General features: G+C 63.4%; 58 protein-coding genes and 4 tRNA genes. 30 read left to right on the top strand and 32 right to left on the bottom strand.

What is annotated here, in order from left to right; all coding sequences use genetic code 11:
* Positions 1-931 precede the first annotated feature (931 nt).
* Entirely contained in the window at positions 932-1,918 is a 987-nt protein-coding gene (ccsB, locus tag BN9444_RS02270) for a c-type cytochrome biogenesis protein CcsB (RefSeq protein ID WP_066509803.1), read from the top strand.
* Between the two features lie 23 nt (positions 1,919-1,941).
* Positions 1,942-2,205 (top strand): helix-turn-helix domain-containing protein, encoded by a 264-nt coding sequence (locus tag BN9444_RS02265; RefSeq protein WP_066489756.1) that lies wholly within the window; start codon positions 1,942-1,944, stop codon positions 2,203-2,205.
* 9 nt (positions 2,206-2,214) lie between these two features.
* Here the strand turns inward: BN9444_RS02265 and BN9444_RS02260 are convergent, their stop codons facing one another.
* Complete coding sequence (locus BN9444_RS02260) at positions 2,215-2,445, bottom strand: hypothetical protein (RefSeq protein ID WP_066489764.1); 231 nt, start codon at positions 2,443-2,445, stop codon at positions 2,215-2,217.
* Positions 2,446-2,497: 52 nt separating this feature from the next.
* Between BN9444_RS02260 and BN9444_RS02255 the strand changes: the two genes are divergently transcribed.
* Positions 2,498-2,821: a DUF4229 domain-containing protein gene (locus BN9444_RS02255; protein WP_066489773.1), complete on the top strand. Its 324-nt coding sequence runs from the start codon at positions 2,498-2,500 to the stop codon at positions 2,819-2,821.
* A gap of 135 nt (positions 2,822-2,956) precedes the next feature.
* Here the strand turns inward: BN9444_RS02255 and BN9444_RS02250 are convergent, their stop codons facing one another.
* Together BN9444_RS02250 and BN9444_RS02245 are read right to left on the bottom strand one after the other, a co-directional pair.
* Entirely contained in the window at positions 2,957-3,856 is a 900-nt protein-coding gene (locus BN9444_RS02250; protein WP_066509801.1) for an AEC family transporter, read from the bottom strand.
* A gap of 3 nt (positions 3,857-3,859) precedes the next feature.
* Positions 3,860-4,756, bottom strand: a complete 897-nt coding sequence (locus tag BN9444_RS02245; RefSeq protein WP_068801366.1) for a 1,4-dihydroxy-2-naphthoate polyprenyltransferase — start codon at positions 4,754-4,756, stop codon at positions 3,860-3,862.
* Positions 4,757-4,817: 61 nt separating this feature from the next.
* Here BN9444_RS02245 and BN9444_RS02240 point away from each other — a divergent pair, with 61 nt between their 5' ends.
* Entirely contained in the window at positions 4,818-5,495 is a 678-nt protein-coding gene (locus BN9444_RS02240) for a metal-dependent transcriptional regulator (protein ID WP_068801365.1), read from the top strand.
* Positions 5,496-5,648: 153 nt separating this feature from the next.
* The gene (locus BN9444_RS02235; protein ID WP_255356870.1) at positions 5,649-6,974 is read left to right on the top strand and encodes a PepSY-associated TM helix domain-containing protein; all 1,326 of its coding nucleotides are present in this window, start codon (positions 5,649-5,651) and stop codon (positions 6,972-6,974) included.
* On the opposite strand, the gene BN9444_RS02230 is transcribed toward BN9444_RS02235, so the two are convergent.
* The 11 genes from BN9444_RS02230 to dcuC all read right to left on the bottom strand — a co-directional run bounded on the left by BN9444_RS02230 (position 6,889) and on the right by dcuC (position 16,401).
* The gene (locus BN9444_RS02230; protein WP_084759223.1) at positions 6,889-7,890 is read right to left on the bottom strand and encodes a CE1 family esterase; all 1,002 of its coding nucleotides are present in this window, start codon (positions 7,888-7,890) and stop codon (positions 6,889-6,891) included. The two genes, BN9444_RS02235 and BN9444_RS02230, sit on opposite strands and share 86 nt — an antisense overlap.
* Before the next feature lie 72 nt (positions 7,891-7,962).
* Positions 7,963-9,096 (bottom strand): o-succinylbenzoate--CoA ligase, encoded by a 1,134-nt coding sequence (gene menE / locus BN9444_RS02225; RefSeq protein WP_068801363.1) that lies wholly within the window; start codon positions 9,094-9,096, stop codon positions 7,963-7,965.
* Between the two features lie 30 nt (positions 9,097-9,126).
* Positions 9,127-9,570 (bottom strand): DoxX family protein, encoded by a 444-nt coding sequence (locus BN9444_RS02220; RefSeq protein WP_257052899.1) that lies wholly within the window; start codon positions 9,568-9,570, stop codon positions 9,127-9,129.
* An 84-nt stretch (positions 9,571-9,654) separates the two neighbouring features.
* Entirely contained in the window at positions 9,655-9,804 is a 150-nt protein-coding gene (locus BN9444_RS14635) for a hypothetical protein (RefSeq protein WP_196131257.1), read from the bottom strand.
* A gap of 19 nt (positions 9,805-9,823) precedes the next feature.
* A complete protein-coding gene (locus tag BN9444_RS02215) occupies positions 9,824-10,771 on the bottom strand; it encodes a 1,4-dihydroxy-2-naphthoyl-CoA synthase (RefSeq protein ID WP_066489817.1) in 948 nt (315 codons plus the stop codon).
* Entirely contained in the window at positions 10,713-11,597 is an 885-nt protein-coding gene (locus tag BN9444_RS02210) for a metal ABC transporter permease (protein WP_066489825.1), read from the bottom strand. The genes BN9444_RS02215 and BN9444_RS02210 overlap by 59 nt, the downstream gene beginning before the upstream one ends.
* Positions 11,594-12,457, bottom strand: a complete 864-nt coding sequence (locus BN9444_RS02205) for a metal ABC transporter permease (protein ID WP_066509788.1) — start codon at positions 12,455-12,457, stop codon at positions 11,594-11,596. Before BN9444_RS02205 ends, BN9444_RS02210 begins: the two co-directional genes overlap by 4 nt.
* Positions 12,454-13,134 (bottom strand): metal ABC transporter ATP-binding protein, encoded by a 681-nt coding sequence (locus BN9444_RS02200; RefSeq protein WP_066509783.1) that lies wholly within the window; start codon positions 13,132-13,134, stop codon positions 12,454-12,456. The genes BN9444_RS02205 and BN9444_RS02200 overlap by 4 nt, the downstream gene beginning before the upstream one ends.
* Positions 13,131-14,072, bottom strand: coding sequence for a metal ABC transporter substrate-binding protein (locus tag BN9444_RS02195; protein WP_141628533.1), 942 nt, complete (start codon positions 14,070-14,072; stop codon positions 13,131-13,133). The genes BN9444_RS02200 and BN9444_RS02195 overlap by 4 nt, the downstream gene beginning before the upstream one ends.
* A gap of 396 nt (positions 14,073-14,468) precedes the next feature.
* Complete coding sequence (locus tag BN9444_RS02190; protein WP_066489845.1) at positions 14,469-14,924, bottom strand: DIP1984 family protein; 456 nt, start codon at positions 14,922-14,924, stop codon at positions 14,469-14,471.
* A gap of 61 nt (positions 14,925-14,985) precedes the next feature.
* On the bottom strand, positions 14,986-16,401 hold the full coding sequence (dcuC, locus tag BN9444_RS02185; protein ID WP_068801362.1) for a C4-dicarboxylate transporter DcuC: 1,416 nt from the start codon (positions 16,399-16,401) through the stop codon (positions 14,986-14,988).
* Positions 16,402-16,572: 171 nt separating this feature from the next.
* Here dcuC and BN9444_RS02180 point away from each other — a divergent pair, with 171 nt between their 5' ends.
* Positions 16,573-17,589 carry an o-succinylbenzoate synthase gene (locus BN9444_RS02180; RefSeq protein ID WP_066490401.1) on the top strand — a complete coding sequence of 339 codons (1,017 nt, stop codon included), beginning with the start codon at positions 16,573-16,575 and terminating at the stop codon, positions 17,587-17,589.
* Here BN9444_RS02180 and BN9444_RS02175 read toward each other — a convergent pair.
* On the bottom strand, positions 17,586-18,476 hold the full coding sequence (locus tag BN9444_RS02175; protein ID WP_084759222.1) for a hypothetical protein: 891 nt from the start codon (positions 18,474-18,476) through the stop codon (positions 17,586-17,588). The two genes, BN9444_RS02180 and BN9444_RS02175, sit on opposite strands and share 4 nt — an antisense overlap.
* 363 nt (positions 18,477-18,839) lie before the next feature.
* On the opposite strand from BN9444_RS02175, the gene BN9444_RS02170 reads away from it, so the two are divergent.
* Genes BN9444_RS02170 through BN9444_RS02150 form a run of 5 tightly spaced genes read left to right on the top strand, consistent with a single transcriptional unit; the run spans position 18,840 to position 23,432 of the window.
* Positions 18,840-19,415 carry a hypothetical protein gene (locus BN9444_RS02170; RefSeq protein WP_141681459.1) on the top strand — a complete coding sequence of 192 codons (576 nt, stop codon included), beginning with the start codon at positions 18,840-18,842 and terminating at the stop codon, positions 19,413-19,415.
* A gap of 23 nt (positions 19,416-19,438) precedes the next feature.
* Positions 19,439-21,079, top strand: a complete 1,641-nt coding sequence (gene menD, locus BN9444_RS02165) for a 2-succinyl-5-enolpyruvyl-6-hydroxy-3-cyclohexene-1-carboxylic-acid synthase (RefSeq protein WP_066509779.1) — start codon at positions 19,439-19,441, stop codon at positions 21,077-21,079.
* The gene (locus tag BN9444_RS02160) at positions 21,048-21,473 is read left to right on the top strand and encodes a hypothetical protein (protein ID WP_066489884.1); all 426 of its coding nucleotides are present in this window, start codon (positions 21,048-21,050) and stop codon (positions 21,471-21,473) included. The genes menD and BN9444_RS02160 overlap by 32 nt, the downstream gene beginning before the upstream one ends.
* Before the next feature lie 46 nt (positions 21,474-21,519).
* The gene (locus BN9444_RS02155; RefSeq protein ID WP_066509777.1) at positions 21,520-22,719 is read left to right on the top strand and encodes a glycosyltransferase family 4 protein; all 1,200 of its coding nucleotides are present in this window, start codon (positions 21,520-21,522) and stop codon (positions 22,717-22,719) included.
* 11 nt (positions 22,720-22,730) lie between these two features.
* Positions 22,731-23,432, top strand: coding sequence for a demethylmenaquinone methyltransferase (locus tag BN9444_RS02150; protein ID WP_255357120.1), 702 nt, complete (start codon positions 22,731-22,733; stop codon positions 23,430-23,432).
* A gap of 70 nt (positions 23,433-23,502) precedes the next feature.
* Here the strand turns inward: BN9444_RS02150 and BN9444_RS02145 are convergent, their stop codons facing one another.
* The gene (locus BN9444_RS02145; protein ID WP_084759241.1) at positions 23,503-24,738 is read right to left on the bottom strand and encodes a geranylgeranyl reductase family protein; all 1,236 of its coding nucleotides are present in this window, start codon (positions 24,736-24,738) and stop codon (positions 23,503-23,505) included.
* A gap of 112 nt (positions 24,739-24,850) precedes the next feature.
* On the opposite strand from BN9444_RS02145, the gene BN9444_RS02140 reads away from it, so the two are divergent.
* The gene (locus BN9444_RS02140; protein WP_066489904.1) at positions 24,851-25,846 is read left to right on the top strand and encodes a polyprenyl synthetase family protein; all 996 of its coding nucleotides are present in this window, start codon (positions 24,851-24,853) and stop codon (positions 25,844-25,846) included.
* Between the two features lie 104 nt (positions 25,847-25,950).
* Positions 25,951-26,032, top strand: a tRNA-Tyr gene (locus BN9444_RS02135).
* A gap of 53 nt (positions 26,033-26,085) precedes the next feature.
* On the opposite strand, the gene BN9444_RS02130 is transcribed toward BN9444_RS02135, so the two are convergent.
* From BN9444_RS02130 to BN9444_RS02105, 6 genes are all read right to left on the bottom strand, one after another.
* Entirely contained in the window at positions 26,086-26,787 is a 702-nt protein-coding gene (locus tag BN9444_RS02130) for a DUF1648 domain-containing protein (RefSeq protein ID WP_084759221.1), read from the bottom strand.
* 314 nt (positions 26,788-27,101) lie between these two features.
* Positions 27,102-28,691, bottom strand: coding sequence for a phospho-sugar mutase (locus BN9444_RS02125; RefSeq protein WP_068801358.1), 1,590 nt, complete (start codon positions 28,689-28,691; stop codon positions 27,102-27,104).
* A 1-nt stretch (position 28,692) separates the two neighbouring features.
* Positions 28,693-29,358 (bottom strand): deoxyribose-phosphate aldolase, encoded by a 666-nt coding sequence (gene deoC / locus BN9444_RS02120; protein WP_068801357.1) that lies wholly within the window; start codon positions 29,356-29,358, stop codon positions 28,693-28,695.
* On the bottom strand, positions 29,351-30,709 hold the full coding sequence (locus tag BN9444_RS02115; RefSeq protein WP_068801356.1) for an MFS transporter: 1,359 nt from the start codon (positions 30,707-30,709) through the stop codon (positions 29,351-29,353). The genes deoC and BN9444_RS02115 overlap by 8 nt, the downstream gene beginning before the upstream one ends.
* A gap of 23 nt (positions 30,710-30,732) precedes the next feature.
* The gene (gene deoD, locus BN9444_RS02110) at positions 30,733-31,470 is read right to left on the bottom strand and encodes a purine-nucleoside phosphorylase (protein ID WP_068801355.1); all 738 of its coding nucleotides are present in this window, start codon (positions 31,468-31,470) and stop codon (positions 30,733-30,735) included.
* Positions 31,471-31,586: 116 nt separating this feature from the next.
* A complete protein-coding gene (locus BN9444_RS02105) occupies positions 31,587-32,519 on the bottom strand; it encodes a sugar-binding transcriptional regulator (protein WP_068801354.1) in 933 nt (310 codons plus the stop codon).
* Positions 32,520-32,673: 154 nt separating this feature from the next.
* On the opposite strand from BN9444_RS02105, the gene BN9444_RS02100 reads away from it, so the two are divergent.
* The 7 genes from BN9444_RS02100 to rplA all read left to right on the top strand — a co-directional run bounded on the left by BN9444_RS02100 (position 32,674) and on the right by rplA (position 35,941).
* A tRNA-Thr gene (locus BN9444_RS02100) sits at positions 32,674-32,749 on the top strand.
* 51 nt (positions 32,750-32,800) lie between these two features.
* Positions 32,801-32,872: transfer RNA gene (locus BN9444_RS02095), tRNA-Met, on the top strand.
* Between the two features lie 69 nt (positions 32,873-32,941).
* Positions 32,942-33,014, top strand: a tRNA-Trp gene (locus tag BN9444_RS02090).
* Between the two features lie 132 nt (positions 33,015-33,146).
* The gene (secE, locus tag BN9444_RS02085; RefSeq protein ID WP_066489927.1) at positions 33,147-33,476 is read left to right on the top strand and encodes a preprotein translocase subunit SecE; all 330 of its coding nucleotides are present in this window, start codon (positions 33,147-33,149) and stop codon (positions 33,474-33,476) included.
* A gap of 108 nt (positions 33,477-33,584) precedes the next feature.
* Positions 33,585-34,481 carry a transcription termination/antitermination protein NusG gene (gene nusG, locus BN9444_RS02080; RefSeq protein WP_068801353.1) on the top strand — a complete coding sequence of 299 codons (897 nt, stop codon included), beginning with the start codon at positions 33,585-33,587 and terminating at the stop codon, positions 34,479-34,481.
* A 222-nt stretch (positions 34,482-34,703) separates the two neighbouring features.
* On the top strand, positions 34,704-35,156 hold the full coding sequence (gene rplK / locus BN9444_RS02075; RefSeq protein WP_066489931.1) for a 50S ribosomal protein L11: 453 nt from the start codon (positions 34,704-34,706) through the stop codon (positions 35,154-35,156).
* Positions 35,157-35,236: 80 nt separating this feature from the next.
* Positions 35,237-35,941: a 50S ribosomal protein L1 gene (rplA, locus tag BN9444_RS02070; protein WP_068801352.1), complete on the top strand. Its 705-nt coding sequence runs from the start codon at positions 35,237-35,239 to the stop codon at positions 35,939-35,941.
* 162 nt (positions 35,942-36,103) lie between these two features.
* Here rplA and BN9444_RS02065 read toward each other — a convergent pair whose 3' ends face one another.
* Positions 36,104-37,876 (bottom strand): RNA-binding domain-containing protein, encoded by a 1,773-nt coding sequence (locus tag BN9444_RS02065; RefSeq protein WP_066489943.1) that lies wholly within the window; start codon positions 37,874-37,876, stop codon positions 36,104-36,106.
* Between the two features lie 476 nt (positions 37,877-38,352).
* Between BN9444_RS02065 and BN9444_RS15505 the strand changes: the two genes are divergently transcribed.
* Complete coding sequence (locus BN9444_RS15505) at positions 38,353-38,637, top strand: type I restriction-modification enzyme R subunit C-terminal domain-containing protein (RefSeq protein WP_353935760.1); 285 nt, start codon at positions 38,353-38,355, stop codon at positions 38,635-38,637.
* A gap of 80 nt (positions 38,638-38,717) precedes the next feature.
* Positions 38,718-39,239 (top strand): DUF1990 domain-containing protein, encoded by a 522-nt coding sequence (locus BN9444_RS02060; RefSeq protein WP_230384086.1) that lies wholly within the window; start codon positions 38,718-38,720, stop codon positions 39,237-39,239.
* Positions 39,240-39,266: 27 nt separating this feature from the next.
* Here the strand turns inward: BN9444_RS02060 and BN9444_RS14045 are convergent, their stop codons facing one another.
* The 5 genes from BN9444_RS14045 to BN9444_RS02035 all read right to left on the bottom strand — a co-directional run bounded on the left by BN9444_RS14045 (position 39,267) and on the right by BN9444_RS02035 (position 41,124).
* Positions 39,267-39,605, bottom strand: a complete 339-nt coding sequence (locus tag BN9444_RS14045; protein ID WP_141681458.1) for a hypothetical protein — start codon at positions 39,603-39,605, stop codon at positions 39,267-39,269.
* Between the two features lie 12 nt (positions 39,606-39,617).
* On the bottom strand, positions 39,618-40,085 hold the full coding sequence (locus BN9444_RS02050) for a hypothetical protein (protein ID WP_141681457.1): 468 nt from the start codon (positions 40,083-40,085) through the stop codon (positions 39,618-39,620).
* A gap of 75 nt (positions 40,086-40,160) precedes the next feature.
* Positions 40,161-40,406, bottom strand: a complete 246-nt coding sequence (locus BN9444_RS02045) for a hypothetical protein (protein WP_066489961.1) — start codon at positions 40,404-40,406, stop codon at positions 40,161-40,163.
* Between the two features lie 28 nt (positions 40,407-40,434).
* Positions 40,435-40,662: a YgaP family membrane protein gene (locus BN9444_RS02040; protein WP_233423533.1), complete on the bottom strand. Its 228-nt coding sequence runs from the start codon at positions 40,660-40,662 to the stop codon at positions 40,435-40,437.
* Positions 40,663-40,839: 177 nt separating this feature from the next.
* Positions 40,840-41,124, bottom strand: coding sequence for a hypothetical protein (locus BN9444_RS02035; RefSeq protein ID WP_068801350.1), 285 nt, complete (start codon positions 41,122-41,124; stop codon positions 40,840-40,842).
* 374 nt (positions 41,125-41,498) lie between these two features.
* Between BN9444_RS02035 and rplJ the strand changes: the two genes are divergently transcribed.
* Positions 41,499-42,020 (top strand): 50S ribosomal protein L10, encoded by a 522-nt coding sequence (rplJ, locus tag BN9444_RS02030; protein WP_066509750.1) that lies wholly within the window; start codon positions 41,499-41,501, stop codon positions 42,018-42,020.
* A gap of 79 nt (positions 42,021-42,099) precedes the next feature.
* Positions 42,100-42,486, top strand: a complete 387-nt coding sequence (rplL, locus tag BN9444_RS02025; protein WP_066490407.1) for a 50S ribosomal protein L7/L12 — start codon at positions 42,100-42,102, stop codon at positions 42,484-42,486.
* Between the two features lie 249 nt (positions 42,487-42,735).
* Here the strand turns inward: rplL and BN9444_RS02020 are convergent, their stop codons facing one another.
* The 3 genes from BN9444_RS02020 to BN9444_RS02010 are packed head-to-tail and all read right to left on the bottom strand — an operon-like array spanning position 42,736 to position 45,937.
* A complete protein-coding gene (locus BN9444_RS02020; protein WP_068801349.1) occupies positions 42,736-43,278 on the bottom strand; it encodes a GNAT family N-acetyltransferase in 543 nt (180 codons plus the stop codon).
* Positions 43,279-43,282: 4 nt separating this feature from the next.
* Positions 43,283-44,596, bottom strand: a complete 1,314-nt coding sequence (locus tag BN9444_RS02015) for a C1 family peptidase (RefSeq protein ID WP_068801348.1) — start codon at positions 44,594-44,596, stop codon at positions 43,283-43,285.
* Between the two features lie 12 nt (positions 44,597-44,608).
* Entirely contained in the window at positions 44,609-45,937 is a 1,329-nt protein-coding gene (locus BN9444_RS02010) for a C1 family peptidase (protein WP_068801347.1), read from the bottom strand.
* Positions 45,938-45,969: 32 nt separating this feature from the next.
* Between BN9444_RS02010 and BN9444_RS02005 the strand changes: the two genes are divergently transcribed.
* Both BN9444_RS02005 and BN9444_RS02000 read left to right on the top strand, forming a co-directional pair.
* On the top strand, positions 45,970-46,395 hold the full coding sequence (locus BN9444_RS02005; RefSeq protein WP_068801346.1) for an OsmC family protein: 426 nt from the start codon (positions 45,970-45,972) through the stop codon (positions 46,393-46,395).
* Positions 46,396-46,398: 3 nt separating this feature from the next.
* Entirely contained in the window at positions 46,399-47,289 is an 891-nt protein-coding gene (locus tag BN9444_RS02000; RefSeq protein WP_068801345.1) for a DMT family transporter, read from the top strand.
* A gap of 137 nt (positions 47,290-47,426) precedes the next feature.
* On the opposite strand, the gene BN9444_RS01995 is transcribed toward BN9444_RS02000, so the two are convergent.
* A complete protein-coding gene (locus BN9444_RS01995; protein WP_066490009.1) occupies positions 47,427-49,523 on the bottom strand; it encodes a PhoX family protein in 2,097 nt (698 codons plus the stop codon).
* A 382-nt stretch (positions 49,524-49,905) separates the two neighbouring features.
* Between BN9444_RS01995 and lysS the strand changes: the two genes are divergently transcribed.
* From lysS to BN9444_RS14970, 4 genes are all read left to right on the top strand, one after another.
* Entirely contained in the window at positions 49,906-51,501 is a 1,596-nt protein-coding gene (gene lysS, locus BN9444_RS01990; protein WP_068801344.1) for a lysine--tRNA ligase, read from the top strand.
* Positions 51,502-51,610: 109 nt separating this feature from the next.
* On the top strand, positions 51,611-52,702 hold the full coding sequence (locus tag BN9444_RS01985; protein WP_068801343.1) for a hypothetical protein: 1,092 nt from the start codon (positions 51,611-51,613) through the stop codon (positions 52,700-52,702).
* Positions 52,703-53,073: 371 nt separating this feature from the next.
* Positions 53,074-54,480: an MDR family MFS transporter gene (locus BN9444_RS01980; RefSeq protein ID WP_068801342.1), complete on the top strand. Its 1,407-nt coding sequence runs from the start codon at positions 53,074-53,076 to the stop codon at positions 54,478-54,480.
* A gap of 372 nt (positions 54,481-54,852) precedes the next feature.
* Positions 54,853-55,360 (top strand): Clp protease N-terminal domain-containing protein (locus BN9444_RS14970; protein WP_276526025.1); only part of this gene is annotated, 508 nt, incomplete at its 3' end.

Genomic DNA, 55,360 nt, shown 5'->3' with positions numbered 1-55,360 from the left:
AAAAAAAAAAACGAGAATAAATANCAAGGACGAGTCTGAGTGGCAGGACTACCAGCTGCAGGTCAATCACCCGCTGCGCCTGTCCACGGACCGCGTCTACCTGCAGGGGCACGGCTACGCACCAACCGTGACCATCGAATGGCCGAATGGCGAAAAGCGCACGCAGACCATGCAGTTCCAGCCCACGGAGACGACCCGCTTCCTCTCTTCGGGCGCTATGCGCTTCGACCCGCCGGCGGGCATGTACCCGGACCTCTATGAGCGTCGCCAGAACCAGATCGCGCTGCAGGGCCTTTTTGCACCGACGGCCGAGTGGACCGGCGAGAACGGCAAGATGCTCGCCTCGGCATACCCGGCACTGACAGACCCGGCGCTCGCTATTGACATCTACCGCGGCGACGCGGGCCTCGACACAGGTGTCGCGCAGTCCATCTTCTCGCTCGACTCATCGCTCATGCACTCGGGTCAGCTCCAGAAAGTCGACCGCGTCAACCTCACACAGGGCGAGTCGGTCACGCTCGACGACGGCACGAAGCTCACCTTCGACGGCGCCTCCGAGTTCGCGAATTACCAGATTTCTCACAACCCGGCCCAGACACCGCTGCTCATTGCGGCGCTCGCCATGCTGCTCTCGCTCGTGGGCTCGCTCGTCATCAAGCGCCGCCGCGTGTGGGTGCGCCTGCGCCCGAACGATGATGGCACCACCCAAGTCGAGATGGGCGGTCTCGCGCGCACGGACCGCGCTGGCTGGTCCGAAGAATTCGACAAACTCTACCGCATCCTCATGGAGCTGCCGGACGCGGACGAGGTTGAAGAAGACGATATCTGGGTCGACGACTAGCGTCTTACCCCCGTATCCAGGTCATTAGCAGGATATAAAACTCCGTCAAAAGTTGGACTCGGTCGCCGGGGCGGGGTAGCCTGTGTAACCATGCTCGTCGATCAGAACCTGTCCAATTTCTCGGACTTATCGTTTAGGACTGCGCTGGTCCTTTACGTGATTTCTCTGTTCCTGTCCCTCTTTTACTACGTGCGCATCCAAGCCGTCATCGACGCACGGCGCGCCCTGAAGGCGGCGGTGCCCGCCGCGGGTCAGTCGGGCGGCGTTCTCCTTGAGGAACGCCCCAGCAACCTGCAAGAAAATGCGGAGAAGGCCGAGGCTACCGCGAACAAGATTGGTGGCATGCTGCAGTCGCTGCTGTGGATCGGCATTGCCGTCCACGTCGTCGCCATCGTGCTGCGCGGCCTGTCTGCGCACCGCTTCCCGTTCGGCAACCTCTACGAGTACGTCCTCATGGTCACCGCGGGCGTCATGATCGTCTCCTCCATCGCGCTGCAGCGCAAGGAGTGGCGCACCCTGTGGCCGTGGATCCTCGTCCCGGTCCTGGCACTCATGTTCTTCGGCGGCACGAAGCTCTACGCCGAGTCCGCCCCCGTCGTCCCGGCGCTGCGCTCCTACTGGCTGCCGGTGCACGTCACCGTCGTCTCCCTCGGCGCTGCCATCGGCCTCTTCTCTGGTCTGTCCTCGCTGCTGAGCATGCTGCGCAGCTGGCAGCCGAAGGGGAAGGAGCATGGCTTTATTGGGGGCATCGTCAAGCCGTTGCCCACCGCGACGAAGCTGGATACTCTCGCGTACCGTACCGCTGTCATTACGCTGCCCACGCTGGGCCTGGGTATCGTGCTCGGCGCCATCTGGGCCGAGGCCGCCTGGGGCCGCTACTGGGGTTGGGACCCGAAGGAAACCGTCTCCTTTGCGACGTGGGTTCTGTACGCCGCGTACCTCCACGCACGCGCTACTCCATCAATGCGGAAGGCTGCTCCGTGGATAAATATCGTGGCTATGGCTACGATGGTCTTTAACCTGTTCTTTATCAACATGGTCGTCTCCGGCCTGCATTCCTACGCGGGCCTGAACTAGCTTCTGCTTGAGTGAGGTTCCCCGTGTCTGAGGAAAGCCCGTTAAACCGTACGCGCAATAAACAAGGCAAGCCTGCTGGCGATAATCCGGCGTTGCTTGACCTTGGCGCGCAGCTCGCCGCGCGCCGCCGTGAACTGGGCATTTTGCAGCAACAGCTTGCCGATGCCGCCGGTATCTCCCGCTCCACCCTCCACACCATCGAGCATGGTGGCACGGGCGTGCGCTGGGAAAAAGTCGTGGCCGTTGCAGATGCGCTGGGCCTCGAGATGACCTTCACACAGCGCTAATCTTCAGCGCTATTTTTCGTCTTCGTTCTTCTTCTGCTCCCGTTCGCGTGCGCGGCGCTCCTTGAAGCGCTTCTTGTCGAGCTCCCACAAAAAGTTCTCATCATCGTCCGGCCCCTTGATCTGCGGGGTGGCCGGGCCTTGCACGTTTTTCCGGTTGTTGTTCCACGTGCCGGGGCCAAAGGCCTTCCAGACGAGGATGACGGCAACGACGATGAGGACGAGGAGGAGGATTCTACCCATGGGGGCCATTCTAGCTTTTCGGGTTTCGCGCGGGGCGCGTAGAATCATACGAATGATTGAGGAGAATACGAACCCCGAGCCGCCGGCACCGGATCCGGAGCTGCGTAAGAAGTCGCGTCGCGCCATGGTGAAATACGGCCTGGCCCGCCTGGGACTCTTCCTCGTGCTCACGGTTATCATTCACGGCATCGTGCTGCTCGTGAACGCCCCCGTCATGTTGCTCATCTCGGCGATGCTTGCGCTCTTCCTTGCGCTGCCGCTGTCCATGCTCATGTTCACCAGGTGGCGCGTGGAGGCCACCGAATCGCTCGCCGCGTACTCCGCGCAGCGCAAGGCGCACAAGGCGTGGGTCGAACAGGAGCTCGCGGGCCGTTAAACCTGGCTTCCGCGTGGAACCCAAGCGTGGAGCCCAAGAGGGTGTCATTGAGATGGTGCATTGTGGTCCTTAGAAGATGAATTACACCTTCTCAGGTACACCTTTTACTTTCGCGGGCGCGACCGAACAGAAAAACTAACGTCCGAAGAGTGCGGCGATAATGAGCATGACCGGCAGCGCGCCGAAGGTCGTGATGAAGACGGTGTCGCGCGCGACAGTCTGGCCCGCTTGGAAGGTCGCCGCATAGTTGTAGACCTGCTGCGCCGTCGGTAGCGCGGCGAGGATCGTGGCCGCATAGACCGCGTCAGCGTCGAGGCCAACGAGGGTGGCTACGGCGAAGGCGATGGCGGGCATGCCAGCGAGCTTGAGACCAGAAGAGACGAGCACCTGGGTGCGCACGGTGGCATCGGAAAGCACACCGGAGGTCTTGAGCGAGGCGCCGAAGCTCATGAGGATCATGGGGATGGAGGCGCCGCCCAGCAGATGAATGGGTTCCGTAATGGGTTCGGGGACGTGGATGCCTGTGTAAGCGACGATGAAGCCGAGGATGCTCGCCACGACCATGGGGGAGAGCAGTCCGGTTTTCACCGCGCCGAGGAGCGACTTTCCGCCCAGCGCGCCCAGGATGATGGGCGTGAAGAGCACCATCTGGATAAAGACCATGGGGATGGCGTACGTCGAGTCGCCGAGGACGTAAATGGAGACCGGCAGGCCAATGTTGACCGAGTTGAAGTAGCTCGCGGCGGCGGCGCCGGAGGTGGCGTTGGCGAGGCCCTTGCGCCAGAAGAGCGCAAGGTAGAGCCCGGAGACGATGACGGTCGTCACGATGATAATGAGTGTGACCGGTGTGAAGACGTTCGCCGGATCGGAACGCGCGACGGAGTCAAAGAGAAGCGCCGGGGTCGCCGCGTAGAACGCCACGCGGTTGAACATGAGACGCTCTCGGTCGCTGGCAATGACCCCGCGCACGGCGAGGAACCAACCAATGAAGATGACCGCCAGGATGATGGCGAAGCCCGTGAGAACGCCCTGCATGCGCTAGATGAAAGCCACGGCGATTGCGGTGAGCAGTGCCCAGATGAGCATCGCGCGGCCAGCGAGGCCGAGGACCGGGATGAGCTGGGGGCCGCGGGCGCCACGGTTGACGGTGCGCACCGCCTGCAGCGCGAACGGGAAGTAGAGCAGGCCCGCGAGCGCTGCCCAGGAACCGAACGCAATGATGATCGTGTACACGGTGGGCAAGAGCAGCAGCGCGGTAAAGAGCAGGCGAGATTTCTGGTCGCCGAGGCGCACCGCGAGGGTGATCTTGCCGGCCTCGGTGTCCGAGGGGATGTCGCGGATATTGTTCGCCAGGTTTACTGCGGAGCTCATGCCGCCCACACCGATGGCGAGGAGCACGCCGGTCCAGGAGGTGGCGTGAGCCTGCGTGAACTGCGTGCCGAGGACGGCGACGAGGCCGAAGAAGACGAAGACGGCGACCTCGCCCAGTCCCATGTAGCCGTAGGGGTTCTTGCCGCCGGTGTAGAACCACGCGCCCGCGATACACAGGGCGCCGACGAGGATGAACCACCAGGCGTCCGCGGAGATAGACAGCGCGATACCCGCGAGTGCGGCGACGCCGAAGCAGGCGAAGGCCGCGTACTTGACGTGTTGCGGTTTCGCTAATCCGCCACCGATAAGGCGCTGCGGGCCGGTGCGGTCTTCGTCCGTGCCGCGGATGCCGTCCGAGTAGTCGTTCGCGTAGTTGACACCCACGATAAGAGCCCACGCAACGATGAGCGCGAGGAGCGCGCGGCCGATGTGGAATCCACCGAGTGCTGCGGCAGCGCCCGTGCCCGCGACGACGGGGGCGAAGGCGTTGGCCCATGTGTGTGGGCGGGCGCCTTCGAGCCAGTCATGAGCGGTCGCGGGATACTTCTGAGCGGGTGTGGTCATGGAACATATTGTGCCACGCGTGGGTGCGGGCTCTGAATGCAGGATCGCTAGACTGTTGTTCATGGATGAACACCTTCGGCTGGCGGACTTGCCCGAGCGCACCCAGGATTATCTCAAGGTCCTGTGGGATATTGCGGAGCATACCGGCGGGGACGCGGTGCCGCTGGGCGAACTGGCGCGGCGCACGGGGCAGAAGCTGCCCACGGCCTCGGAGGCGGTGAAGCGTCTGGCGGCGCAGCGGCTCGTCTATCACGAGCGCTACTCGGGCGTGCAGCTCACGGAGGAAGGCCGCCGCCTCGCGATGGGGATGGTGCGCCGCCACCGGCTGCTGGAGACCTTCCTCGTCACGACGCTGGGCTACACGTGGGACGAGGTCCACGAGGACGCGGACCAGCTCGAGCATGCGTGCTCGGATCTCTTCGTTGAGCGTCTCGACGCGCTGCTCGGCTCGCCCGCGCGCGACCCGCATGGCGATCCCATCCCAGATCCGGAGGGTCGCATCGAGGACCTGGGCACAGCCACGCTTGCCGATGCCCCCGTGGGCGCCACCGTCGCCATCGAGCGGGTCCGCGACGAGGACGCCGAGTTGCTGCGCTATCTCCAGGAACATGGGGTGCGCGTGGGCGAGAGCGTGACCGTTGAGGCGGTCGTCGCGGGACTCGTGCGGGTACGGGTCGGAGACGCCGTGATGCCGCTCGCGCTTGACGCGGCACGCGAGATTACGGTCTCGGGAATGTAGATTTTTTGCGGCTGCACGGTTCCTCGTGTGCCGCTTATACCTGCAGGTTATCCATGTTTGAAGTAGGGTGTTCAGCACGTTGAACTATGCGGTGGGGGTTAATAGAGGAAAATTGTTGGGAACCATTGGGGTTTCCCTGTCGACAACTGACACGTGATTTCAATAATTCATTTGTCGCCGAGGAGCTTCGGCGTTCTCAGAAGGCTCCACACTGTCGTGGGCGTCATCGTTGCGCCCTTTCTCATCGTTGCCGCGCTCACAGGCGTGCTCTATGCGCTCGCGCCGAGCCTGGAGAAGATCGTCTATGCCGACCTCACCCGGCCCTCGGGTGAAGCAGTTGTCTCGCTCGAGGACCAGGTCGAGGCAGCGCGCGAGGTGTATCCGGATCTCGCGCTCAACACCGTCCAGGTCATCCCGGGGGAGAACACTCGCGTGCTGTTTGCGGATGACGCGCTGCCCTCGAAGAGCTACACGCACGCGGTCTTCGTGGACCCGGCGACGGGTGAGGTGCGCGGCGAAAAGGTCCAGTACGGCAGCTCCCGTGCGCTGCCGCTGCGCGCGTGGCTATCCAATGGCCACCGCTCGCTGTGGCTCGGCGAGCCAGGCCGGCTCTACTCGGAGCTCGCCGCGAGCTGGATGGGCGCACTCACCATCGGCGGACTTGTGCTCTGGCTTGGCCGCCGGAAGCGCACTCGCGGCACGCTGCGCACGCATGCGTGGTTGGGTGCCCTGTGCTCTGCTGGATTTCTCTTCCTCACGGTGACGGGACTGACATGGTCCTCCGTGGCCGGCGGGAACATTGGCAAGCTACGCACACTGCTCCACTGGAAGGCGCCGCAGCTCTCGGCCTCGGCCAGCGAGCATGCTGGTCACGGTGCGGGTTCCATGGAGCACATGGACATGGGGCCGGATCTTGCGTCGCTTGATGGCGCCTATGACGTGGCGCGCGAGGCTGGGCTGCGCGGAATCCTCAACCTGCAGCCGAACGGTGCCGCGTGGAATATCACGGAGGCGCGCGCTCCCTTTGTCTTCCATAACGACGCCATCGCCGTGGTGGACGGCCACGTTGTGGAGCGTGTCAATTTCTCTGAGTGGCCGCTCGCGGCGAAGCTCACCGAGTGGCTTATCAATCTCCACATGGGCTTCCTCTTTGGACTGGTCAATCAGATTGTGCTGGCGCTTATCGCGCTCGCGCTGCTCGTCGTGAGCATTCTGGGCCTTGTCATGTGGTTCCGGAGGGGGCGGCGCTTCGCGGGCCCCCAGGGCTTCGGCAAGCTCTCGAAGCCGGCGCTGGTGACGCTCGTGCTGTGCCTGGTCATCTACGCCATTATCGCGCCGCTCTTTGGCATCTCGCTCGTGGTCTTCCTCGTCGTGGACGCCGTGTGGCGGGCTATTAGAGGCGCTGGCGCGACAGGAAGTTCCACACCTCCTGCGACGCGTCCGGCGTCCGATTCCACGTATGATTCTGTGAGTTCGTGATGAGCTGCAGTTCTTCCTTCGCACACGCGTAGACGTGGCGCTGGCCGCCGGGGATGTTCTCGATGCGTGGCGGGAACGCGCAGGCATTGCGCTTGATGTAGCTGCTCATGAGGTGGTCCACGTCGAGGAAGTGCGCGCCGTTGTGGCGGTAGCCGCCGTGATAGAACATCATCGTGTCGCCGGTGCCATGCATGATGAGGAACGGGATGGCCTCGTTCCGGCAATTCATGTTGACGGGGTCGTAGTAAGCGCCGCCCACGGCGGCCACGCCCGCGAAGACGTGGGGCAGGTGGCACGCGACGACCGCGGTCATGCCGCCGCCGTTGGAGTGACCCGTGGCGTAGATGCGCCGGCGGTCCACGTTGTAGGTGCGGTCGAGCTCATCGATGATTTGCGTGATGAACGCGAGGTCCTCGCCGGGTCGCACGACCGCGTAGGGCGCGCCCTCCCAGCCGTGGTTGATGGACTCGGGGTAGATGCGGATGGCCTCACGCGCTGCACCCGTCTCGTTGAGGCGTGAGTAGCGGCGGAAATTCTCCGGGCTATCGCGCCAGCCGTCGAAGCCGAAGATGACCGGGGCGGGGCGCGCCGGGTTATAGTGCGTGGGCATCTCGATGAGGTAGCGCCGCGTGCGGCCGGTGGATTGAGTGAAGACCTGGCCGCCGGTGCCGTTGATGAAGAACGGGGCGGGCTTCGCGTTACCCACGCGCGGGGCCGGCGCGGCAGGAAGCTGCGCCTGGGAACTTCCGGGGATGGCGCCGAGCTGCTCGTTGACCTGCGCGGTGAGGTCGGCGGCGGCTCGGTTGAGCTGGTTTGCCGTTTGGCTGCTCATGTGCTGCAGATCATCGAGGGGCGCGGCAGTGGCGATGGGGGTGGCGATTGGGGCGGCGAGGGAGAGGAGGCCGGTGAAGAGCATGGCTGTCTTCGCGCGGCCTCAGAAGTTAGCAAATTTCACTCCCGTAACCTTAGTAAAAGCTGTGGGTCGTGTCTACGCTTTCTGAAAAAGGGCGGTGACGGCGCGGCGGTCGACCTTGCCGGGGCCAGTGAGTGGCATCTCGGGCAGGCGTTTTACGTCCTTCGGCACCTGCCAGCGGGGCAGGTCGTCGAGGGCGATGAGGATGTCTGTACGGGAGGCCCAGCCGGTGTAGGCAGCGACGATCATCTGACCCAGGCGCTTATCGGGGATGCCCACGACGCAGGCGGCGTCGACGCCGGGGATGTGGAGGAGGAGCTGCTCGAGGGCCTCGGGGTGGAGTTTGAGCCCGCCCGAATTGATGATGTTGTCCAGGCGCCCGGTGACGGTGAGGGTGTCGCCGTTGAGGTAGCCAGCGTCGGAGGTGGCGAACCACCCGTCGTGGAAGGCATCGGAAGGCACATTGCGGTAGCCGTGCGCGATGGTGGGGCCGCCCAAGAGGATGCGACCGTCATCGTCGATCTGGATTTCCGTATCACGAAGTGAGACGCCATCGTAGACGCAGCCGCCGGCGGTCTCCGAGGAACCGTAGGTGGTGACGGGACGAATGCGCAGTTTGCGGGCGGATTCGAGGAGCTGAGGGGGCGTGGCGGCGCCGCCGACGAGGATGGCGTCGAATTCGCGCAGCGCGTCGATGCCTTGGAGGGAATCCATGGCCTTGGCGAGCTGCATGGGGGTCAGTCCCGTGTACATGCGGTCGCCTGTGGCGGCGAGCTCGGCTGCGGCCTTCGCGAAGGCGGGGACGTCGAAGCCGTGGCTGAGATCGAGACAGAGCGGCTCGACGCCGGCGACGAGCGAGCGGACGAGGACCTGGATCCCTGCGATGTGGTGGGCGGGCATGGCGAGCAGCCACTGGCCAGGGCCGCCGAGGCGCTCGTGGGTGGCATCGGCGCTCGCGACGAGGTTGGCGGCGGTAAGTTGTGCGCCCTTCGGCGTGCCCGTGGAGCCGGAGGTGGGGACGACGAGGGCGATGTCCTCGGCGATGGGTTCGCCGACTCGCATGTGGTTGCGCAGCAGCTCTGCCTTCGTCTTATCGTCGGCGGGGACGGGCACATAGGAATGTCGCCCCGCTATCGCTGTCTCCAGATCGTCCAGGATGGCCGACGGGTCGCGGAGACTAACAGATAGCGGGGCGAGAAGATGAGTCACGGTATGTAGGCTACCGCGAGCAGTAAGTGTTTAGGCGCGGGCGCGCGCCTTTGCGATGAACTGGTCAGCGGAGTGCATGCCAGGGCCCGCGGCGATGAGCATGAGGGCTGCGGCAAGAATCATGCCGACGAGCTCCCAGCCGCCGCCGTCGACGAAGATGCCGTTGCCGGCGTGGGCGATGGCCCAGGCGCCGATCATGTCGACGGCGACGAGGCCAGCAACCCAGCGGGTGAGCAGGCCGATGATGAGCAGGATGCCGCCGACGAGCTCGATGATGGCCGCGACCGGAGCGGCGATGCCCGGGGCCGGAACGCCCATGCCCTCGAAGGCGGTGGTGGTGCCCGCGATGGTCCACTCGGTGAACTTCTGCCAGCCGTGGGCAGCGAGGACGATGCCCACGATGAGACGAGCGGCGAGCATGACAAACGAGCTCGCGAGGTTCATGGTCGATACGGAAATGCCGGAATACTTCACGGGGAGTGACTTTAACCTTGAAGTAAGGGCAACGTCCAATCCTTGTGCGGGATTTTTACTTTAAAGATAAAGTGACTCGTGTCCCTATTGGTAGGGATTTCCCAGCTCATCGTCGTGATCAAAAGGGCGCTCGTCCGTGTCGCGGGCGTCGCGCAATCCTTTGATCATCCAGACGCGGGCGCCGATGATGCCGCAGAGGGCAACGACGGCGAAGGCGATGGCGAGATAAACCATGGCAGTCTGTGGAACCTGACTAGTAGTAATACGGGAACTCGTCCCAGTTCGGGTCGCGCTTCTCGAGGAAGGCGTTCTTGCCCTCGACGGCCTCGTCCGTCATGTAGGCCAGGCGGGTGGCCTCGCCGGCGAAGACCTGCTGGCCCATAAGTCCATCGTCGGTGAGGTTGAAGGCGAACTTGAGCATGCGCTGGGCGGTGGGGGACTTCATATTGATCTCGCGGCCCATCTGGATGGCGGCGTCTTCAAGGTCGGCGTGGTCGACGACCTCGTTGACGGCGCCCATCTCGTACATGCGCTGGGCGTCGTAGGTGCGGCCTAAGAAGAAGATCTCGCGGGCGTATTTCTGACCCACCATCTTTGCGAGGTAGGCGGAGCCGTAGCCGGCGTCGAAGGATCCCACGTCCGCGTCGGTTTGCTTGAAGCGGGCCTCCTGGCGCGAGGCGACCGTCATGTCGCAGACGACGTGGAGGGAGTGCCCGCCGCCCGCGGCCCAGCCGTTGACCACGGCGATGACAACCTTGGGCATGGTGCGGATAAGCCGCTGGACCTCCAGGATGTGGAGGCGGCCGCCCTCGACCTTCTCGCGGGCGGTATCGACGGTGTCCGCGGTCTCACCATCCGCGTAGCGGTAGCCCGAGCGGCCGCGAATACGCTGGTCGCCGCCGGAGCAGAAGGCCCAGCCGCCGTCTTTCACGGAGGGGCCGTTGCCGGTGAGCAGAACCGTGCCCACATCGGGGGTGCGGCGCGCGTGGTCGAGGACGTGGTAGAGCTCGTCCACGGTGTGCGGGCGGAAGGCATTGCGCACTTCCGGGCGGTCGAAGGCGATACGGACGATGCCGTCGGCGCGGCTCTCACCGATCAAGCGGTGATACGTGATGTCCGTGAGGTCCTCGAAGCCGGGGACCTTAGTCCACAATTCCGGCTTGAACGGGTTGTCCGTGCTGTAAGTTCTCTGCTCGCTCATGACTGACAAATCTAGTCGTTCGCAGCCGTGAGATCAGGAAAGCGAGGACACCCAGCCCCGCGTTGGTGACGGCCATGCCTGCGGACGTCGCCGCGTTGAGGTGATAGGCCAACCAGAATCCGCCCAGGGCACCCAGGATGCCAATCCCGCACGCGGTGGCGAGCATGGTCATCACGCGCGTGGTGAGCAGGCGTGCGGCACACGCAGGAATGACCATGAGTGCGATGACGAGCATGGCGCCGGCGGCCTGAAAGGCGGCCGTCGCGGTGAGTGAGACGAGCGCCATGAAGGCGACGTGGAGTCCGCGAGTGCGCAGGCCTGCGCTGTGTGCGAAGGCGGGATCGAAGGTGCTGGTTGTAAGCCGCGGGAGGGCAACGGCACAAAAAGTGACGTTGAGAATCGCGATGATGGCCATGACGAGCGCGTAGCCCGGATGCGTGAGCGCGACGAGGTTGAGATCGCCCACCAGGACCGCATGCACGTCGAGGTGGACGTGGCTCATGCGCGTGGAGATGAGGATGACGCCGGCGGCAAAGAGCGCCGGGAAGATAAGGCCCAGCGGGGCATCGCCCGCAAGCAGGCCGGAGCGTCCCAGCCATTCCGTACCGAGGGCGACGGCTAAGCCTGCCGATGCCGCCGTCACGAGCAGGACTGGCGAGTCAATGTCCGCAGTAAACAGGTAGCCCACGGCGATGCCGGGCAGGACCGCGTGGCCGATGCCGTCGATGACCATGGATTCGCGCTTGAGTACGACGAAGACGCCGGGCAGCGCGCAGGCGAGAGCCGTGGCAACGGCGAGGAGGCAGGCGGCAAGTGCGAGACTCATGCGATCACCGCCCGGCGGCGCGGGGAGACGGCGAGCGACACGGCGACAACGGCCGCCTGCACGAGGACGATGGTGGGGCCGGTGGGAATGGCGAAGTGGATTGACAGTGCAGTTCCTAGGACGGCGCAGGCGGCGCCGAGAAAGGAGGCGAGACCTATGAAGGTGGGGAGGCGGTGGATCCACTGACGGGCCGCGGCGGCGGGGCTCACGACGACGGCGACCATGAGGACGACGCCCACGACCTTGACGCCGAGGACGGTGATGACCGTGATGGCGACGAAGGCGAGTGTGTTGATGATTCTTGTACGCGTGCCGGTGACGCGGGCGAAGGCGGGATCGAAAATCATGACGGAGTGATGGTTGTGCACGACGGCAAGCACGACGAGGATGCCCACGCCGATGACGAGGGAGGTAACGACGTCGGCGCGGGTGAGCGTCGAGGCGTTGCCGAGTAAGAAGTCCTGGATGCCAGCCTTGCCCGGCAACGGCGTGCGCGAGACGTACTGCAGGATGAGCATGCCCACGGAGAAGAACGTGGTGAGCACAGCGGCCATGACGGCATCCTGTTTCAAGGGGGTGACCTTGGGGAGGGTGTGGATGGCGGCGACGGCGAGCAGTCCGGTGGCCACGGCGCCGCACACGAGGACTCCGACAGTGCGGCCGTTCATGCCAAGCGCGGTCGCCGTGACAAAGGCGATGAGGAGGCCGGGCAGGCTGGAGTGGGAGACGGCATCGGCAAGCAAGGATTGCCGGCGCAGATAGACCAGCGGGCCGAGCGCCCCGGCGCACGCACCGATGGTGACGGTGCCCGCGAGCGCCTGCTGGTAGGTGTAGTTGGTGAAGAGCTCGGTGAGGATCATGGCAGACTAAACAACTCAGAGATGGCGGACTCGGTGAGCGTGGTCTCAGTGGGGCCCGCGGCGAGGATTTTGCGATTCGCCACGAGGACGACGTCATCGCAGAGCTCGGCGACCTCGGCGAGGTCGTGGTGGACGAGGATGATGGTCGTGCCCTGGTCTCGCAGCTCCCGGAGGATTGTTGTGATCGTGGCCTGGCTCTGTTGGTCGACGCCGGCGAAGGGCTCGTCGAGGATGAGGATGTCCGGCTCACATGCGAGGGTGCGCGCAAGCAGCGTGCGCTGGCGCTGGCCCCCGGACAGGGCGCTGATGGGATCGTTGCGCTTGTCAGCTAGGCCGACGCGTTCGAGCATGTGCTCCGCGATCTGCTTGTCGTTGCGGCTCGGCCACTGCCACCAGCGTAGGTGGGGCGTGCGGCCCATGAGCGCGACGTCAATAAGCGTGGCGGGGAAGTCCCAATCGATATCTGCATGTTGCGGCATATAGCCCACGGTGCCGTCTATGTCGATTTGCGCGCCGGGAGCGGGTAGCAGGCCCACCGCCGCCTTGATGAGAGTGGACTTACCAGCGCCATTGGCGCCAATGAGCCCCGTCATCGCTCCAGTGCGAAAGGTAATGGCTACATCCTCGAGCACCGGTGTGTACCCGTAGGCGACGGTGAGACCTGCAAGTCTTATCACTTGGTGAGCGCCTCCGCGACGGCGTGAGCGTTGTGCTCAAAGGCGCCCAAGTAGGTGTCATTCGGGGCGTCGGGGCCCAGCGTGTCCGCGAACAGCTCTTCCGAGGAGACCGTGACGTTCCAGCCGCGGGCGTGCACGGCCTCCTTGAGGGAGGTCACCGCCTGCGGGTTCGCCAGGTTGTCCTGGAAGATGACGGGGATCTTCTTCTCCGCGATGGTATCGGCGAGCTCCGAGATTTCCGTCGGGGACTTCGCAGCCTCGGAGGTCACGAAGTCCGTCGCGTGAATCTCGAAGTCGAAGGTCTTACCGAAGTAGTTGAAGGCGTCGTGGCCGGTGATGAGGACGCGGGGCGTGGCGTTTTCCAGCTCGGCACGCGCCTTGTCCTCGGCGGCCTGAATCTGCTTCTCATAGTCATCCGCGGCCTGGACGTAGGCGGCGGCGTTGTCCTTATCGACCTCGCCGAGCTTGGCGCCCAGCGCGTCGACGACCTGGGTCCACAGCTCCGGGCTGTTCCAGATGTGCGGATCGTAGAGCTTCTCGCCGTCCGCGCTGCGCTCCGGCCAGGGCAGCAGACCCGCCTGGTCCACCTTGTCGCCGACCGCGATCTGCTTGTCGCCCAGCGACTCGAGTTGGTCGATCATCTGTGCCTCGAGGTGCAGGCCGTTCCACACGACGAGGTCCGCGGACTGCATGGCCTCGATGTCTTTCGTCGTGGGTTGGTACGTGTGCGGGTCGCCGCCCGGGCCGACCATCGTGGTGATCTCGGCGTCCGGCGCGATGTTGTGCACGGCGTCAGCCAGGTAGCCCGTCGTGGCAAAAACGGTGAGGTGGTCCTTCGGTTTGTCGGCGCTCGCATCGCTCGAACACGCGCTCAAGGCCAGCGCGGCGGCGCACAGGGTGACGAGCGCAGGAATGCGTTTCACGTGCGTATCTCTCATTTCTCTAAAATTGAAGTAAAGAGTTCAATCTGTTGAACATTGAAAAATGTACATACTCCCGACACTTATTGCAAGTGATTGTGATTTAGACCCCGTGAGTATGCGAAAAGCGGGGACGCGTCATCGCGTCCCCGCTGTTTTGAACGTGTAGTCCCCTTGCCCAACCCTCGTCCACGTTCCCTCATCCCAGCGCGGTGGTGGTGATATGTGAGCGGTGCGCGGGGTTGTTACCCGCTTGTGCTCCTGTGACATGTGCGGCGGACTGCGCAATACGGTGGGAAGACTTGAACTTCCCAGCCTGCTCCGCTACCAGGCTGCCAACAGAATCCTTGGGTTTTCTCGTCCAAGGCCGAGGTGCGCTCGCTGATGTGGGGTGGCGTGGACTACCAACTACGTTTAGACGACTTCGGTGCTCCAGTTCTTCTGCTGAATCTTTGTGTCGAGCTCCCGGTAGGCCTTGGAGACTTCGTCGATCTTCTTTCGCAACGCCGCGACGTCGAGGGTGGAGACGAACTTAATCTCGCTGCGGGAGAACCGGTCTTGGCGCGCGGCGGCGGCTTCGGCGGCATCGGCAAGCAGGCGGCGACGCCGGATGAGTCCGTCGCGGTCCGCGAGCGCCGCGGTGAGGTTGCGCTCAGCGTCGAACGCGGTGGCCGAGTTTGTTGCGTTGATTGCTTTGACCAGCTCGTCGATGCGGTCCACGAGGTGTTCCGCCTCCGCGAGGAGCTCTGCCGGATCCTCGTCCGGGGTATCGCCCTCTTGGACGCGGGCCACGGCGACGATGCGTGAGCGTAGTTCGTCGAGGCGGGCCTGGGCTTCGGCGCGCTCGGCGAGGGCTTCAGCTAACAACATGGTGAGTTCCTTTCCTTTCTCCCTCGCTTGTGGTCTGTGGGGAGCGTATCGTTACACACGATTATCCAATAAACATGAACGCGAAGAGCGTGTTGAGGATGGTCGCGGTGATCATCGGTACAGAAGTGCGCTTGACCAGGCGAATGGGGTTGACCTTGATGGCGCCGGAGACGATAAGGACCGCGGCGTTGACCGGGGAGACCTGGCGCATGAGGTTGGAGGTGCCCCAAATCGCGGTGAGCATCTGCGGCGCGTGAATGGACGTCTCGGCTGCGAGGCCAGGGACGACCTCAGAGAAGGCGAAGTACGGAGCGGTGCCGGAGCCGGTGAGCGCGGACATCGCGGCGGTCGCGGCGACGAAGATGAGCACGATAATGACGGCGGCGCCGGACGAACCCTTGGTGGCGTCGATGAGCATGTCGATGACGCCCATTTGGGTAATGCCCTCGACGAGGACTGCGGCGGCCACAAGGAGGGCGACTACGCCGGCTGCGCCTTCGCCCATTCCCTTGAAGAAGGACTTGGTGGAGTCCATGGCGGTCTCGATGGAGCGGCCGCGGATAGCCTCGATGATCATCGCAATGAAGAGGGAGACGACCGTGACAGGCAGGATGTCAGCCTCGAAGGGGATGACGCCGGTGCGATTGAGAATGGCCGAGATGATGATAAGTAGCAGCGGGAGCAGAGGCAGGACAGCGTAGAAACCCGGCAGTCCGGCGGCGCGCTCGATGGCTTCGCGGGCAGTGCGTTCGGATTCGCTCTCCTCGGTGGTTTCTCCGGCGTGTTCTTCCATGTAGTGCTTGCGGTCCGACTTGTCGCAGCGGTGTTGCCACCACATGTGGACGAACGCGGTAATGAGCAGGGTGGGCACGGTGGCGCGGGCGACGGAGCCGTAGACGAATTCGGTGACGGACATGTCCGTGAGATCCGCGCCTTGAATGAGACCAGCCTCGAGCGGCGTCGGCATGATGGTCGAGGAGGTCACGACGATGGCGGCGACGGTGAGCGGCGTGAGCCCTGCGGCGATGAGCGCCGGCAGAAGTGTCGCCACAAGGAGCAGGGAAAGCGCTGCGGCGGACGGGATGACGAGTGAGAGCAGCGAGCCAATGACGAAGCCGACGGGCACCAACCAATAGGAGCCATTAAAGCGCTTGAGCGGCGAGGAGAGCACGACGACGGTCTTCGCGTCCGCGCCGATGTGACGCATGTAGGACACGAAGCCGAAGAGCACCATAATCGCCATGCCGATGCCGCTGAAACGAGCCTTGAACAGGGCGTCGACCACGAGGAGCTGGTCGTAGAAGGCGTTGCCGGTGGCTTCGATTTCGGTGGTGCGCATGTCTGCGCGGCCGGTGAGTGCGGCGAGCATGAGGAGGGCGACGCCTACTCCGAAGATGGCGGCGGCCGCATGAACCTTTTTATAGATGAGCCACACGACGGCCGCGATGGCCGCGAGGGCGATGATGAGATAGAGCACGGTAAGTCAATTCCTTCACTGGTACGAAGAGCTGCCGCCTGGCATGCGCTGCTGGCGGTGGGGCTCCGAGGAGCGATAGAAGGCTAACCGCGGTTGTTATAACCTTTCCTGGTTAGGTTATCACCCTGTGTGGACCAGTCGCACCTCGTGGGATGCATTATTCTGGGCCGTATGCAGATTAACGTTGACGACGTCCTTGACCGCGCGCGCGTGGTTGCCCTTCCGCTGGCCGTACAATTCCGCGGCGTGACCACCCGCGAGGCTCTCCTCATCGAGGGGCCCGCCGGCTGGGGCGAGTTTGCGCCCTTCCTCGAATACGGCCCCGAAGAGTCCGCGCACTGGCTGGCCGCTGGCCTCGAGGCCGCGTACGAGGGCTTCCCTTCGCCCGTCCGCTCCGAGGTCGAGGTCAACGGAACCATTCCGGCCGTGCCGGCGGAGATGGTGCCCGAGGTCATGCAGCGCTATCCGGGCTGCCGCACCTTCAAAATCAAGGTTGCCGAGCCGGGCCAGACGCTCGCGGACGACGTCGCGCGCGTTCAGGCCGTGCGCGAGGCAGTCCACGACATGGGCCGCGTTCCCGTCCTGCGCGTGGACGCCAACGGCGGCTGGAGCGTCGACGAGGCCATCGAGGCCGCCAAGGCGCTCATGCCGCTTGACTACATGGAGCAGCCCTGCCGCACCGCCGAGGAACTCGCCGAGGTCCGCTCGCGCCTCATGCGCTCTGGGCTTTTTGTGCGCGTTGCTGCCGATGAATCCATTCGCAAGGTCGCAGACCCCTACCGCGTTGCCGAACTTCAAGCTGCCGATGTCGCCGTGGTCAAGGCCGCGCCCCTCGGCGGGGTTAAGCGACTGTTGCAGATCGCCCACGACTTGCGTGCACACCATATGGACATCACGGTGGCCTCGGCGCTCGACACGTCGGTGGGAATCTCCATGGGCCTCGCTGCCGTGGCCGCGCTCCCCAAGATCCTCGACGATGAAGACATCGACGTCACCCCGGCCGCCGCCGGCCTGGCCACCGGCTCGCTCTTTATCGAGGACGTCTGTCCGCCGCGCGAGCTCGTGGACGGCTTCCTGCGCGTGGAGCACCCCGCGCCGTCGGAGGACCGCCTCACTGAGTTGGCCGCCTCTGCTGAGCGTCGCGACTGGTGGTTCAACCGTGTCCGCGAGAGCTGGCAGTATCTCTAGAAGCTTGTGCCAAAACTAATCCCCTCGTGGAATTGCCAGGCCGGACTCTTCAACGTCCCCGGGACCGGCGAGTGCGGGCGCAGTGTGGTGCGGTGTGCAACGGTCTCCTTGATAACGTCGCGCACTAACTCGAAGTGATAGTTCGTGCATGTATCGGTGAATTTCAGAGGCGCCCAGCCGAGCTGCACGGCCTGAATGGATTTCCACAGGCCGATATAAAAGGTGTCATTGTTGTTGTGCGGCAAGTGATAATGCAGCGAATCCCAGTCGATGACGACGCGGGCTGCGGGGAAGGCGAGGTCCCAGTAATAGGCCTCGAGCTTGAAATTGGGCACAGGCTCGAGGCCAGCCTTGCGCAAGTGAAACAGCATTGTGCGTTCCCACTTGGAGGCGGTGCCCACGCCTGCCTTAAACGCAAGTCCTCGAATGGCGCTGGGGCGCTTTAGTTGGGCTAAATCTGCTTCGAGACGCTCACCGCCGCGGACGCCTGTGTAGTGATTGAGCAGGAGATTTCCCGGATTCTCGAGCTTCTCATGGGCGAGCGCGTCAGAGAGGGCTTGCGCGACGTTGACTGTCCTTATGTCGTTGATGGATCTGCTTGGGGCCTCGGAGCGGATGAGGCGGATGTGTGAATTCGCCAATGGCGTTCTGATGTGCGGCACGCGCAGGAAGACGGGGCGAGATTCTTCCGTCAAGTCATGGAGGGCCAGGGCGTTGAGACCGGTGACCGCGCCTTCGGGATACAGACTCGCGATGTCGGCGAGGCTTCCCGTAGTTGAGTAGATACCGGCCTTGAGTTTAATGAGTCGGCCATCGGCTACCGCCTTGTTCTGGCGAGTCTTGGTTGTACCGAGCTCTCGGAGTTGTCGCGTCGTGTAGATCGTCATGACCTATTGGACTGAGCCAGCAGCGTGGAGGTTCCACGCGCATGCCGAAACCCCACCCGAACTCACGGATTCTGTACAGCAATCCACAGTACGGGTGGGGTGTGGTGTGGGGTTGGCGCCCAGAGCCGACCCAAACTCTCGGTACCTGTACGAAATTTCCATGTTTGGGTGGGGTGTGGGCTTTAGCTATCGCGGGGGAGTGGGAGGTCAGCACATCTCTCGGTCCTAGGCTAAGTGGCTAGTTCACACTAGGACGGTCAGTCTGTCAATAACGGAAGACTCGACGCTTTACATATTTATGCATGCTTTTAAGGGGGATGACTTTTCAGCCGACTCACAGGTTGACCGTGTACCTCTTTATACATGCCTACTAACACCCCCAATAATGGCCGGAACGAGCGGATGAGCGACGAGACTCAGCAGTTCGAGCGTCCGCGCCAGGTCTTCCCGGAAGACGAGACGCGTGTGCAGCCAGCGCAGCCGCAGTATCAGAACTATCAGTACCAGCAGCCAGCACCGCAACCGGCACCCCAACCGGCGTCCCAGCAGGCACCACGGCAAGAGCCGCCGCGCTCCTATGACGTGCCGGAGGAGCGCTCCTCGGGAAGTGGCTTGACGGGCATTCTCGTCGGCCTGCTCGTGTTGGCGCTCATCGCGCTCGCGGCGTTGGCCTATATGTATACGCGCGCCGCAAACCAGGAGCCGCCTGCTCCGGAGACCATTACGCAGACGGCCACGGCGACGGTGACGGACACCCCGAGCCCCGTCACGCAGACCCAGACGGAGACCGTCACCGAGACAGTGACGGAGACGCCGGATCTCACCCGGGAGCTGCCTACCTCGTTGCCCAGCGACTTGGGCGAGGGCGCTGATAACGTCGACGATCTTCTTAACGAGATCTTTGGCGGCAATAACGGCAACGGCCGCGGCGGAAATTAGGGCACGGGCTAGACTGGGCTGCTATGGACCAGACCGCACAGACCGAATCCATTGAGCTGGCGCAGGCCGTCGCCGCGCAGCTCGCGCGCCACTGTACTGACGTTGTCATTTGCCCAGGCTCGCGCAACGCGCCGCTCAACTTGGCGCTGCTCGCCCGCCCGGATCTCAAGGTGCACACGCGCATCGATGAGCGCTCCGCCGCGTTCCTCGCGTTGGGCCTGGCGCGAGTGCAGCGCCGCCACGTCGCGGTCGTCATGACCTCAGGCACGGCCGTGGCCAACGCGTTGCCGGCGCTGGTCGAGGCGCGCCACTCGCACACCCCGCTCGCGGTGGTCTCTGCGGATCGCCCGGAGCGCCTCGTGGGCACGGGTGCCTCGCAAACCATCGAGCAGCAGGGCATCTTTAGCAACTTCGCGGACACGACGCAGGTCGCGTCGCCGGAGGATATTCCGGCGATGGCGCAGCGCTTTACCCAGGACTTTGCGGTGCATATCAATGTCGCGCTCGACGTGCCGCTCGTGGGCACGGAGCTTCCCTCTACGCCGGATGATCGAACCCTGCGCCGCGCGCCGTCCGTCCGCTTCGTGGACCACGGCGAGGTCGAGCTCGACCTCACCCGCAATACGTTGGTCATCGCGGGCGACGAGGCCTGGGACGTCGAGGGCCTTGAAGACGTGCCCACCATCGCAGAGCCCACGGCGCCCGCGCCGTACCATCCGGTGCACCCGCTCGCGGCGAGCATCTTCCGCAAGGACCACGTGAGTGCGAACGACTATGTGGTCAATACGCGTGTCGAGCAGGTCATCGTTGTCGGCCATCCGACGCTGCACCGCGGGGTGCTGGCGCTCCTCAGCGATCCCGATATCGAGTTCGTGACGCTCTCGCGCACGGCGGACTTCACGAACCCGCGCGGCGAGGCCGCCCGGAAGGGTACCCGCGTCAAGGTGAGCGGCGAGCCCACGCGCGACTGGATGAAGGTCTGCGAGGGCGCGGCCGAGATGGGCGGCGCCGCGGTGCGCGAAGTCCTAGAAAATAAGGACTATGGATTTACCGGCCTGCACGTGGCGGCCGCCGTGGCGGATACACTCGCCGTGGGTGACGCGCTCGTCCTCGGCGCCTCGAATCCGGTGCGCGACGCCAGCTTCGTGGGTCTTCCTTTCGACGGCGTGGAGACCTACTCGCCGCGCGGCGCCGCTGGCATCGACGGCACGGTGGCCCAGTCCATCGGCGTGGCGCTGGCCACCCAGTCCCGCGAGGCCACGGAGATTCGCGCGCCGCGCACCGTCGCGCTCATGGGGGACATCACGTTCCTCCACGACGCTTCTGCTCTGCTCATCTCGCCGGGTGACCCGCGCCCGGAGAACCTCACCATCGTTGTCGCGGACGATAACGGTGGCGGCATCTTCGAGACCCTGGAAATCGGACAGGAATCCCTGCGCCCTGCCTTCGAGCGGGCTTTTGGAACGCCGCAGGAGGTGGGCATCGGCCAGCTGTGCGAGGCCTACGGCGCAGACTACCGTGAGGCGAACTCGGCGCAGGAGCTGCTCGACCTGCTCGCGGAGCTCAAGGAAACTTCGACGGGGATTACCGTTGTGGACGCCCACACGACGCGCGGCACGCGCCGGGCGCTTCATGCCGAGCTCGCCGCGAAGACCAGTGTCTAGGAGGCGCGTACGGCAGGTGCTGCTCGCGGTCTACGCGGTGGCACTCCTGGGAGCCTTTGCCATGGTCGCAGGCCCCTTCATGAATGACCGCTCCATTGCGGTGGAGCCGGGCCGAGCGCTGGCGACGGTGACGAACGTGGGCTGGCTGCGCACCTCGGTCGACTTCCAGGACTCGCAGGGTCTTTACCATTCGCCGCCGACGGGACTCATCTATCCCACGGGCCTGGGCGAGGGCCAAAAGGTCTGGGTGACGTATAAGCTGTCGAATCCGGACCTGGTCAAGGTGGAAGGGCGCGAATGGACGCTGTCTATCATCCCGGCGCTCTCCGTCGCCGTGGTAGCGAGCCTCATTTTTGGGCTAGCCTGGCGGGGAACGAGCCTGAAAAAGAATTAATGTTGAGTTCACCCACTGGTTTCTTCGACGTGTAAAGGTATAACACATGCGTGTCGCCATTGTTGCTGAATCTTTCTTGCCCAACGTCAACGGAGTAACCAACTCTGTGCTGCGCGTCCTGGAGCACCTGCATGCGGAGGGACACGAGGCCATCGTTGTGGCGCCGGGCGCGCGCGAGGGTCAGGAAGAAATCCCGGATTACCTGGGCTTTCCCATCCATCGCGTGCCCACGGTGAAGGTTCCGCTCGTAGATTCCCTGCCGGTGGGCGTGCCCACCTCCGCCGTGGATGGCGCCATTCGTGACTTTCAGCCGGACATCATTCACCTGGCCAGCCCGTTCGTGCTCGGCGCGGCCGGCGCCTTCGTCGCGCGTCAGCAGCGCATCCCGGCCGTGGCGCTCTACCAAACGGACGTGGCCGGCTTCGCCACGAAGTACCACGCCTCCGCACTGGCCCACGGCGTGTGGGAGTGGCTGCGCACCATCCACAATTCCTGCCAGATGACGCTTGCGCCGTCCTCGCCCACCATCGCGGACCTGGAAGAACATAACATCAAGAACGTGCGCCACTGGGGCCGCGGCGTGGACGCGGTGCGTTTCCATCCCTTCAAGCGCTCGGAAGAACTGCGCCGCCAGTGGGATCCCACGGGCTCGAAGAAGATTGTGGGCTTCGTTGGTCGCCTCGCCGCGGAGAAGGGCGTGCACCGCTTGGCCGGGCTCGATGAGCGTTCCGATATTCAGGTCGTCATCGTCGGCGATGGTCCCGAGCGCCCGCTCCTCGAGGCCCAGCTGCCGCACGCGATCTTCCTCGGCGCACTCGGCGGCGAGGAGCTCGCGCATGCGTACGCCTCGCTCGATATCTTCGTTCATGCTGGCGAGTTCGAGACCTTCTGTCAGGCCATCCAGGAGGCGCAGGCCTCGGGCGTGCCCACCATCGGCCCGCGCGCTGGCGGCCCTATTGATTTGATTGAGGAAGGCTACAACGGCCTGCTCCTCGACGTCGACACCTTCGTCGAGGATCTGCCCGGCGCCGTGGACGCGCTGCTTAACCCGGAGATCCACGCGGAACTGCGCGAGAACGCCCGCGCCTCCATTGCGAATAAGACGTGGGACGCGCTGTGCCGCCAGCTCCTGGACTCCTACGAGGAAGTCCTTGAGGACACGCGCCGCGTGCCGCTGACCATCATCGGCCAGCGCCCGGAGCTGCCGCGCTGGGCCGCCCGCGCTCTGGGCGCGCGCGTGGCATAGACTGGTTTTCCGTGGCGAAATTTAACCTCAAGGCAGATCTCGACAAAGACCCCGCAGACGTGGCGAAGATGTTCGATGGCGTGGGCAAGAACTACGACATCACCAACACCGTCCTCTCCTTCGGACAGGACCGCCTGTGGCGTAAGCGCACGCGTGAGCGTCTCGGCCTGCAGCCAGGGGAGAAGGTCCTCGATCTTGCCGCTGGCACCGCTGTGTCTACGGTGGAGCTGGCCAAGTCTGGCGCCTGGTGTGTGGCCTGCGATTTCTCGCGCGGCATGCTCGCGGCGGGCAAGGACCGTAACGTGCCCAAGGTCGCGGGTGACGGCATGCAGCTGCCCTTCGCGGACAACACGTTTGACGCCGTGACCATCTCTTATGGACTGCGCAATATTCACGACTTCGAGCTCGGCCTGCGTGAGATGGCTCGCGTAACCAAGCCCGGTGGCCGCCTGGCCGTGGCGGAGTTCTCCAAGCCCGTCATTCCGGTCTTTGGCACGGTGTACAAGGAATACCTTATGCGCCTGCTCCCGCCGGTCGCGCGCCTCGTGTCCTCGAATCCGGACGCGTACGTCTACCTCGCCGAGTCGATCCGCGCTTGGCCGGAACAGAAGGAACTCGCCGCTGCCATTAACCGCAACGGTTGGACGGGTGCCAATTGGCAGAACCTCACCGGCGGCATCGTGGCGTTGCACAGCGCGGTCAAACCGGCGTAGTTCCGGCAGTTCACGACAACGAAGCCCTCAGATCCACGCGGATCTGAGGGCTTGTTTGATGTGAAATCCCTTAAGACCACAGTGGGGTGTCACGGCGCGCCCACGCCACGCCGTGACCCGCCAGTTTCCAGGCGCGCGCGATGAGATCGCGGTCCTCGTCCGTGATGAGGTTGCCCATGAGCCGCGCCGCAGCGGGCATGAGCATGCGGCCCACGGGTCCGCGCAGGGCGACAGGGCCCGCGACGGGGAGGAACTGCGGGTACGTGAGCAGCCGTGCGGCGGTGCGGGCGAGCACGAAAGCCTCGCCGTAGGCAGCGCGCAGGCGGTCCGGCCACACGAGCGTGAAGTCCTTTCCTCCCAAAAGGGAGACGGCCATGGCGGCGGTCTCCAGCCCGTAGTCGATGCCCTCGCCGTTGAGTGGGTTGACGCACGCGGCGGCGTCGCCGATGAGCATCCAGTTCGCACCCGCGACGGTGCTTACGGCACCGCCCATGGGCAACGCTGCCGATGCCACCTTTTCTACCGGTCCCAGACCCCACTCGGCGCGCTGTTGCGCGGCGTAGGTCTCCAGGAGCTTCTTGGTGTTGATCTTCGCGGGGCGGGACTTTGTGGACAGCGCGCCTAAGCCGATATTGACTTGGCCGAGCTCCGCGCCCAGCGGGAAGATCCAGCCGTAGCCGGGCTGGACTACGCCGTCGGCGTCCTTGAGCTCGACGTGCGAGTGCATCCAGCCCTCGCTGGCGCGAGGGGAAGAGGAATACGAGCGCGCCGCGATGCCGTACACCTCGTCTTTGTGCCACGTGCGGCCGAGCTGCTTGCCGAAGGTGGAGCGCACGCCGTCGGCGACGATGATCCAGCGGGCTTTCATGGTGTCCGTGGCGCCCGACCCATCAACGACAGAAAAACTGACGATCCGGTTTCCGGCCAGCTCAGGCGCGGTGGCCGTGCCGTGGATCAGTGTTGCTCCGGCGGCGACGGCCTCACGTACGAGGAGCGCGTCGAACTCGTGACGGGGAAGCGCAGTGCCCTCGTTCGTCGGGTACGTGTCGGGCCAGGGCGCCGTGACGGAGCCGCCGTAGCCGTGGAGTTTGAGGCCGTGGTTGCGGTAGCTCGGGTTGACCTTGATGCCGAGGAGATCCAGTTGATGCATAGCGCGCGGGGTAAGTCCATCGCCGCAGGTCTTATCGCGGGGGAATTCGGCGGAATCGAGGAGCGCCACCGAGTGTCCGGCGCGGGCGGCGTGGATGGCGGCCGCCGCGCCAGCAGGACCGGAGCCGACGATTGCTACATCAAAAAGCTGGGGCATGGAACCCATTGTGGCAGAGCGAGCACCTCAACTATGTCTAACCCCTGCGAGTGGACTAGGTTAGTAGGAGATTATTGACGTCAACGACTGCCACAAAAGGACCATTACAGATATGAGCAACGGCGACAACACCGTGGACCTGGGTGACCCGCAGCTTACCGCGCGTGTGGCCGAAGGCGTCGCTGCTGTGGAAGCTCGCCTGTATAAGGAGATCGACCGCGGCGAGAGCTTTGTGAGCGAGAAAGCTCTGCATCTTACCGCCGCTGGCGGCAAGCGTTTCCGTCCCATGATGGCGCTGCTGGCTTCCGAGTATGGCGAGCGTCCGGGGTGCCCGGACGTCATTACTGCGGCGACGTCGGTGGAGATGGTCCACGTGGCAACGCTCTATCACGACGATGTCATGGACGAGGCTGACCGCCGCCGTGGCGTGCAGTCCGCGAACTCCCGGTGGTCGAATTCCGTGGCTATCCTCGCTGGCGACGCGCTGCTCGCGCACGCCTCGCGCCTCATGTCGCAGCTCGACACCCACACGGTGGCGCACTTCGCGGATACCTTCGAGGAACTCGTCACCGGCCAGATGCGTGAGACCATCGGCGCGGGCGAGGCCAACGCCATCGAGCACTACACGGCCGTCATCCGTGAGAAGACCGCCGTTCTTATCGCCTCGGCGGCCTACCTTGGCGCCTACCACTCGGGTGCCACTCTGGAGCATGCCACCGCGCTGCACAAGATCGGCTCGCTCGTGGGCATGATTTTCCAGATCGTCGACGACATCATTGACATCTTCTCCGATCCGAAGGACTCCGGTAAGACCCCGGGCACGGACCTGCGCGAGGGCGTGTTCACCCTGCCGGTGCTCTACGCGCTCGAGGAAGACACCCCGGTGGGTGAGGAGTTGCGTGGTCTGCTTACGGGTCCGCTGACTTCCGATGCCGCCGTGGACCGCGCCCTGGAGCTCCTCCATGCCTCCACGGGACGCCAGCAGGCGCTCGACGCCGTGCAGGGTTACCTCGACGAGGTGGAGCACGAGCTCGATTCGCTGCCGCAGAATTCCGCTACCGCAGCGCTGCGCCAGCTGGCGGAGTACACCGTCAAGCGCGTGGGCTAGGTTGCTGAAAGCGCAGCGGAGACGCATTGAAATGGCAGATACCCTGCCGATTTGGCGAACGTCCCAGCACTTAGTAAAGTTATCTCTCGCACCGCAAGGTGCACGCCAGGTTGCCCGAGCGGCCAAAGGGAGCGGACTGTAAATCCGCCGGCATTGCCTTCAGAAGTTCGAATCTTCTACCTGGCACAGACAAACCCCGCGCTTTCCATCAGGAAGGCGCGGGGTTTCTGCGTGTTCGCTCACGCCGCGACGATGACGAGAACAAGTATGAACGCCGTTGGGGCAAGCAACGCGGCGAGCAGCCACCATGCTTTCTTCTGGGCAAAATTGAGTGAGGACGAACCGTTGGGGTGGGGCACCATCGCGTGCGGCTCGGCGGGGTCGTAGTAGAGCATTCCCCACTTCATCTTCCCAGTCATCTGCGCGGTGGGGTAATCGGTATCGAGACGATCGTTGATGGACTTGATATCCCAGAGCAACCATCCGCATAGCGCTACGATCGCGAAGAGCAAGGCTGGCATGCTGAAAGGAGCGCTGCCAATGCCGAAGAGTCCAGCCATGATGGCGGATGTGCATATGGCGGCGAGAGCGAACATCCAGCGCGCTATCACCGGTAAAAGGAGCGCGGTCTGGGTGCGCGTGCGGGCGAGATCGACCGGGTCAGGTTTCGGGTAGGAGTCTTCTGCGGACTGTGCAGCTTGCTGTGTGAGCGCGAGGGCACCTGCGGAGACCACGGTGAGGATGGCGGGCACGAGAACCGCCATGCCTACGGCGTTGCGATAGGTCTTGGCCATCCACGCATCCGGTTCGCCCCTCCCGTTGAAGTGCTGGGGGAGCGGGTCAGGCAGCGCATCCCAGCCTAGGACGATGGCTAGCCCGGCGGCGAGGGCGAGGGCGGCTGTCGCGAGCACCCACGCCCAGGCTGTACGGTGTGAATTCATATTTCCTCCGGGAATGCGCCGTCGACGGTGTGGGGTGAGAGCGGGCTTACGAGGGCGGAAACCTGTGGCGTCGAAGCTCAGTCTAATGGGGCATGACTACTTCAACGACAACACATAATGACACCGTATTGACGATCACCTGGGACAGAGTCATACTTTTGTATGACTATGACGACTATCCGCGTTGATACCGAACTCCGTGATGAGCTCAACGCTTTAGTGCTTAGCCGAGGCCCGGCAATGGATTTCGGAGTTGACGAGCGACCTAGACGCATAAAATCCCCGGCGAGAGCCGGGGATTTTATGCGAGGACGTTAGATGCCGAAGTACTCGCGCAGATCTGCGGCGATGGCGTCGAGGCGCTCGCGGTCGGGGGACTCGAGGTAGCACTTGAGCTTGGGCTCGGTGCCGGACGGGCGGACGATGACACGGTCATCGTTCTCCGTGAAGAACTTCGAACCCTGGGCGAACTTCTCGACCTTGGCGATGGGGGAGCCGGCCAGCTCGGTGGGCGGGGTCGTGGAAACCTTCTCCATCGCGGTGGAGATGATGCTGAGATCCTCGACGCGGAAGGTGAGCGGCTGCGTGTAGAGTGCCCCCACGGTCTCGTGAATCTCGGCGAGACGGTCGAGCAACGTGATGCCGGCGGTCTTGCATTCGGCGGCGAGGCTGGCGAGCACGACAGAAGTCGCTATGCCGTCCTTGTCGCGCACGGCCTGCGGGTCGGGGCAGAACCCGATGGCTTCCTCGTAACCGAACGCGAGGCTCGGCGTGCGGGCGATCCACTTGAAGCCCGTGAGAGTTTCCTCGTGGTGGATGCCGTAATGCGCGGCGACACGGCCAAGCAGGCGGGACGACACGAGCGAGTTGGCGAACGAGGCGCCTTCGGGGACGCCGCGGCGGGCGAGGTAATCGCCCAGGAGGGCGCCAGTCTCGTCGCCGGTGAGCTGCCGCCAGCCGCCCTCGGCGGCGGCGTCGGGAACCGCAGCCGCGCAGCGGTCAGCGTCCGGGTCGTAGGCGATGAGGATGTCGGCACCGATCTTCTTCGCGTGTGCCTTGCCCAAGTCGAGGGCGCCGGGCTCCTCGGGGTTCGGGAAGGAGACCGTCGGGAAGTCTGGGTCCGGCTCGGCCTGCTCGGGCACGAGGGAGACAGTGAATCCGCACCGGGTGAGCAGCGCCTCGCCGAGGGTCGCGCCGACGCCGTGCATGGCGGTGAGTGCGATGGTGACATCCGTGTTGGGGCCGACGAGCATGGCGGCACGAGCGAGGTATTCAGCGCGCGTGTCGACGTGCTCGATGCGGGCGTCGTCGCGGGCGACCTCGTCCGCACAGGGCGCCGCGGCGATGGCGGCGGCGATCTCCGTGTCGGCGGGGGAGACGAGCTGGACGCCCTCCGCGTCACCGGTGGCGACGCGGCCACCAAGGTAGACCTTGTAGCCGTTATCCGCTGGCGGGTTGTGCGAGGCGGTGACCATGATGCCGGCGTCGGCGCCGAGCGCCTTGACCGTAAAGGCTGTGAGCGGCGTCGGGTTCTTCGCGGGGAGGACGAGGGCTTGGCCGCCCGCGGCGGAGATGACCTCGGCGGCGTCCTGCTGGAACTGTGCGGAGCCGTGGCGAGCATCGCAGCCGATGACGACCTTAGGAGTGTCGACCTGGTTCTTGAGCCACGTCACGAGGCCGTGGGTCGTGCGGATGACGACGGCGCGGTTCATGCGGGACTCGCCCGCGCCCACGGCGGCGCGCAGGCCGGCGGTTCCGAAGGTGAGGGGACCGGCGAAGGCGGCGGCGAGAGCCTCAGCGTCTTCGGCAGCGATCCACGCGTTGATCTGGTCGCGGGTTTCCGGGTCCGGGTCGTGCTCGGCCCAGGTGCAGGCGGTGGTGAGAAGCTCTTCGGAGATGGGCATTTTATGCCTCCTGTGCGTCCTGTGTTGCGAATTCTGTGAGGATCTTCTTCGACGCGGACAGGCCCAGGCGGGTGGCACCGGCGTTGACCATGGCGAGGGCATCGGCAGCCGTGCGGATACCACCGGAAGCCTTAATACCCAGGCGGCCGCCCACGGTGGCCTGCATGATCTCGATGGCGTGAACGCTGGCACCACCGGCCGGGTGGAAGCCGGTGGAGGTCTTCACGAAGTCGGCCCCTGCGGCCTCGGCGGCGCGGCAAGCGCCCTCAATGGCGGCATCGGAAAGCGCGGCGGTTTCGAGGATGACCTTGAGGACCTTACCGGGGATGGCGTCGCGCACGGCCTGGATATCGGCCTGCAGCTCGTCGAAGCGGCCCTCGACGGCGAGCGGAATGTTGATGACCATGTCGACTTCCTCGGCGCCGTCCTGGACGGCGCGGGCAGCCTCGGCGGCCTTGATCTCGGACTTCACGGCGCCGGACGGGAAGCCGACGACGGTGGCGACGTGGAGGCCCTCGGGGACCTCAACGGGCAGCTGGGAGGGCGAGATGCACACGGAGTAGGTGCCGAGCTCGGCGGCCTCCTTGATGAGGTCCTTGACCTGGTCCGCGGTGGCCTCGGGCTTGAGGAGGGTGTGGTCGATGAGCTGTGCAATCTGGTTAGACATGGAGGGACTCCTTAGATTCGTTTTTAGCCATAGCCTGGTCGCTGAGGACGTAGATGATGGCGCCGAGGGCGGCGACGGCAGAGAGCACCCACAGCGCGGTGGTGTAGCCCTCGGTCGCATCGAGCAGCTTCGCGGTGTACGCGATGCCCAGCGGTATGGCGATGTTGATGGTGAGGTTGTAGAAACCGATGGCGATGCCGGACTTCTGCGCGGTGATGTTGCGCAGAGCCGTGTTGACCAGCGGCGCGTACTGCAGCGCGAAGCCGGAGGCGAACGCGATGGTGGTAACGACGAGGACCGCGATATGGGCGTGGGCGAAAAGAGCATTGACGATGAGCGAGCCGATGATCATGGCCATGCCGGTGTACACCGTGGCGCGCGAGGATATGACGTGGCCGATCTTGCCGGAGAAGATGCCCACGAGGATGGCGCACACGTAGCCCGGGATCATGAGCAGGCTGGCTTCGTCAATGCTCAGACCGTGGTAATCCTGGGCCGCGTAGGGCAGCAGGAAGATGTAACCCATCTGCGTGGAGTAGACGAAGAAGACCATGACGATGGTCCAGATGTAGCGGCCGTTGGTGAAGAACTCCGTGGTTACGACCGGGTAGTGTGCGCGGCGGATGTGGATGGCAAAGAGGACGACGCCCAGCACGGTGGGGATGAGCCACAGGGGCTTGAACGCCTGGGTGAACATGATGAGCGAGGTCGCGAACAGCGCGATGTAGAACAGGCCGAGGGCATCGAGGTGGCCCTCCACGGCCTCGTCCTCCGGAACCATCTTGATGATCGGCGGGATGGTGAGCAGGAGGACGAGCGGGATGAGGAACATCGCGGTCCACGAGATATACGTGGACACGAAGCCGGAGGTCAGCGCGCCGATGAGCAGGCCGGCCTGGAAAGCGGCGGTGGAGAAACCGAGGTAGGTCTTCTGGTCGTCTTCGCTCAGGTGCTTGGTGACGTAGATGACGTAGAGAGTCTCCGCCGCGGCGAGGCCGGTGGTCTGGATGAGGCGGCCGGCAAGGACCATGGGCCACGAGCCGGAGAAGATAAAGCCGATGGCCGAGCCCACGGCGATGAGGATGACGCCGGTGAGCATGAGCTTGCGGATGGAGATGGAGTCCGCGAGCGCCGAGTAGACGACGGCGCCGATGCCGATGATGACGCCGGCGAGCGAGGCCTGGAGGCTCGCGGTGTTATCGGAGATGCCCAGGCCCGCAGCCATGGGCATGGTCATCGTCTTAAAGCCGTTGTCAATGACGAGCGAGAAGACGAAGACAAAGAGCAGGATGGGGACGGCGGCCTTGGGATTGACCCGAGTGCCGTCCGGGGTGGTTTGCACGTTGGACATGGTTTTCCCTTGAAGGCGGAAGGCTAGGAGAGGGCTGCGAGCGGGAGGGCGAGCTTCATCATCGTGTGGAAGGCCGTCTGGCGCTCCTCGGCGGACAGGTGCGTGTTGGAGACGAGATTGTCCGAGACGGTGAAGAGGCCGAGGGCGTCGACGCCGGCTTCGGCGGCGGTGGCGTAGAGGGCGGCGGATTCCATCTCGACGCCGAGGACACCCATGGCGGCCCAGCGGGCGTTGACGGAGTCGTCAAAGTTGTAGAAAATGTCGGAGCTCAAGATGTTGCCCACGTGGATGCGGGCGTCCTGGCGCTCGGCCTCATCGACGAGGCCCTTGAGCAGGCGCCACGAGGCGGTGGGCGCCCAGGTGCCGGGCAGGTTGTACTGCGACAGGAAGTTGGAATCGGTGGAGACGGAGGCGGCGACGATGACGTCGTGGAGGTCGATGTTTTCCTGCATGGCGCCGATGGAACCGACGCGGACGAGGTTCTTCACGCCGAAAGTGTGGATGAGTTCCCAGGAGTAAATGCCGATGGAGGGCATGCCCATGCCGGTGCCCATGACGGAGACCGGCGTGCCCTGGTAGGTGCCGGTAAAGCCCAGGATGTTGCGGACCTCGTTGAACTGGACGACGTCTTCGAGGAAGGTGTCTGCGATGAACTTGGCACGGAGGGGATCGCCGGGCAGCAGAATGGTGTCTGCGATGTCGACGCCCTTGGGGTTGATGTGCGGGGTGGAAAGACCTTCGGTGCTGTGCAAAGCGGCCATGATGTGTGTCTCCTTGAGTCGATCACGCGGGGTGAAGTAGAAGTACTGTCACCCTCAAGCCTAGACCGTGGAGAACGAATGTCAATAGCTAAATTGACAGTTGTGCAGCGTGTGCGTCACAGGTCGAGCACCCGTTGCGCCGTCTGATGATCGATGACGAGGTGGGTGGCCAGTCCCATCTCCAAGGCAACGCGGATGGCCTGGGCTTTTTCGGCGCCGCCGGCCACGAGTACGCGGGTGGGCCGGCCCTTGAGATCGGCGAGCGTGATGCCCACGGTGCGTGCGTCGACGTCAGACGCCGCGATGTTCCCGGTGCGCGTGAAGAAGCGCGAGCACACGTCGCCCACGGCGTGGTCCAAGATCTCCTGCGTCTCCGCGGCGGAGAGATAGCCCAGGTTGAGCGCGAGCGACTCGGGGGCGATGGCGCCGGCGGTAAAGACGGCAAGGTCCACGCTGCGGCCCAGCTCGAGGACGCTCGCGATGTGACGGTCGCGCGTCACCCAGTCCTTGGCTTCTGCGGAGTCGAAGATCACGGGCAGCGGGAGGAGCTCCGTCGTTGCGTTGAAGGCGCGGGCGAAAGCGCGCATGGTCTCCATGTCGCGTGTCGAACGTTCCGAGTGGGAGTGCCCGCCCTTGAGCTGCACCACGCGCACGCCCTGGAGGGGTAGCTGGCGCAAATGCTCCGAGACGGCGCACATCGTCGTGCCCCAGGACAGGCCCACCGTCATGCCGTCGTGGACGAGTTCCTCGAGGAGCGTGGCGCCGGCGCTGCCCAGGTCCGTGAGGAGGGTGCCGCCGGCTGGGGTGGTGACCACGCGGGCATCGGCAAGCTTAAAGCGCGCGGTGAGCTGGGCGACGAGTTCGTCAGAACGCTCGCGGGGATCGTGGATGGTGATGGTGACAAAGCCGCGCTCGAGCGCGTGGCCCAACAGTTTGGAGACGGTGGGGCGGGACAAGCCCAGGCGTGCGGCAACCTCGGCCTGGGAGAGGCCGGAACCGTAATAGAGCTTCGCCGCGTCGATTGATTGCCGGTCTTTGTCATCCAACATAAATCCATTCAAGCACACCGCATACAGGCGGCTAAAAACCGATATTTTCCGTCCTGTACAGCGGATTTGTGTAACGAGAAGAAAGTGGGTTACTCTTTCTAAGTCCGCAACGGAGAGCACGCGAAATATCGCACAGCTTCAACGGCGAGGATGTGCCCCCTTAGCTCAGTCGGCAGAGCGTTTCCATGGTAAGGAAAAGGTCGACAGTTCGATTCTGTCAGGGGGCTCCATTCATGTCTAGGGTTCATCCGGGCCCAGGGCGTGGAGTTCTAAGTGAATATGGCGGTGTAGCTCAGTGGTAGAGCAAGCGACTCATAATCGCTGTGTCGCGAGTTCAATTCTCGCCATCGCTACAGGTTTCTTTCCCCGCACGCGGGGGCAGGGGCCATGGGCTCTGCTAGAGTCAACTTCTACAAGCCCAGAGGGGCGTGGCGCAATTGGTAGCGCAACGGTCTCCAAAACCGTAGGTTGCAGGTTCGAGTCCTGTCGCCCCTGCAGAACGCAAAGAACCCGGCCACGCGCCGGGTTCTTTGCTTTTTATTGACCGCGCGGAATTATTCACGCTCCTATCAGCTTTGCTAGAGTTGACAAAGTTATAGGTTTTCAATCCAGGAGGACATCTCACCCATGAGTGATGAGCAGCAGCCGCAGTCCGGCGCAGCCCGCCCGACCGGCAAGCGCCAGCTCTCCGGCGCGGCGACGACCACGTCCTCTGCCGCTTATGAGAACAAGCGCGTGGAGCGCGCCGCGGCGGAGAAGGACGAAAAGCCGGGCGGCGGCGTCGCCGCGTTCCCAGGCGAAGTCGTTTCTGAGATGAAGAAAGTCGTGTGGCCCACGGCGAAGGAAATGGTGCAGTACACGCTCATTACCTTCCTCTTCCTCATCGTTCTCACGGCGCTTGTGTGGGGCGTGGATTCGCTCACCGGCCTGGGAGTTGAAGCAGTCCTTGCCCCTTAGGTAGACTGCTTGCATAGTGACTTCATCATCCCGCTGTCCGGTCCGGACGGCGGGATTATTCATTACCCTGGGCAGTACACGCCCGCACGCAGAGGAGAGACTCACCCCATGAGCGAAGAGAACACCACCGACAACACTGCTGAAACCACTACGGAGAGCACGAGCTTCGAAGACGATCTGCAGGCCGCCCAGGCCCAGACCGCCCAGGCCCAGGCCGCCGCTGAGGCAGAAGCTGCCGAGGCCGCTGAAGCTGCAGAGTCCGCAGACGCCGAGGCGCCCGCTGAGGCTGCCGATGCCCCCGCTACCGCCGAGGAGGCAGCCGCAGCCGTCGGCGCCGAGGCTGCCGCTGAGGACGACAGCGAGTACAAGACGCGCCTGCGTGCGTTCACCCGCGAGCTGAAAAAGCAGCCGGGCCAGTGGTACATCATCCAGTGCTACTCGGGTTACGAGAACAAGGTGAAGACCAACCTCGACATGCGTGCCCAGACCCTTGAGGTCGAGGACTCCCTCTACGAGGTTGTCGTTCCTATCGAGCAGCGCATGGAGCTCAAGGACGGCAAGAAGAAGATCGTCAAGCACAAGCTGCTGCCGGGTTACGTCCTCGTCCGCATGGATATCAACGACGCTGTTTGGTCCGTCGTTCGCGACACCCCGGGTGTCACCTCTTTCGTGGGCAACGAGGGCAACGCCACCCCGGTCAAGCCGCGCGACGTAGCCAAGTTCCTCATGCCGCAGGTCGCTCCGACTACGACCGGCGAGGCCGCTGCCGCCACCGCCGACGGCGAGCAGGTCATCGCCATGCCGGAGGAGAAGGCTGCGCCGAAGCTCAACCACGACTTCCAGGTGGGCGAGGCCGTCACCATCCTGGCTGGTCCACTGGCTTCGGTTTCCGCGACTATCTCCGAGATCGACCCGGAGACCGGCAAGATGCAGGGCCTCGTGTCCATCTTCGGTCGCGAGACCCCGGTCGAGCTCTCCCCGAACGAAATCGAGCGCATCTCCTAAGCGAGTCCGGAAGCGAGCTCTCGTTTGACTCTCGCCGCGTAAGCGGCGACCTGCGCAAACGCGATTTTGTCCCAGGCGCACGGTGTTCTAAAATGGAACACCGTGCGCTTTTTGCGCGCGTAGTAAATCGTTTATCCCCGGTGGCCTGCGAAAGCAGGCATCCGGACGGTGCCCGTTATTCATCGTGGCGGGTGCCGGTAACACAGGAATTGAGGTAATTCGATGGCTCCGAAGAAGAAGGTTACTGGCTTCATCAAGCTGCAGATCGAAGCTGGCGCCGCTAACCCGGCTCCGCCGGTCGGCCCGGCACTGGGTGCCCACGGCGTCAACATCATGGAATTCTGCAAGGCGTACAACGCTGCAACGGAATCCCAGCGCGGCAACGTGGTCCCGGTTGAGATTACCGTCTACGAGGATCGCTCCTTCGATTTCAAGCTGAAGACCCCGCCGGCAGCCAAGCTGCTGCTCAAGGCCGCAGGCGTGAAGAAGGGCTCCGGCACCCCGCACACCACCAAGGTTGCTTCTGTGACCTGGGATCAGTGCAAGGAGATCGGCCAGACCAAGTTCGAGGACCTCAACGCTCGCGACATCGAGAACGCTGCCCGCATCATCGCCGGTACCGCCCGCTCCATGGGTATTACCGTCGAGGGTGCTCCGGCCGACATGCCGCAGTAAAAACCTCCAACAACTTCATGTGGCAGGGCCAGCTTTCGGCCCGCACAGACCACAACAATCCACGAAAAGGAATTGCTTAAATGAGCACCAACTCTAAGGCTTACAAGGCTGCGGCCGAACTGGTCGACAAGTCCCGCCTGTACTCCCCGCTCGAGGCCGCGAGGCTGGCCAAGGAGACCTCCTCCAAGAACTACGACGCCACCGTTGACGTCGTCTTCCGCCTCGGCGTTGACCCGCGCAAGGCTGACCAGCTCGTTCGCGGCACCGTCTCCCTGCCGAACGGCACCGGTAAGGACGTCCGCGTGGCCGTCTTTGCCGAGGGCCCGAAGGCTGATGAGGCCAAGGCTGCTGGCGCCGACATCGTCGGTACCGCCGAGCTGATCGAGGCCATCAACGAGGGCCACATCGACTTCGATGTCGCCATCGCTACCCCGGACCAGATGGCCAAGGTGGGCCGCGTGGCCCGCGTCCTCGGCCCGCGTGGTCTCATGCCGAACCCGAAGACCGGCACCGTTACCGCTGACGTCACCAAGGCTGTCGCCGACGTCAAGGGCGGCAAGATCTCCTTCCGTGTGGAGAAGGCTTCCAACCTGCATGCCATCATCGGCAAGGCATCCTTCGACGCCGAGAAGCTGGCTGAGAACTACGGCGCTCTCTACGACGAGATCCTGCGTCTGAAGCCGTCCTCCTCCAAGGGCATCTACGTCAAGAAGGTCACCATGACCACGACCTCCGGCCCGGGCATCCCGGTCGACGCGTCCGTCACCAAGGATTACACCGCTTAATTTCTAAGCGCACTTCTTTTAAGCGCCCAGTCACCTCACGGTGGCTGGGCGTTTGTGTATGAGCTTGCCGATGCCCCCGCTAGCCGAAGGCCCGCAACCATGCCATGCAGTCAGGACCTCAAGTGCTTATCGATGACTAGAGGGAAGGCCCAAACTGGTATTCTAAAATTCTCTTGGACCAATGGAGTAAATCTGGGAGCGTGAGTCGGATTTGGATGGCGTCTTACGTATCATTTCTTTCTCGCTCAATTTTGCAATTCTCGGATTGATTTGCCCTCGAGTTAGGCCTGTTTCGCGCTCCAGCTCTTTGCGCGTGAGCCCGTGCTGCGCGGCACGTAACGCTGTCAAGATGCGCTTGTCTTTCTCGGCTGCAGACAGGTATGTGCTGCGCTTGGCATGGTCGTCGGCGGAAGCTGCGGCAGCCTGAGCGGCACCGGAAGCCACGGTTTCGATTAGGGCTTCGTCATTGTCGGATGGGGCCCTGTAGGTGGTGCCACGGCCAGAGCCGGCGGCATCGGCAAGCCCGTATTTCACCAATTGCTGAAGCTCGGCGCGGGCATTAACGGAGTCCATGGGGAAGGCGCTTCGATAGCTGCTATTGGTGATCTCCTCGCCGTGACGCATAGCGATGAGAGCGTGCTTTTGAGCGACGGATAGGGTGTCTGAGCCGGGGAGCTGCCCAAGCCAACGAAGGTCGGTATCGCTGAGAAGTGACGAAGAGGTGAGAATAGCGGTGAACTTAGTAATCTGATCGTCGAAGTGCGGGGCGGGGAGGAAAGCCTCTGCAAGGGCGGCACGAGCTGCAGGAATGCCAGTAGCTTGAGCCTCGATAACGCGGTATCCATTGTCGGTTGTGAGGGCGGCGCACATGGAATAGAGGATCGCGTTACGGGCGCGAGGGGAGGTGTAGCCGAGCTGATTTTTGGTGATGCCCCACAATCCGCCGGGGCTTTCCACAATGAGCTTGGTGGGCTGCTTGATGAGCTGCGTATACATGCCGTAACTTGCAGCGGAAAGATCGCGGTGAACCAGGGCATTGGCGATGATCTCGCGAATGGCGATCGGAGGGAGCTCAGGTACATCGATCCCGTTGCCATCGCGGAAGGTTACTCCGACGCGTAGCTGCGCAGAGACCCATTCCCTTGCCGAGTCAAGGAGGTCCGGTACGGGACCCGTGAATTCGCGACGATCGGTGAGCCGTTGAGCAGTGTCGACCTGGGGATTGATGGCGCGAGCTTTGACCACGAGGTTGGGTAGGAACTGCTGCGGCTGCTCGCCGAAGGCGTAAAGGGCTGCAGTCGTGACGAAACCAGTGTCCGGGTCAATAACGTTGGTGCGGATGTGGAGCGTGCGTTCGTCGAGGTCACGCAGCCGGCGAGAGTCACGCTTTTTCGCGCTGAGGTATTGCTGGAGCAGGTCGTCTACCAAGTCGTGTTGAACCGTGGCCCCCTCGACTGGTGTGCGATCCGCGTGTGGTTGCTGCCGCTCACCGACCAAGAAAAGCTCTTCTTGAGGCGATAAGTCGTAGTCGCCGTCGCCGGAACGAATGTAGGCCTTGCCAAACTTACCGACGCGGAAGGGACGATGCTCTGAAGGCTGGGGAGGAACAATCGCAGCAACGACGGGTTTCCCCTCCACGATGGTCACCTCAACTGCACCGAGTTGCAAGGGCGGCGTGATTCGCTCGCGGGCCTTTGAAGCGATTGCGGACTGTGCGGCTTTCGGATCCCAGACTCCAGTGACATCAAAAGCGCCACCATTTTCAGCGACCCCGAGGATGAGTGTGCCGCCGTCTGGCATATTGGCGAAGGCGCAGAGAGTCTCGTCAATTGATTCGGGAATCTGGTGAGAGGCTTCTTTGGCCTCGACATTCCACGTATCATTTTGCGTATCGCGGAGGAGCGCAATGAGTTCTGGGACGTCGATGATGCTCATGGGGAGCAGTGTACCCAAGTTTGATCGGAAATCGTACTGAAATATGATTGAAATGTGACTGAAATATTGTGCTGAAAATTCAGTACGAATTCAGTACGGTTGTAAATCGAGTTGGATGGTGAAATGGCGTTCTTTTCGCCGGAAAAGACACCATAATGGTTGTAACCAAGCAGTATGAGATGCGGAACTAGTAGAGAGGAACTGGAGCGCCGTGGCGACGATGAGTGGTGGAACACCCCGATCCAGCAACTTCGGCTTTATCGGCGTGGTGTGGCCGAACCTGCTTAACGACTGCCGATTGGTTGAGTGAAATGCACTCACTAATCCGCGCGGTTCCGTGTTCCAAGCGCGCTTCGTGCTCGAATCTGTGGTGGGGCACGTGGCTACGGGGTCAAGTCCATTGATGTGGTGGATTGCCACGTTGACGGCGCTGAGCAACTGCGTGATTTTCATGTCGATGAGTCGATAGGAGGCTTTTGCGCGGAATCGTGGGGATGGATGAACCGGCCGTGCGCGCTGAATGTTCTGCCGTGCCGGCAGATACCACGCTGAATTCTGTGCAGATTCAATTCGTGGATCTGCTGGTGGGTTACATTGCGCGCAATGGTGTTCTTGAGACAGCAGAGCTAACGCGTCCACCGTTTGATGAATATGGCAACGTGGTCGACATTTTCCGGACAATGCGGTGCGCGCGCCATCGGACAGGGAATCCGCCAGCTAACGCGCAGCGCGGAGGCGGTTTCGTAGGTGCGTTGAGTTGATGGATGCGTTTGTACTTTCCTACCGTGTTCGGCACGCCGTAGCTCGAAAGTGTCTAATCTCGTATGGGATACTCGTGGGTATGGCAGCAACATCTTCGATGTCGTATCCGCCTGATCTGCGTCTATCGAGCCTAGCTCTCGCCGACGGCGGGATGCGCGAGGAACTCGGACTTAACGCGTCGTGGCGTGCGGTCGATGAGTCACGCGTCCTGGGAACAGGGGAGGAGTGCTTCCAGCGTGCGAGTGCGAACCTGCTTGAGTTTCGTGCGCACCGATATGCCGGGGTGCGCGTGCGCCGCGATCCTGTGGACCCAGACGTGGTGTGGCTACGCGTGGGTCCGACGCTCTCGCCGTGCCGCATTCTGCATGTCGAGCGCACGCCGCAGCGCACCGCGTTGGTCTACGGGACGCTGCCCGGGCACGTCGAGTGTGGCGAAGAGGCGTTCCTCATCGAGCATCGCGCCGATGGCAGTGTCGTAGGCAGGTGTGTCGCGTTTTCCCGCCCCGAGCGCTGGTTCGCGCGGCTGGCCCCGCACCTCGCGGCAGCCGCTCAGAGCCTCATCACCCGGCGCTATCTCGCGGGCATGGCGAAGCAGGAATAACGAAGGGACAGCGGTTCGAGCCACGCGTCAGCGTGGGAATGAGGACGAGAGTTTCTCCAGTTGTGCCCGGGCTGCGACAATCCCCTCAACAGCAGGCTTGATCGCTGCGGATGAGAGAGGCATGCCTGCCGAGCTTAGCTCTAAAAGGGAAGAACCGCAGGCGTCCTGGTTGCCTTGCATACACGCGGATTGGCGGCTTACTGAGGACAGCATGACTCCGATGAGAGTGCCTCCTGCGGAGAGGATGCCCAGCGTGCCTGTGGCGTTCGAGGAATTCTCGGAGGAGTCGTCGGCCGTGGCCGTGGGGACGGTTAATGCGAGTGCTGTGGCGGTCGCGACCGTGACGAAGCGTGAGGAGTAGTGCATGCGGGGTCCTTTTTAGCGCGCGCCGAGTCCGAGACGCGAGGAGCTGGCAGCGAGCGAGTCATTGGCCATCGTGGCGAGACCCGAGACGAGGCTATAGCCGCCAAGCAGACTCGAGCCGATGAAGCTGCTGGTGAGCGACCTGATGTCGCACTGGGCATCGGGGTTGCCGGCGTAGCACGTGTTGTAGGCCAGACCGCTAAGCGAGACGTCCATGACAACGAGGCCGAGGAGAACATAACCGATGACGGCACCGGCCTCGGAACTTCCGTCTGAGCTCTCATCCGACTTCTTGCCGTCAGTCTGGGGCGACGTGCCTGCCTCCTGGTGCGCGGCGGTCTGGGCTGCCTCTACGGTGGCGTATGCGTGCGCCTCTACTGCGATGGCTGTCGGAGCCGGAGCTACGACGGTGGTGGTGAGGCTTGCCGTGGCGGTCATTGCAGCTACAAGCAGTGTGATACGGCGGGGGAGATGAAGTGACATGGAAGGTCCTTGAAAGATGCGAGATGGGAGAGACGTGGTCGAGCCAGCTGGGTGAACCGGCTGTAGCGTGAAGATTTACTGAGCGTTGCGAGCGAGCATGGCGTTATTCGCGTGGGCGCCCAAAAAGAGCGCGCCGATGAAAAGAATGGCGGCAACGATACCGATGGCCGTGTCTTTGGCGGCTGAGCTTGCGTCGTTGTCGGCCTTGAGCTCTACGGACTGGATAACAGGGGCAGTCTGTGCATGCGCGAGCGCTGGCGATGAGACCGTGAGTGCAGTGGCCAGCATGGTAGCGGTAAGCGCTTGAGAGATGCGTCGCATGAGAATGAGCCTTTCGTGAGGGGTGGGTTTAACGCTGATTGATGGGGCAGGTGTTGAGGCCAAAGAGCCTGTAAAGCGGGCAGAAGCCCAGTGCTGCGGTGGCACCGAGGATGGTGCCCATGACGATGAGTGCGATTCCTGCTGGGCTCTTGGGCTTGACTGCGAAGAACGCAAGCAAGAAAGCGACAACGGCGCCTGCGCCGCGTACGGAGCGATCAGTGATGGACTCGTTGCGTTGTATGACGAGACCTTTCACAGAAGAAAGAGTTAAAGAATGAAAGAGACGCCGGAATTACATAAACGATGCTGTACAGACAACCTCTTCATCTAGATTAGGCCGCGGGAGGAACGGGCGGAACCACATGAGATGTGATCTTGGCGGTGTCAACCGTCCGCCTGTCGTGCAACGCAGTTGCGCGCAACTTGCGCTGTGTCATGTGCGCAGCGGGAGGATGTTGTGGATGTAGTACCAGAATCCCTGCGGGTTCACGATTGGCAGCGCGCTCAGCGTGAAAGCCTGGCTGGCAGCGGAGCTCGTGTACGTCGCTGCGATGGCATATTGGCCAGTGGTTGCACTCTCATCGCGGTAGCGAATACCCGTCGCGATGAGGGCGTAAGCGGCCAGTCCGCCCACGACGCCGAGCACGATGCCGGCGGTGCTCACGGTAACTGCGCAGGTGACTTTGACGCCGAGGAGTCGGCACGAAGTATGGGCCATGGAGGCTTCTTGATATGAGGTTGTGTAGGGACAATGATCTCCAACGAGCCCAGCGCAGGGCGGGAGCGGCGGTGGAGTAAAGGCGGCATCGGCAGGCTCAGCGGAACGGGATTTTGTTGTTTTGAGCAGCGGGTGTAGTGTAATCCCAGAAGTTTGAACGACCGATTGGTCGAGCTCAAGTTTCACCGAAGACCGTTGGTCGCCTAGAAATAGGCCGAAGGTTCCCGCTTAAAGGGACGGCCCACGCAGGAGACACTTGCGATACATGGCCTTAAAGCCGTGCGCCTCGTGCTCTTGCACGGGGCTTTTTGTTTGTGCAAAAGGCTCCGGCGGAAAATATTAAGAGATGTTTCGAAAGGAGGCGAGAGAACAAAATGGCAAACCCGAAGAATACCGCTGACCTGGCTACTCTGAAGGAGAAGCTCGAGGGTGCAAACTCCGTCGTGCTCACCGAGTACCGTGGTCTGACCGTTGCTCAGCTCCAGGAGCTGCGTAACAATCTCGGCTTTGACGTTGAGTACTCCGTCGCCAAGAACACCCTCTTCAAGATCGCTGCCGCTGAAGCTGGCATCGAAGGTCTTGACGAGCTGCTGACCGGCCCGACCGCTATTGCGTTCATTAAGGGCGAGGCAGTGGATGCCGCTAAGGTTATCAAGAAGTTCGCTGATGATAACAAGGCATTCGTCGTCAAGGGTGGCTACATGGACGGCAACGCACTGTCTGCCGACCAGGTCAACGCCATCGCCGAGCTGGACAACCGCGAGACCACTCTCGCAAAGCTGGCTGGTGCCATGAAGGGTTCTATGGCAAAGGCTGCTGCAGTCTTCAACGCTCCTGCAACCAAGATGGTCCGCACCGCTGCGGCCCTGCAGGACAAGAAGGCTGCCGAGGCTTAAAGTCGCGAATACTCGCGCACACAATTAAAACACACACACTTTGGAACGCACGGCGTTCCGCACAGAAAGGATGGCCATCATGGCTAAGCTCACCAAGGACGAGCTCATTGAAGCTTTCAAGGAAATGACCCTCATCGAGCTCTCCGAGTTCGTCAAGGAATTCGAAGAGGTCTTCGACGTTGAGGCTGCTGCTCCGGTTGCAGTTGCAGCTGCAGGTGCCCCGGCTGCCGGCGGCGCTGCTGAGGAAGAGAAGACCGAGTTCGACGTCGTTCTGACCGACGCTGGCGCAAAGAAGATCGGCGTCATCAAGGTCGTCCGCGAGATCGTCTCCGGTCTGGGCCTGAAGGAAGCCAAGGAGCTCGTTGAGTCCGCTCCGAAGGCTATCCTCGAGGGTGCTTCCAAGGACGACGCTGAGGCCGCTAAGGCTAAGCTCGAAGAGGCTGGCGCTTCCGTCGAGCTCAAGTAATTTCCTTTCGGACTTACTTGTGGCTTAAATGCCACGACCCCCACCGACTTCTGTCGGTTGGGGGTCGTTCCCGTTTTCTTGCCGCCCGTGGGGATGTCCCGTGAGGAGATGGGGCCTTATCGCGCGGCGGGGGAGCGCGACAGTGATGTCACGATGGTGAGCGTTTGGGGAAACTCGGGCAGGGATTGCCGGCAGAGACTGAGTCGAAGCTAGTAATCGAAACGGTTGTCGCTGCCGGGTTGACCTGCGTTAGAACGCGGCGTCAGCGGAGCGCGCGAAGGCCTTGAGCTCGTTGCCGGTGAGACGGTACGTATCCCAGTCATCTTGGACTTCGGCGCCGATGTGCTCGTAGAAGCCGATGGCTGGCTTGTTCCACTTGAGCACGGACCACTCGATGCGGGCGTAGTCCCGCTCGTGGGCGACGCGGGCGAGTACGCGGAGGAGGTCGCCGCCGATGCCGCGGCCACGGCGATTCTCGCGCACGAAGATGTCTTCGAGGTGGATGCCGTGGACGCCTTCCCACGTGGAGTAGCTAATGAACCACAATGCGAAGCCATCGAGCGAGGTGCCAGTGGAGAAACTGTCGTGCTCGCCGCGGCGTGCGCCGTCCTGATGCACGCCCCGAGGGGTCTCCGCGACATGACAGAAGACCTGCGGGTTCGCGCCGAAGAGGGCGCGCTCCAGGTCAGTGGGCGTGGCGCGCACGGCGCCTGGTTCCATCTCGTAGTCGGCGAGCTCACAGATGAGTTCGTGGATTTCTGGAATGTCCTCGGGACGGGCGGGGCGAATCACAAAATTATGCTAGCGCACCCATGGGGTCCCAAGCAGGCAATGTATTCACGTGCTCGCTGGAGAGCGCCTTCTGGTACTCCTCCGGCAGGCGGGACGGGTGGACGGCAATCTCAAAGATGTACTCGTCGAACCAGTCGTCGCGCATGGTCCAGAAGCCCTTGTCGGCCTTGTCCGTGCCCCAGGAGTTCTCCACGCGCCAGCGGGTGGGTTGGCCGTTCGGGGCATCGACGCCGGTGAGCACCATGGCGTGTGTCATGAGAGACTCGTGCGTGCGCAGGCGGTCAGCCTTGTCGATGTCGAGCTTGATGCCGAAGGCCGACTCATAGTCGTAGAGCTTCGCAGCCCAGATACCGGCGTCGCCGTTGGATTGCTGGTCAGTATCGCAGCCGAACCACACAGCGGCGCCGTCCTGCAGCGAGTCGAATGCGGCCTGGCGGAGGACATCGCTCGGGGCGTTCAGGTACGTGACGTCCTTGCCCACGACGTTGCCCAGGTGGTCCACGGTGTAGAGCTCGCCGTAGGCGTTGCGCGGGTCGTTGACCACGCAGACGTACTCGGAGAGATCCGCAGGCAGCATGCGTGCGGCGAACTCCTGCGGGGTAAACGTGCCCTCGCGGTGGAACTCATTGTCCTTGTCGCGATAAGCCCACTCGAAGTTCTCCGGCGGGACACCGAGGTTGGTGACGAGGATGCGGTAGCAGTCGCGCAGCGCCTGCTCATGGATGCCGGCGCGCTCTGTCTCGGCGGCCGCACGCAGACGCATCGCGGCGCGGTGGAGGACGGTCTCGAGGTTGCGGTTCATCAGGCGCGTCTGGTTGGAGGAGGCAGTCTCCGGCATGGCGTACTGCGGCACGACGCCGTACTTCTCGACGATGGCAATGAACATGGGCCACTGGCCACCGTCATCGATGGGGGAGTCGAGAAGCTGCTTGATGGTGCGGTCATTGATGTCGCGGTCTGCGAGCTCCTCCATGGCCGTGAGGAAATAGTTGGCCTTCTCCAGCTTGTCAAAGAAGTGGATGTAGGCCTGCGAGAACTCGAAGTCCTTGATCTTGGCGGTATCCATGACAGGGCCACGCAAGGAGTTCAGGCCAGCGAAGATCCAGCAGCGGCCGGATTGCTTCTGGTTGGCGGCGGACCACTTGTCCACCTTGGTCTCCACGGCTGGAGTGAGCTCGGTGGCGAGCGTGTGCTCGAGGAGAACCTGGTCGAGCGACGTGCCAGCGGCAGCGTTGCGCAGCAGCGTGAGCGTCGGGTCCTGGGCCAGTTCCGCGTTGCGAGCGGCAATGGACTGGGGATCTAGTTGTGCGTTGTTCATGAGGGTGGTCTCCTAGATCATCCGGTCGTCGATGGGCAGTTCGATGGGCTGGGTCTTAAGGCCCTTGAGCTGAGCCTCCGTGAGGTATTTCTTGCGCACGATGGCGCTGAAGACGTTATTGTCCACCCAGGCATCCGTGGCGGTGCCGTAGCCCTTGCCGGGGATCTCCTTGTTATCGATGGAGCGGTGCGGTCCGTGAACCTTCGTGCCCCAGGAGTTCTCCACGCGCCAGCGGCCGCGGCCCTCTGCGTCCTCATCGAAGCCGGTGAGCACCATGCCGTGCGTGGGCGTCGAGTCGCCGGAGGCGAGGCGTTCGGCCTTCGTCGTTGAGGTGTCGATGCCATAGAGCAGATCGATAGCGAGAAGGCCCTCATCCCAGACGCCGTCGTTGAACGAGAAGTTGCGGTTGACGTCGCACGCGAACCAGACGGGCTCGTCTGCCTCGAGGCTGCGGCGGGCGGCGGCGCGCAGTTCCGTGACGTCGATATTGAGGTACGTGTAGCCCTCGTCCTCGAGGACGTTGCGGCTAGGGGTGGAGACGTAGAGCTGGTTGTTCTGCGCTTCTTCACGCGGGTCAGCGCCGAGCATGACGTAGTCGTCGAGGTCCGGCAGGAACTTCGCGGCAAACTCGCGCGGGGTCGAGGTCAAGCGGTGGAACTCAGTGTCCTTATCACGGTACGACCACTCGAACTCGGTGGGCGGGAAGCCGAGGTAGACGGCGAGGACGCGCTGGGCGTCCGCGATGGCGGCATCGGCAGCCTGCTGGGCGTCCGCGCCCGCGCGAACCTGGAGGGCGGCGCGGCGCACGATGGTGGCGAGCGTGCGGTTCATCTCGCGGGTATCGCCGGCGGCGTGGGTCTCCGGCATGACCTCGGCGGGCACGGCGCCGTACTTGGCGACGAGGCTGGTAAAGAAGTTCCACCAGCCTCCGTCCGCATTCGCGTCGTCCAGGATGTGGGCGACGACGCGATCGTCGAGGTCAGCGTCCTTGTGCTCGATGAGCTCGTGGAGCACCAGGTTGACGCGCTCGAGCTTGTCAAAGTACTGCAGGTAGATAAAAGAAAACTCGAAGTTCTCGACGTTTAATTCCTTGGCCGCGCGGTGGCGGAAGACGTTGAGCGCCGCGAACATCCAGCAGCGCCCGGAGCGCTTCTGGTTGGTCACCGGCAGGGTGTCGAGCTTAATCTGCGTGGCCTGCTGGACGGCGATGAGCTTGTCATAATCGAGGGCGGCACGGCCGACGCCCACCTGGGTGACGGCATTGCGGGCCGCGTGCAGCTGCGGGTCGTTTACTGCCTGGTGACGCAACTCGGCGAGTAAGTCTGATGTTATGTGGGTCATAGAACCGTTCTAACATACTAGGCTCGATGAGCATGAGTGAACCCAATGTTGTAAAAACCTACGGCGTCGAGGTCGAACGCCTCGCCCAGACGCACTACCGCGCAACCAACCCCGCGGGCGCCTCGCTGGAGTTCGGTGCGGGCGAGGGACTGCTCAGTCCCGTGGAGCTCTTGCTCGCCGCGGTGGCGGGCTGCACCGCTGTAGACGTGGACGTGGTGACCTCGCGCCGGGGTGAGCCTTCGACATTCCGTATTACCGCGGAGGGCGACCGCGTGAACGAGGCCGGGGCGTCCCGGCTTTCCGATGTCCGTCTCGCCTTCGACGTCACCTTCCCCGATACGCCGGAGGGGCGCCAGGCGCAGGCCATGGTGGGACGCTTGGTGCAGGTAAGCCACGACAAGGACTGCACCGTCTCGCGCACGGTGGAGTGCCCCACGAACGTGACGTTTAAGGTTTAGCGCGTGCTGTGGATCCTACTCGGCGTCGTGGCGGGGCTGGTCGTGCCGGTCCAGACTGTCATTAATACGCGCCTGCGTGAGTCGACTGGCACGCCGTTCTCGTCGTCCATGATCTCGTTTGTGGTGGGCACGGCAACGCTGCTTACGGCGGTACTCGTGCTCCAGCGCGGGAACTTTGGGCTCTCGGCCGCGTGGGGTGCCCCGCCGTGGATCTGGGCCGGTGGCCTCCTGGGCGTGGTGTTTCTTACCGGCAATATCCTGCTCTTTCCACGCCTGGGTGCGGTGCAGACCGTCGTGCTGCCCATCGCAGGGCAGATCCTCATGGGCCTGATCATCGACCACTGTGGGCTGTTTAGCTCGCCGGTCGCTCGGCTGACGTGGGTACGCCTGCTGGGCGCGCTCATCGTGCTCGCCGGCGTCATGCTCACCGTGGGGCGCCCGCGCGCCCAAGAGACAGGCTGGGGCCTGCTGCCGTGGCAGATAGCCGGCTTCGTCTTCGGCTGCCTGAACGCGTGCCAGGCCGCCATCAATGGGCATCTGGGGCAGCTGGCAGGCTCGGCCCTGTCCGCGGCGTTCGCGTCCTTTGCTATTGGCACCGCGACGTTGCTGTTCATCAATGCCGTGCTGCGGTGGCGTCCACACTTTGACCGTCCGCACGGGGAGCGTAATCCGTGGTGGATGTGGCTGGGCGGAGTGTTGGGCGCGCTCTTCGTCTTCTCCACGGCCTCGCTCGTGCCGCAGATTGGCACGGGGCTCACGGTCGTCGCCACGCTGTTGGGCTCCATGGTCGGGTCTGTCATTATCGAGCGCGCCCGTGGCGAGACCGTGGCGGTCCGGCAGTGTGTGGGGCTCGCTCTCGTGCTCGCGGGCGTCGTGCTTATTCGGTTGGTCTGAACCGGTCGCTGCGCTGGAGTTGTGTGAACTGTGTGCCCTCCGGCGTGGGGTCATCAGGCCACTAAGTTCAGTACACCGCGCACCCGACGATTCGGGTGCGCGGTTTGTGTTGTGTGTGAGCGGTGTGAGGCGTCGATTTAGGCGTCGGTGCCGATCTTGCCGTCTTCCTTCCAAACGACCACGACGGCCGGGCGCGGGGTGGAGTTGCCGCCGTCGGGCCAGTGGGAGGTGGGGGACTCGAAGGTGGCATCGTCAGCTTCGCCTGGGTGTTGGACGTTGACCATGACGCGGTCGTCGTCGACGATGGGGCCGCAGGTCTCCGCGCCGGCGGGGACGGTGAGGAAGCACTTGAGCTCGCCGCGGGTGTCGCCCTCGGTGGTCACGGCGTAGAGGCCGTCGTTGGTGTCGAGCGCGTTGCCGTCGGTGGAGATCCACAGGTTGCCGTGGTTATCGAAGGCCAGGTTATCTGGGCAGGAGATGGGGGAGACCTTCTCCTTGTCGAAGCCGCCGAAGTAGGTGTTGGCCTCCTTCGGGTCACCGCAGACGAGGAAGAGGTTCCACTTGAGGGATTCGCCGGCGTGGTCGTCGGTCAACTCCATGACGAGGCCGTTCTTGTTTTCTTTGACCGGTGCCCACTCCATGGGCTCTTCCTTGTTCTTCTTGGCGTTCTCGCCCGTCGCGCCGCGGTACGAGTTATTGGTGAGCGCGACGTAGACCTTCTCCGTGTCCGGATGGACCTCCATGTCCTCGGGGCGGTCCATCTTGGTCGCACCGACGGCATCGGCAGCCTCGCGGGTAAAGACCGCAACCTCTTCGGCGGTAAAACCGTCGACGTGGGAGACGAACGTGTTGTTCTCCGTGTCCGAGGTGAGCAGCTTGACCCAGGTGCCCTCGCCGTCGAAAGCGCCGTCCTCGGGCAGGACGCCGGAGCCGTCAATCTCGTCTGCCGGGGAGTTGCCTTCGAGCTTGGCTACGTAGAGGGTGCCGTGGTCGAGGATGGAGAGGTTGTGTTCGATGTTGCCTTCCTCGAATTTCTTGGTGGAGACGAACTTGTAGATGTACTCGAAGCGGGAGTCATCGCCCGAGTAGCACACGACGGTGCCGTCTTTCGTGATATGGATATTGCCGGCCTCGTGCTTGAAGCGGCCCAGCGCAGTGTGCTTAATCGGGGTGGACTGCGGGTCGAGCGGGTTGATTTCTACGACCCAGCCGAAGCGGTTGGGCTCGTTGGGCTCCTTGGCGACATCGAAGCGGTCGTCGAAGCGCTCCCACTTGCGGTCGGTCTCCGGATCCTTGATGCCGAAGCGCTCGAGCGACTTCTTCGCCTTCTCGTCTTTCATATTCTCGTCCGCGGCGAAGTACTGGTCGAAGTTCTCCTCGCCGGAGAGCATGGTGTTCCACGGGGTCACACCACCGGAGCAGTTGTTGAAGGTGCCCTTGACGGTCTCGCCAGCCGGGTCTGCTGTGGTCTTTACCAGGTCGGTGCCCTTGGCGGGACCCACCAGCTTAAATTCCGTCGTGCCCGTGATGCGGCGGTTGAGCGGGCCGAACTCGCGCTTGAGCTCGCCGGTGCCCTCGACCTTGGAGACCTCCAGGATGGTGTGGCCGTGGCCTGCCCAGCCGATCTTGGCCTGTTCCTCTGTCGGGTTGTCTGCGTCGTAGTTCGGGAACATCATCGGCTCGGTCGTGTACTCGTGCGAGCACATGTAGATCATGCGGTTCGGGTCATCCGGGTGCTCGATAAGGCCCGCGAAGTCATTGTTGAAACCGAACTGCTTCTCTGCGGCCTCGGCCGTCTGGTTGTTGACGTCGAACTCCGGCGCGCCTTCGATGACCGGGTCGCCCCAGGCGATGAGGATGGACTGCGCGTAGCCGGCCGGGATGACGACCTCGTCCTTGGTGTTCGGTTGGACGGCCTCGAAGCGCATGCCCTCGGCCGAGGTGAGCTCCACCTTCGCCGTCGTCGTGGAGCCCGAGCCTGCCGATGCCCCCTCCTCTGCCGGGCTGCAGGCCGCCAGGGCCGCGCCGCCGCCCACGGTGACGACGGTGAGACCGCCGGCGCGCAGGGCGGAGCGGCGCGAGAACGGTGTAGTGAACTGGTCGCCAAAGTAGGCGTTGCTCGAGGGGTTCTCACATTCCCCGAAGCAGGCGTTACCGCATTTGTAGGTGCAGGTGAGCGAGGAACGGGAGGACGTAAAACGGTTGCTAAAGAGATTCTTGCCAAGCAGGGCCATGGGTGCGCTCCAAAAATTATTGCCCGCGCGGTGGGGTCGGTGCGCGGGACGTGGGTAGGACGCATCTATTAAAGGAGGGGTGAGTTTCGAGCGCGTGGAAACGAGGTGTCAGATGCGTGAATTTTCCGTAAACCCCGCGTCTTAGTGTTGTGAGTTCTGTTGGTGTTCGCGCCAGAAGAGTTCATCCGCGAGGGCCATGTGCTCGTCCGTGGCGTCTTCGAGCGACAGGTCGAGGTGCTGGCGTGCGGTGGGGAGGGGCGGCGTGCGTCTCGATCCGGGTCGTCGTAACGCTGAGCGTCGTGGGGTACGTTGTGGTTCTCGGACCGTGAGAAGCCTGTCCTCAACACGGTCGCTGCGGCAGCGATGGGTTATCCTTGTCTGCGTGAGTGAGCAGAAGAATACTGAAGTAAATGACGTTCCGGAGCAGCTGCGCATCCGCCGCGAGAAGCGCGAGCGCCTGATCGACTCTGGCGTGGAGGCCTACCCGGTCACCGTGCCGCGTTCTACCTCCCTGGCTGACCTGCGCGCCAAGTACGTCGTGGTCGCCGAGGGCGAGGAAAAGGGTGCCCAGGAAGGCGTGACCTACTTGGCCGCGGGCGACGAGACCGAGGATGTCGTCTCCATTGCCGGCCGCCTGATCTTCATGCGCAACACCGGCAAGCTCTGCTTCGCGACGCTGCAGGATGGCGACGGCACGCAGGTGCAGGCCATGCTTTCCCTCGCCGAGGTCGGCGAGGAGGCGCTGGCCGCGTGGAAGTCTGACGTCGACTTGGGCGACTTCATCTCCGTGACCGGCAAGGTCATTGCCTCGCGTCGCGGTGAGCTCTCCGTCATGGCCACCGAGTGGACGATGGCTGCGAAGTCCCTGCGTCCGCTGCCGGTTGCGTTCGCGGACATGAACGAAGAGACTCGCGTGCGCCAGCGCTACAACGACCTCATCGTGCGCCCGGAGGCCCGCAAGAACGCGATGACCCGCGTCCGAGTCCTGCGCGCGCTGCGCGACTACCTGGAAAGCCAGGACTTCGTGGAAATCGAGACGCCCATGCTGCAGACGTTGCACGGCGGTGCGGCTGCCCGTCCGTTCGTCACGCACTCCAACGCGCTCGACATTGACCTTTACCTGCGCATCGCGCCGGAGCTCTTCCTCAAGCGCGCCGTCGTGGGCGGCATCGACCGCGTCTTTGAGATCAACCGCAACTTCCGCAACGAGGGCGTGGACAAGTCGCACTCGCCGGAGTTCGCCATGCTCGAGACCTACGCCGCGTGGGGCGACTACAACGACTGCGCACGTACCACGCGCGAGTCCATCCAGTACATCGTCCGTGAGCTCAATAAGGCTGAGGGCAAGGATCCGGAGGATCTCACTCGTACGCTTGCCGACGGCACCGTGTACGACTTCGGCGGCGAGTGGAAGGAAATCGAGATGTATCCTTCGCTCAACGAGGCACTTCAGCGCAAGTTCCCGGGCCAGCCGGAGGTCACCATCGACTCCACTGTTGAGGAGCTCAAGGCGATCGCTGACGTCATTGGCCTCGAGGTCCCGAAGGACGGTGGCTGGGGCCACGGCAAGCTCGTCGAGGAAATCTGGGAGGTGCTCTGCGAGGACCAGCTCGAAGGCCCGATCTTCGTGAAGAACTTCCCGGTCGAGACCTCGCCGCTCACCCGTCAGCACCGCTCGCAGCCGCGCGTGACCGAGAAGTGGGACCTCTACGTCCGCGGCTTCGAGCTGGCCACCGGCTACTCCGAGCTCGTTGACCCGGTCATCCAGCGCGAGCGCTTCGAGGACCAGGCCCGTCTGGCCGCCAACGGCGATGATGAGGCCATGCGTCTCGACGAGGACTTCCTCGCCGCCATGGAACAGGGCATGCCGCCGACGGCCGGCACCGGCATGGGCATCGACCGCCTGCTCATGGCCGTCACCGGCCTGGGCATCCGCGAGACCGTGCTCTTCCCGCTGGTGAAGCCGGAGGCACGTTAGTCTTCGACGCCGACCCGTCTACGGCCATGTGCCGGGGCGGGTTTCGTGTGTCTTGAGGAAAATAGCCGCAACGTCCGAATAAGGCGCAAGAGAATAAGGCGCAAGAATTGTGACCTTCTTCCACCTCGACGAGGAGCCCGGGCTCGTGCGCTTCCACAATCAATTGGCCGCGCGCGTGGGAGGCAAGGTCGTGGCCCCGGACGTCGACTCGCTCGGTGCGGCGGTCGTGGGGGAGTACCCCCCACCGCCGGGTCTACAACGCTGCTTTCCCGTTTATGTCGAGGGCGTGTGCAAAGATGACCGTATGAAATCCCTGCTCTTTCCTAGTGCAGTCATCGGCATGGCGCTCGTTGTGAGCGCCTGCTCGTCCGGAACCAGCGAGCCGGTCACCTCGACCGTCGTCGTCCAGCCGTCCCAGTCCGCTTCCGCGTCCAGCGAGTCCGCGCTGGCACCCAGCTCGACGGCAGAGGCCGCCTCCGCCACGTCCAAGGACAAGTCTGGCCAGCGCTCCGCGGACGAATTCCTCAACGCCCCGCTCGACCACTCGACTATGGATTCCTACGGCGTGACGAACGCTGACGGCTCTTCGGGGTGCATGGTCATCCCGGACAATGACCACGTCTCCTGCCGCCTGGCTTTCAATGACCCGCCGCTCGTCCCCCAGGTGGGCATGCCCATCTGGGAATCCAATGGCTTGAAGTACGAGTCCGACTACGGTTTTAGTCCAGCCGCATTCGTGGGCGGCGAGTACCGCACGGCCGGCGCGCTGCAGCCGGGCGAGTCGGTCGACATCGAGGGCGTGACTTTCGAAGCCCTTGCTGATGGCGGCCTCAAGGGCACGAAGGACGGCCACGAGTTCACCATCTCGGGCAGCGGCGAGTACCACTCTGATACTTTCCCACCGAAGCCTGCGGCTGACGGCACTGCGCGTGTGGGCACGGTCTGTGGTCAGGCGAACCCCATGGGCAACCAGGACTTCCTCGTCTACGTCGCCCAGGACGGCACGAACTGTAACGAGGCGATGGCGGCGCTCGACGAGTACAAGGATGCCGAAAAGGGCGGTCAGGCACTTATCGCGCCGGTGAGCAACGGATGGGGCTGCTCGGTTGCGGCTCTCGACGGCCAGCCTGACACTCCGGAAAATCGCCACTTTACGTGCTCGGCCGATAACGGCCAGCAGCGCGTCGTCCTTATCAAGTAGACGCGGCGCCGCAGCTATCTGCCGATGGCGTCCCTGAAGTCTTTGTAGGCCGCAGGGGCGCCACGGCGTTGGACGACCCAGATGTCGCCCTTGGAGTCATATGCCACGCCAATTCCGATGAAGCGCTTTCACCTCAGGTATCGCTTTCGTGGCTGGTGACCTTACCCAGCGAAGCTCGTGGACCCTGTTAACTCCCGCGGTTATCTGTGGATTTGCTCACAAACTCACATTCTCGAATTACGAGCGGTAGCTGTCGCTGGTTAAGGTAGACGCTTGTCTTTTTAATATGCGTATCTGCGCCTTGTGCGTGGATACGCCCTTTTTAATGCGTGAGAAGAAAGTTGTGACACTTCGTGGCTGAACCACAGACCATGCCGAAGGGCACGGGCATGACGCTGGCCGTGCTCGTCCTCGGCGCGATGATCATGATCCTCAACGAGACCTCGCTGTCCGTTGCCTTGCCTGCCATTATGGCGGACTTCGGCATTCCGGCGACCTCGGCACAGTGGCTCACCACGGGCTTCATGCTCACCATGGCCGTGGTCATCCCCGCGACCGGCTACCTGCTGGAGCGACTGCGCACCCGCCAGATCTTCCTCTTCGCGGTCGTCGCGTTCCTCGTCGGCACCGTCGTCGCCGCCACGGCTCCGGTCTTCCCGCTGTTGCTGCTCGGCCGCATTGTTCAGGCCTCCGGCACGGCGCTCATGATGCCGCTGCTCATGACGGTGACCATGACCCTCGTGCCGCCGCAGCGCCGTGGCTCCGTCATGGGCGTTATCTCCATCGTCATCTCCGTGGCACCCGCGCTCGGTCCGACGGTGGGCGGCTTCATTCTTAACTCGCTCACGTGGCACTTCATCTTCTGGGCTATGGTGCCGCTGGTCGTGCTCCTCCTCGTCTTCGGCCTCATTAAGCTGCCCAACGTCGGCGAGCAGCGCACCATCCCGCTCGACGTCCTCTCCGTCGTCCTTTCCGTCCTCGCCTTCGGTGGCCTCGTCTACGGCCTGTCCTCCATCAACGCGATCCTCAAGGGCGAGGGCGCCACGGAAATCATCATCACCGTCGTGGGCCTAATCTCGCTCATCATCTTCGTGCGCCGCCAGAACGCCCTCGCGAAGGACAACCAGGCGCTTATGGATCTGCGTCCGTTCCGCGTGCGCAACTACACGTTCGCCATCGCCATCATGCTGCTCTCTTTCGGCATGATGCTCGGCACTGTCACCGTCCTGCCCATCTACCTGCAGACCTCGCTGGGCGCCACCGCGGCGATGACCGGGCTTGTGGTCATGCCCGGCGGCATCCTCCAGGCCCTCATTTCGCCGTTCGTTGGCCGCCTCTTCGACTCTTATGGTCCGCGCCCGCTGCTTATCCCCGGCGTCATCATGCTCACCGCCTCGCTGTGGCTCATGTCCACCCTCGATGAGAATGACGCCATCTGGCACGTCGTTGCCATGCACATCCTGCTTGCTTTCGGCATGGGTCTTATGATGACCCCGCTGATGACCTCGGCGCTGTCCTCCCTGCCGGGCGACCTCTACGGCCACGGCTCCGCCATCATGAACACCCTGCAGCAGCTCGCCGGCGCGGCCGGCACGGCCTTCCTCGTCGTGTTCCTCACCCGCGGCACCGAGTCCAGCATGGCCGCAGGCCAGGCTGCCGATGCCGCCACTGCCCACGGCGCACACTGGGCCTTCCTCTTTGCTGGCGCCGTGGGCATCGTCGCGTGCGTCCTCGCGCCGATGGTCAAGCGCATCCCGACCACGGAGGAAGCCCACTAGGAGTCCTTCACGCTCGGGCTGCTGCAGCTGAGCGTGCCTAAACACGCCTGTCCCCGCCACGATGGTCATCGCGGCGGGGACACGTGCGTTGAGGGGAGCCGACGCGGCGATCGCAGGGGAGCCGATGAGAGGGGGCATCGGAAAGCGGGGCAGGTTGGTACAGGCGACGCAGAGCCGTGTGGGGCCGCCTTCAGAAGACAACACTGAGGCTTCGAGCAGGGCCAGAAAAGGCCCTGTTCGCTACCGGCGTACACCCCTGTGAGCTGCGGGAACGAGGGTTCGGGGCGAACACGTGGAGGCAGCGGGCAATGTCGGGGAGGAGGTGCGCGTTAGAGTGGGCAAAGAACTATTAGAGCGAAAGAGGTTATGGACATGTTTGAGAGGTTTACGGACCGTGCTCGACGCGTCATCGTGTTGGCGCAAGAGGAAGCACGCATGCTCAACCACAACTACATCGGCACGGAGCACATCCTGCTCGGCCTGATCCACGAGGGTGAGGGTGTCGCCGCCAAGGCGTTGGAGTCCATGGGCATCTCGCTCGAGGATGTCCGCCGTGAGGTGGAAGAGATTATCGGCCACGGCACGCAGCCGACCACGGGCCACATTCCGTTTACCCCGCGCGCCAAGAAGGTGCTCGAGCTGTCCCTGCGCGAGGGCCTGCAGATGGGACACAAGTACATTGGCACCGAGTTCCTGCTTCTCGGCCTCATCCGTGAGGGTGAAGGCGTGGCCGCACAGGTTCTTATTAAGCTCGGCGCCGATCTGCCGCGCGTGCGCCAGCAGGTTATCCAGCTGCTCTCGGGTTACGAGGGCAACCAACAGGAAGGCGGCGAGGGCCAGGGTTCCGGCCCCGTCGGCGCCGGCGCTGCCCCGGGCGGCC

The sequence above is a fragment of the Corynebacterium phoceense genome (genome assembly GCF_900092335.1).
GTDB lineage: Bacteria > Actinomycetota > Actinomycetes > Mycobacteriales > Mycobacteriaceae > Corynebacterium > Corynebacterium phoceense.
Note: the sequence above shows the minus strand (reverse complement) of the source record. Positions and strands in the feature narration are given on the sequence as shown.

Bases quoted from the DNA above. Each gene is read 5' to 3' on its own strand.
- BN9444_RS02215 (WP_066489817.1), bottom strand. From the start codon at position 10,771: ATGAGCGAGCAGAGAACTTACAGCACGGACAACCCGTTCAAGCCGGAA.
- rplJ (WP_066509750.1), top strand. From the start codon at position 41,499: ATGGCAAACCCGAAGAATACCGCTGACCTGGCTACTCTGAAGGAGAAG.
- rplK (WP_066489931.1), top strand. From the start codon at position 34,704: ATGGCTCCGAAGAAGAAGGTTACTGGCTTCATCAAGCTGCAGATCGAA.
- BN9444_RS02060 (WP_230384086.1), top strand. From the start codon at position 38,718: ATGGCAGCAACATCTTCGATGTCGTATCCGCCTGATCTGCGTCTATCG.
- BN9444_RS02145 (WP_084759241.1), bottom strand. From the start codon at position 24,738: ATGCCCCAGCTTTTTGATGTAGCAATCGTCGGCTCCGGTCCTGCTGGC.
- BN9444_RS02035 (WP_068801350.1), bottom strand. From the start codon at position 41,124: ATGGCCCATACTTCGTGCCGACTCCTCGGCGTCAAAGTCACCTGCGCA.
- nusG (WP_068801353.1), top strand. From the start codon at position 33,585: ATGAGCGAAGAGAACACCACCGACAACACTGCTGAAACCACTACGGAG.
- BN9444_RS02005 (WP_068801346.1), top strand. From the start codon at position 45,970: ATGAGTGAACCCAATGTTGTAAAAACCTACGGCGTCGAGGTCGAACGC.
- BN9444_RS02155 (WP_066509777.1), top strand. From the start codon at position 21,520: ATGCGTGTCGCCATTGTTGCTGAATCTTTCTTGCCCAACGTCAACGGA.
- BN9444_RS02210 (WP_066489825.1), bottom strand. From the start codon at position 11,597: ATGAGTCTCGCACTTGCCGCCTGCCTCCTCGCCGTTGCCACGGCTCTC.
- deoD (WP_068801355.1), bottom strand. From the start codon at position 31,470: ATGGCCGCTTTGCACAGCACCGAAGGTCTTTCCACCCCGCACATCAAC.
- deoC (WP_068801357.1), bottom strand. From the start codon at position 29,358: ATGTCTAACCAGATTGCACAGCTCATCGACCACACCCTCCTCAAGCCC.
- BN9444_RS02175 (WP_084759222.1), bottom strand. From the start codon at position 18,476: ATGACGATCTACACGACGCGACAACTCCGAGAGCTCGGTACAACCAAG.
- BN9444_RS14045 (WP_141681458.1), bottom strand. From the start codon at position 39,605: ATGCACTACTCCTCACGCTTCGTCACGGTCGCGACCGCCACAGCACTC.
- BN9444_RS02045 (WP_066489961.1), bottom strand. From the start codon at position 40,406: ATGCGACGCATCTCTCAAGCGCTTACCGCTACCATGCTGGCCACTGCA.
- BN9444_RS02190 (WP_066489845.1), bottom strand. From the start codon at position 14,924: ATGTTGTTAGCTGAAGCCCTCGCCGAGCGCGCCGAAGCCCAGGCCCGC.
- menD (WP_066509779.1), top strand. From the start codon at position 19,439: ATGGACCAGACCGCACAGACCGAATCCATTGAGCTGGCGCAGGCCGTC.
- BN9444_RS02010 (WP_068801347.1), bottom strand. From the start codon at position 45,937: ATGACCCACATAACATCAGACTTACTCGCCGAGTTGCGTCACCAGGCA.
- rplA (WP_068801352.1), top strand. From the start codon at position 35,237: ATGAGCACCAACTCTAAGGCTTACAAGGCTGCGGCCGAACTGGTCGAC.
- BN9444_RS01995 (WP_066490009.1), bottom strand. From the start codon at position 49,523: ATGGCCCTGCTTGGCAAGAATCTCTTTAGCAACCGTTTTACGTCCTCC.
- BN9444_RS02205 (WP_066509788.1), bottom strand. From the start codon at position 12,457: ATGATCCTCACCGAGCTCTTCACCAACTACACCTACCAGCAGGCGCTC.
- BN9444_RS02255 (WP_066489773.1), top strand. From the start codon at position 2,498: ATGATTGAGGAGAATACGAACCCCGAGCCGCCGGCACCGGATCCGGAG.
- rplL (WP_066490407.1), top strand. From the start codon at position 42,100: ATGGCTAAGCTCACCAAGGACGAGCTCATTGAAGCTTTCAAGGAAATG.
- BN9444_RS02115 (WP_068801356.1), bottom strand. From the start codon at position 30,709: ATGTCCAACGTGCAAACCACCCCGGACGGCACTCGGGTCAATCCCAAG.
- secE (WP_066489927.1), top strand. From the start codon at position 33,147: ATGAGTGATGAGCAGCAGCCGCAGTCCGGCGCAGCCCGCCCGACCGGC.
- BN9444_RS02180 (WP_066490401.1), top strand. From the start codon at position 16,573: ATGCAGATTAACGTTGACGACGTCCTTGACCGCGCGCGCGTGGTTGCC.
- BN9444_RS02065 (WP_066489943.1), bottom strand. From the start codon at position 37,876: ATGAGCATCATCGACGTCCCAGAACTCATTGCGCTCCTCCGCGATACG.
- BN9444_RS02170 (WP_141681459.1), top strand. From the start codon at position 18,840: ATGCCTACTAACACCCCCAATAATGGCCGGAACGAGCGGATGAGCGAC.
- BN9444_RS02105 (WP_068801354.1), bottom strand. From the start codon at position 32,519: ATGTTGGATGACAAAGACCGGCAATCAATCGACGCGGCGAAGCTCTAT.
- ccsB (WP_066509803.1), top strand. From the start codon at position 932: ATGCTCGTCGATCAGAACCTGTCCAATTTCTCGGACTTATCGTTTAGG.
- BN9444_RS02140 (WP_066489904.1), top strand. From the start codon at position 24,851: ATGAGCAACGGCGACAACACCGTGGACCTGGGTGACCCGCAGCTTACC.
- BN9444_RS02125 (WP_068801358.1), bottom strand. From the start codon at position 28,691: ATGCCCATCTCCGAAGAGCTTCTCACCACCGCCTGCACCTGGGCCGAG.
- BN9444_RS02015 (WP_068801348.1), bottom strand. From the start codon at position 44,596: ATGAACAACGCACAACTAGATCCCCAGTCCATTGCCGCTCGCAACGCG.
- BN9444_RS02260 (WP_066489764.1), bottom strand. From the start codon at position 2,445: ATGGGTAGAATCCTCCTCCTCGTCCTCATCGTCGTTGCCGTCATCCTC.
- BN9444_RS01980 (WP_068801342.1), top strand. From the start codon at position 53,074: ATGCCGAAGGGCACGGGCATGACGCTGGCCGTGCTCGTCCTCGGCGCG.
- BN9444_RS02245 (WP_068801366.1), bottom strand. From the start codon at position 4,756: ATGACCACACCCGCTCAGAAGTATCCCGCGACCGCTCATGACTGGCTC.
- BN9444_RS02250 (WP_066509801.1), bottom strand. From the start codon at position 3,856: ATGCAGGGCGTTCTCACGGGCTTCGCCATCATCCTGGCGGTCATCTTC.
- BN9444_RS02130 (WP_084759221.1), bottom strand. From the start codon at position 26,787: ATGAATTCACACCGTACAGCCTGGGCGTGGGTGCTCGCGACAGCCGCC.
- BN9444_RS02240 (WP_068801365.1), top strand. From the start codon at position 4,818: ATGGATGAACACCTTCGGCTGGCGGACTTGCCCGAGCGCACCCAGGAT.
- BN9444_RS14635 (WP_196131257.1), bottom strand. From the start codon at position 9,804: ATGGTTTATCTCGCCATCGCCTTCGCCGTCGTTGCCCTCTGCGGCATC.
- BN9444_RS02230 (WP_084759223.1), bottom strand. From the start codon at position 7,890: ATGCTCTTCACCGGCCTCCTCTCCCTCGCCGCCCCAATCGCCACCCCC.
- BN9444_RS02160 (WP_066489884.1), top strand. From the start codon at position 21,048: ATGCCGAGCTCGCCGCGAAGACCAGTGTCTAGGAGGCGCGTACGGCAG.
- BN9444_RS02195 (WP_141628533.1), bottom strand. From the start codon at position 14,072: ATGAGAGATACGCACGTGAAACGCATTCCTGCGCTCGTCACCCTGTGC.
- BN9444_RS02050 (WP_141681457.1), bottom strand. From the start codon at position 40,085: ATGTCACTTCATCTCCCCCGCCGTATCACACTGCTTGTAGCTGCAATG.